This is a genomic window from Mycoplasma sp. 6243 (genome assembly GCF_051200785.1).
Classification (GTDB): domain Bacteria; phylum Bacillota_I; class Bacilli_A; order Mycoplasmatales; family Metamycoplasmataceae; genus Mycoplasmopsis.
The window spans coordinates 519,044-576,714 of the sequence record NZ_CP195154.1; the positions used below are offsets into that span (position 1 = coordinate 519,044).

Here is a 57,671-nt window from a genome sequence, read left to right on the forward strand (position 1 = left end):
ATTCAAAGGATAATACTGGTAAATTTAGGTTAAATGACTTTGATTTGGATGATAATACTACAAATTTATCTACACTTATTCCAGATGATGTAAAACATTTTGCTAAACTTACTTTATCTCATAAAGATTTTGTTAACTTATATGCTTCATATTTTAATGTAAGAGAAATGATTCTTAATCCAGAAGATGAGCAAGCATTACAACCATATAAACTAGCTTTAATCAATTTATTTACAGTAAATTCAGCAAATTATGATAAAGCAGACAATGTATTAAAACTAGGTTTATTAAATGAATTTGATAACGGTAATTATAATTATAATGCCGACAGTTTTGAAGGCAGCATCCCAGGATTATTCTCAAATTTTGCATTATTTTTCAATAAAGATAGTTTTATAGAAAATTCTAATGTTGATTTATTCTTCCAAATTTCAGATGATTTATATAATTATCTAGATGCTTTAAATAAAAAGCAGAATGCAAATAAGCAACCAAATGAATCGGAATTAAAAGAAAATATATTCAAAATTGAAATTCAATATCAATAAAAGTCCCTAATTTAGGGACTTTTATGATTGATTTAGTTTATTAAATTTCTTAGCTAGTTCAACTGCTTTATCTTTGGCTGGATTATCCATTGATAAAGCTTGTAAAATAGGGATTCCAGTAACTATACCGTTTATTAATCCAATTGCTAAACCTGATTTACCTTCAAGTAATAATTCCACTGCTTTAATTCCCATCACAGATGATAAAACACGTTCAGCAGCAGTTGGTCTACCCCCACGTTGGATGTGATTCAGTGGATTAATACGAGTTTCCCATTTGGTTGCTTGTTGAATTAATGAACGCAGTAAATTTAAATCATATTTTTTTTCAGAAATTACAATCATAATGCTGCGACGTCATGATTGTTTTGATAACTCTAGTGCTTTTTCAACAATTTCTTCGTTAGAAAGATTTAATTCAGCGGTTGCAATGATTTCAGCACCAGTAGCTAAACCAGAATATAAAGTTAAATCACCACAACCATTTCCCATTACTTCAACTAACATAATGCGTTTATGACTTTGTGCTGTATCACGAATGCGATCAATAGCTTCTACCACGGTGTTTAATGCGGTATCATAACCGATGGTTACATCGCTTGAAGCGATATCATTATCAATTGTACCTGGCAAACCAATAGTTTTTACACCTAATTCGTGTAATAACTGAGCACCTTTATAACTTCCATCTCCACCGATAACAACTAATGCTTCGATACCAAGTTCTTTTAGGTTTTTTACAGCAACTAAACGAGTTTTTTCATCTTTAAACTCTGGATAACGGGCTGAATAAATACATGTCCCACCTTGGTTGATATAGTTGTCTAAATTAACTTTTTCAGATGGGATTATTTCATTATTGCATAAACCTTTATATCCTTCAAATACTAAATAACTTTGGATTCCGTTTGCTTTTGCAGTTTTTACAATCGCTCTTAATGCATTATTCATTCCAGGTGCGTCACCACCAGAAGTTAATATAGCAATTTTCTTCATTATTCTCCTATCTTACAATATCAAGTAAGTTTTTTAATAAACAAACTACAGTAACAGGTCCTACTCCACCCGGAACAGGGGTAATGGCTGAAACTTTATCCTTTACAGATTCAAAGTCTACATCACCTGCTAATGTATCGCTAAGTTGACTATCTAAATTAGTTCCTACATCGATTACGATCGCACCTTCTTTAACATTCATTGCTTTAACATACTTAGCAACACCGATAGCAACAATTATAATATCACCACTTTCCACACCCTTTAAACCAGTGCGTTCGTTATAGGTGGCTACATCTGCACCCATACGCTTGATAATATGAGCAATAGGTTTACCAACCACTTTACTACGTCCTACAACACACACTTTTTTACCTTTAACATCAATATTATGATACTCCATTAATTCTAAGACAGCCCTTGCGGTAGCTGGAACAAAATGCTTAGTAGGAATATCGTTATAAAGTGTAAATTCATTTTTTGCACTAAGTCCATCAACATCTTTTTCGTGTGGGACCGCATCTAATATCACTTGCTGGGGTATATGTGCAGGCAAAGGTAGTTGGATGATAACTCCGGTAGATTTTTCATTTATAATATCAAGTTTCTTAAGTAGTAGCTTTTGTGTAATGGTTTCAGGGAATTTATATAATGTTCCTTTTAAACCGATTTCTTCACATTTTTTTAATTTAGCTGCTACATATTTATTTGATGCTGGATTATCTCCGACCTGCACAATTGATAAATTTGGTTTATCTTCATCATCAAGTTGTGCAACTTCTGCTTTTAATTTTAAAAGTTCTGCATGTGCTAATTCTTTTCCACTTAGTATTTTCATTTAAGCTCCTTTTGGTATTTTTCTAGGTCTTGTGAATATTTTTGTAACTTAATTCGTTCTGCTTCAACTTTTTCAGCAGGTGCAGAAGAAACAAATTTTTGGTTTGAAAGCATATTTTTAGCTCGCTGTATTTCAAATTCAGTATCCTTAATTTTTTTCAACAGGTCTGCTTTATTTTTTTCTTTTAAAGCTGCATCTACTTTAATATAAAGGTTTTTACCTTGAATAGAAATAAGAAAATCATTATTTTCTGAAACTAGCGCATTAGCTAATTTATTAATCATTTCAATAGCATTTTTAGGTAAATTGCCTTGATAATCGTAATATATAACATCTTTTTTTGAGATTTTATTATCATCGCGGAAGCGACGAATAGCGGTAGTTATTTCGATTACTTCATCAATATATTCAATACCTTTTTTGATTTTCAAAATAGGCCATTTTGCTTCTAAAAGCTCTGTATTATAGATATTTTTGTATAAATAATCGGTTAAAAAAGGTAAGAATGGGTGTAGAATAATTAATGTTTTTTGTAACACTTGCAATGCAATCTTTTTATTAGAATTAGTTTTTAAAAATTCAACATATCAACCACTTAAATCATTAAAAATATATTTGTATATTTCACTGCCGAGTACAGCAAAATCATATTTATTAACAAACTTGCTTATTTTTCTTGACAAGAATGCGAGTTTGTTAAAAATTCATTTATCAGCTGGACTTAATGATTTATCCTTTAAATCAGGAAGTTCTTTAATGTAGTTTGCTATATTTCATAATTTATTATTTACTCTTCATGCGGCTTCAACTTTTTCGCTTGAAAAACGAATGTCCATTCCAGGTGCTGTATTAGTTAGCAAAAATCAACGAAGAGCATCGGAACCATATTGATCAATTAATTGCATTGGATCTACTCCGTTATTAAATGATTTTGACATTTTTCGTCCATCTTCAGCACGAATTAATCCGTGAAATAGCAATTGTTTAAACGGTATTTGTTTCATGAATTCTAAACTCATAAAATACATTCTAGCAACCCAAAAGAAGATAATATCATAACCTGTAACTAATAAAGATGTAGGGTAAAATCTTTTTAATAATAGATCATTCAAATCAGGTCAATTTAAGAAAGTAAATGGTGCTATCCCTGATGAAAATCAAGTATCAAGAACATCAGGATCTTGAATCCAATTTGGACCAGGACTGTCTATTTGGACTTTAATTTGATCTTGATAATATCAAACCGGTAATCGATGTCCTCACCAAAGCTGACGTGAAATGGTTCAATCATGCACATTTTCCATCCATTGCTTCATTGTGTCTTTAAGCCTATTCGGATAGAATTTAACTCCATTTTTGGATTTTAAATCATTTAATATATGATTTTTTAACTTATCCATTTTCACAAATCATTGTGGAAGCACCAATGTCTCAACAACTGATTTAGAACGATCAGAAACAGCAACATTTGAAATTACATCTTCTGCTTTTTCAAGCATATTTTGCTCTTTTAAGTAGTTAGCAATTGCTAAACGTGCTTGAAAACGTTCCATTTTATCAAAAGCACAACCAGGAGCATTAATAAAACCGTTTTTATCAATAGTTTCATTAATTTGTAAGTTTAACCTTGTTATTATTTCAATGTCTGCTTCAGAATGTGCAGATAATTTCATTAAACCACTTCCAAATTTTGGGTCAACATATGAATCAGCTATAATTGGAAGTATTTTCTTAGTAATCGGGTGCACAACAAACATCCCCTGATATTTTTGATAACGAATATCAGTCGGATTATAAACAACAGCAACATCACTTAGCAGTGTTTCAGTACGCACAGTAGCAATAATCAATGATTCATTTGAATTATAAATTGGGTATTTAATATAATACATTTTTTGTTGGGTAGGTACATTATTAACTTCAATATTTGAAAGGGCAGTTTGTAATTTTATATCCCAACTGATTGCTCGCATTCCTTTGTATAATAAACCTTTGTTATACATATCAACAAATACTTTTTGCACTGCAGCACTAGCTTTTTCATCTAAGGTAAAGCGTGCATTTTGATAATCGAGAGCTAATCCCATCTTGTATCATTGTTGTTTAAATATTTCAGCATACTTATGCTTTCATTCTCAAACTCGCTTGATAAATTCGTTGCGACCTAAATCGTGTCGAGTTTTACCTTCACTTTTAAAAATAACATCTTCAACCTTAGATTGAGTGGCAATTCCGGCATGATCCATACCGGGAATTCACATCACATCATAACCTTTAAGTTTTTTATAACGAATAATTGTGTCAGGAATATATGAATCAAGAGCATGCCCTAAATGTAGCATCCCGGTTACATTCGGAGGCGGAAGCAAGATTGAAAAAGGTTTTTTCTTAACATCGTGGGTAATAAAATATTTTTTATCACGTCATTTTGCTTCTATACCTTTTTCAACTAATTTATGATCATAATTTTTGTTCATAAATCCTCCTTTTAAAGAAGTTATAATAAATCTTTATATATTATAAACTATTTCATAAATTTTCTAGGGAAATGCTAAAAATATCTGAAATATTATTCAAAACTTTACATAGTTACAATGTATAAAAATTATATAGCATAAAGCAGGATTAATCACTTTTTTACCAGTTTTTTTAATACCATAAAAAATTTAATTTAAGATTTTTCTGTTTTACTTTTTATAATAAAACACCTTTATATAAAAATATAAAAAACAAAATCTGAAAAAGTGAGCTTGTAGCAAATAAAATATTTGCGTATCTGCCACAGATATAAAGTTTTTTGTTTCTTTTTTTCAAAAAGAAAATTCCCATACTATTTTTGCATTAGTAGGCGGGGTTAGAGGTGGTAAAAAGTGAGAAACCCTTAAAAAACATTTGTATGTGTATGTTTTAAACGATTTTCCTGTAAAGGAAAATCCTAAGACTGCTTGTGGTAAAATATTCATAAATTTTGTTTGTTTGATTTTATAAATTTGTGATGTTATCGAGTTTTTTACGAGCATCTTTCGAGTTCATCTAGTATTTGTTGCAATATTTTTATTTCATCAATTTGTATATTTATCAGATGAAGCAATTTTTCTAATTTTTAAATCAAGTAATTTTATTAAAGGAGAAACCACTCGAAAGAAGTCTTGATATGATTTATACTTCTTTTTACCCCTAATAGCGAGCGTTTTTCGAGATGCTATTTTCTCATAATGAGTCATATCTTTTGTAGATATCGGTTTTGCTTCATATCTTTTATTTTTGGTTCTAAAATATAATTTTTCGTCTGTTCCTATGACAAATTTTATATCTGTGCTGCTATTAATTTTAATTCTTTTGTCATTTTCATAGGGTGCATAATTTACATTATTATAAGTTACTGCAGCAGCATTAATTTTTCTTTTTATCTCTAAATCAAAGTAATTTTCTAGGTATTCTTTATGTGGTTGTCTAAAGAAATTACTTTGTGGATTTTGTATAACACTTTTTCTTGTAATATTTAAATAATTCATTAATTCACCTATATTTTGGTTCAATTCTTCAATTGTTTTATAATTGTGGTCTTTTATTCAACTTGGAATTCTCTTTTGTGCAAAAATCTCAAAAACGTTCAATATGTGGTTTTCCGTTTGATTCAGAAGTGGTTATAAATTCTATTCCTAAATCTCTTACTAGCATTATATGTAGAAGCATTTGATTCAGCAGAATTATAAAAATTCTTTCTGTTATCTGTAATAATCATTTGTGGAATTCCATAATTATTTATCATTTTTTCAATATTTGATTGATGTCCATTTAATGATTCTGCTTTTTTCTCAAAATGTAATGACAAAATTAAACCTGTTGCTACATCAATGGAACCAATTAATGTTATTTCTTTATTATTTAAGAATTTGTGTGAGCATCCATCTATTTCTACCCTTTGACCAAATGAGAAATTTCGTCTTTGTTCGGTTCTAATTACTTCTTTTTCTTAGGTTTTTAAAAACCATATTATCAAAAAGATATTCCTTATTCGTTAATTTTGCATACTTTACATATTTTTTGCAGAATTTTTGCTCACTTTTATAAGCAAAAGCAGATGTAACACCTAATTTTATTAGTCTTTTATGAAATTGAGAGTAAGATATATTCGAGTTTATTTTTTCATTATATAAAAACAAACTCAAATATGAATCTGTTGAACTCTTCCCGTCGCTGAGTGAGGAGTTTTTATTATTATAATCTTCTGCTAATTTCTTTATCTCTTCATTTTGAGTATTTTCAGGCATGAATGTTATCTCTATTCTTATGAAGAACAAATTTTTTAATAAACTTCTTCTCCCTTTTATATAATTTTTCTTATATTTAATAACAGTTACGAGAGATTTTTCCGATTTTTTTGCTAAACTCTGTATTGTTAAATCACTAAATTGCATTACTGTTTGTAAATTTATCAGTCTTGTTTTTTCGAAATTAGATAATTCAAAGTTATTGTTCATTATTAAATCCTTACAAAATTATATACTATAGTAATTAGTAAAATTTTGTTTAATAATTCACGAATTTTCTAGGGAAATGCTAAAAATAATATAAACTTATGCAACTTTGTGGAACAATAAACTAAAAGTATGTTTATTTAGTGTAAAAATATTAAAAAAAACTACATAAGATGCAGTTCTTAATTTGTATTAGGATGTTCAATTTCACAATTATGTGTGTGATCGCTATTTTGTTTTAGTAGTTGTGTATATTCTTTTGAAGAAAGATTTTGTGATTGATTTTGTGGGTTTACAATTGCTTTTTTAAAGTCAATAAATCATTTGAATAATAAATATACTCCTCAAACAATAAATCCAATTACCATAAATACAATATAACTTAATATTGTTATTAATTGTGAACTATCATATGCTTCACCTACAATAGGTGGAATAAATGTAATTAATAATACTATAATAATTAAGATACTTGTAATAATGTATACTAACTTTTCTCATAATGGAGACTTAACTTCATTGCGCAATTTTTTCGAAAGAACTAATACTGCTATAATAGCAAGTAAATATTGCACAAAGAAGACTAAATTACCTGCATTTAAGATAGTTTCAAATTGATCTGGTACACCCAATAAACCTGGTAGAATTGTAAAGATAATCATTGAAGCTATAGTAATGGATGCTGCAAAAACGATTGCTTTACGGTGTTGTCCGTTTTTAGCTACTTGTGATAATTGACTTGGTAAAAATCCATCTTGAGCTAATGGAACAACTGCTTTTGCATAATATATCATTGAAAAGACGGTTGAAGTAACTTGTCTAAATAAAAGTCCGATAGTAAATATAATCAATCCTGCAATTCCCATAACCTTATTCATTATTGCAGCGGTATAATTCGAGATAGTTTTTGTTGAAACACTTGATGAATCAATAAAAATAAACATTAAATAAAATACTAAATAAATGAATAAGATGATACCAAAAACAGAAAGCAAGATTTTTCTAAAGTTTTTCGCTTCAACTTCTGTTGATAAACCTGATAATCCTTCTACTCCACCATACGCATATATGAAACTTAAGATTGAACTTATTATCATAAATGGTGTAACTTTTTCTGTGTTTTTAATAAATGAATTACCTGGATTTTGAATTAATAAAGCTATAACAGAAGCAAAAATAATAGCAATAACAATCCATTTTACATAGGCTGTTCAAACAATAACTTTTTTAGAAATACCAAAATTTAATGCTGAAATAATTGTTAAAACAATAAAAAATATTAATGCTAAAAGTTGTATTAACAATGAATATTTCTCATAGACTGATGAATTGTTGATAAATAATCTAATAATAGATATAAAGAACAAAGGTGTAGTTGCAGAAAACAAGGGAGCCTGCAAGAACTGGTTTCATCCATTAAAATATCATAGTCATCTTTTTTTCGGGAATGCTTTTTTAACAAAAACATATGATCCACCAACTTCTTTTGAATACATTTGGGTTCCACGTGCAAAAGCAAGCATAACACCACCTGCAATAAAGGAAGTAATAGCAAATACTAAAATACTGTAACTACCTGTTTTTAAAACACTAGCAATCGAGGCAAGAAGACCAAATCCGACGATATAATTAATACCGTAGAAAAGAAAATTCTTTCCTTTAATTTTTTTCATTTAATTACTCCTAATATATTGATTTTTAATTATATATCAATAAATAATAGCAAAAAATTAATTTTTTCCTAAAAAAATGATAAAAATTTAACTTTTTAGTTATATAAATCCTGTTATAAAAGTATATATAGTATTTGATATTATAAAATATCAAAATATTTTACTTTTTTTGTTTCTAATTTGTTCTTTTGTTGTTCTCTTAATATATATAAAGTGGAGGTAAAATGACAAAAAACATAAAACTGATTATGATTTTAGGTTCAACTGCAGTTGTTGCAGGAGCAGCAGCATATCCAATTAAGCTTGCAATAACGAAACTGCAGAAAAATTCATCTAATTCACCTGTTCTTACAAATCAAAAAAGTTTTGAATATCAGAAGGTAATTGAAAACATAGACAATTTTAATAAGCAAAGACCTAGTTTTGATAATTTAAATGCAGAAAAAGATGCATTTGTAAAATTACAAAATCAAATTAATGAGAGAATAAATAAAATAAAAGGTTTTCAAAATAAAATCCAAGACGAACTAAAACGAACGCAAAATATAAATCTTTCTTTTAATCAAAATATCTTACCGATTAAAGAAGATTTAAGGATTTTCTTAAACGATATTATAGACAAAAATAACGAAATACAAGCAGTTAAGTTGAATCAAGAAATTAATTCAGATCAAATAAAATCATTAAAAAGTTTTTTAGACGAAAATAACAATAGATTGAACTCTAAATGAGATATTTATCTAAAATTGATAAAAAAACATAATGAAAATTTGAAAAAACTATCAGCTGATACAGATGAAATTCCATGAGTAAAGCAAAGTTATGAACAAACCGCTTTATTAGAATCTAATATACAAACTTTATTAAATGAAATAAATAATAATGTTTGATTAGAAACCGATGATTTTTTAGGTTACTATAATCATATAAATAAGATTATTAATGATGTTATTGGATTAATTGATTCAAGCGATATATACATAAATTTTTGAATGAAGCATGATTTGAATATTAATATCAATTATGCTAATTCGATTAAGAATAATGAAAGTTCATTAAAAAGTTTGCAACAAAATATGAATTTATTAAATCAGAATTTGCAAACTTATAAAGAAACAGTTAACAAATTTATTGAATCAACAAATTTGTTAAAAAAGACATTATCTGAATCTAAAAACTCACTGCAACAAAAGCAAGAAAGTTATTTAAACTATCTAAATAACTATAAGAAAGTGATTAATGATGCATATACAAAGCAACTTACTTTATATCAAAGCGCATTAAAAACAAGCCAAAACAATGATATAAAAAAAATAGCAAGCAATATGAATGATGCTATAAGCAAGCAAGAAAAAGAATTTGAAGACAAATATAACAAAGAAGAAAAAGCAGAAAATAAATTTAATAATATAAGTAATTTTATAAGTAAGGATTTTTGATTTTTACAAAAGAATTGGTATAAACTAAGTCAAAATGTCTTAGATAACGAGAATAATGTTTCAAAAAAAGCATTTGATAACGATATAAAATTAAACGATAAGAATATTGTAGTTTTAAATTTATATAATCAACTTAATAAAGTAAATCATAGAAATATGGATTTAAAAAATGAACTGATTAGACAAAATAATGGGTTAGATAAAATAGACAAACTTTATAAAGAAAAGAACAGTGATGAACTATATATAAAGAAGCAAATTTTTCTAAGAGATATAGATAAAACTAAAAGATTAATTGAAGATACTGATAACAAAATAAAACAAACTCAAAATCAAATTAATCAAGAAATAAATAAATATGATGAAATATTAAAGAATACCGATAAATATTTTACTGGTTCGTTGCAATTATCTAATGCAAATTCATTATTTTTTTCTATTAATGAAGAAAATATGAGTACTATAAAAGCACAAGGTAGGCAAATAGCATTACTAGAAACAGATATTAATGATAAAAAGAAATTAATCGATTTATTAAAAGGTAATATTAATGATTTAACAGATTCAAAAAGAAAACTTGAATCTAAATTAACACAGTTAGATAATGATAAAAAAGAACTAGAGCAAAAATTAAATGAAACCAAAAAAATAACAAATAAAATGAATCAGCAAAATGATGATAACTTAAAAATTATTAACACAAAAAACAAAGAAATAGAGATATTAAGACAAAAAGATTCTGAAAATGAAAAATTAATTCAAACAAAACGTAATGAAATAGACAGAATAAAAACAGAAAATTTAAAAATTCAAGAACAAATTCAATTTAATAGACAAAAGATACAGCAATTAAATGGTCAACTTGATGGCAAAGTTGAAATAATAGATAATTTAAATACACAAATCCAACAACTAAATGGTCAGCTTACACAGAATCAAAATGCAATAAATGCAAAGGCAAAAGAAATACAACAACTTACAAATCAAAATAGTGAACTAAGAGAGCAAATACAACAAAAAGATGAAGAAATTTTAGAACACCAAAGAACAATAGCAGAAAATACAAAAATTATTGAAGGAAAAGACAAAGAAATAAAGCACTTATTGCAAACATTAAGAAGTGCATATCAAGCAAGAGATGAAATAGCAAATAATACCAAAAATTATGGTGAAAACATTGTAGCAATGTATTTAGAAATAAACAAACTCAAAGAGCAGTTAAATGATGTAAACCAAAAATATTCAGATACAGATCAAGAAAAGAATCGACTTCAGGCATCACTTAATACACTGACTACTAATTTCAACAATTTACAAAACCAAAATAATAACAATTTAAATGAAATAAAGTTACTAAATAAGAGAAACAACGATTTAAAGGACAATAAAACTAAATTATTAACAGATTATCAAAGTATGATTAATAAATATGAATTCGCAAAAAAACAATATGAAGATTTAAAATTAGAAAATTATGAATACAGAAGAAAATGAGGTGTAGCAGGTGAGCTAAACAGAGAAAAAGATGTAACTATTGCAGTTCTGAACAAAAAACTAATTAATTATAGTGAATTAATCAAGCTGGTAAAAGAACTAAGAAATATCTATGATGGTATTTCAAAAAAATCAAAGTATAGATACAGAGAAGGGCCTTCATCTTCTGGATATCCTTATACAGGAAGCGAAATGTATGAAAAAATAGATTATGGTGCCACATATGAATACCATGCTAGAAAATTTCTAGAAAATGCTAAACCATATTATGAAAATGAAGAATAAAGGAGATAAATGAATACACCGAATAAACAAGAATTATCAAATAACCAAATAAACGAATTATTTTTTGAGTATATTGAAAAAAGCAAAAACATTGAATGTTCTGATATTTTCGATTTTACAATATATGAAAAATATTTAATGACATAACATTAGCAGCCTAATAAGGCTGTATTTTCAAATTTTGACATTTTAAAACATAAATTGTTATATAATAATTAAACAAAAATTAAAGGTGATAAAGTAAAATATGAATAAAATTAATTATGGACAAGTATTTACGCCAAAAGATATCGTTTTAAAAATGATATCTTTAATTTCTTTTGATAACAATGCTTTTATATTGGAAACTTCATCTGGAACAGGTAATTTTTATTTTGAATTAATCAAAAAATATAATAATCTTATAGCATTAGAAATAGATGAAAATATAGCACATAAAGGAGCAAAAGTCACATCATATTTTAATACTAATTATCATCCAGATGTTATTATAGGAAATCCACCTTATGTAGATTATAAGAATATTATAGATGCACCCAAAAGTAAATTTTTAATCCACAAACCTAACCTATATTTATATTTTTTAGAAAAAGCATTATCAGATTTAAAGCAAAATGGCGAACTTATTTGAATAATTCCTGCTGCAATTTTTACAACAACTTCTGCAAAGTATTTGTTAAAAATTATTTATGATAATTTTTCAATTACATACTTTGAATTAATCCCTGAAAATATTTGAGAAAACGCTTCTGTTCCTACTGCTATTATAAAGATAGTTAAAGTTAAAAATCATAAAGATAAAATTAAATATTTTTGATCTAATTGAAAAATTTTATTTGGTAAAAAACCAAAATTACCTACAGATATTATTGTAAAAGTAGGTGGAGCAAGTGGCTTCAATTCAAAATTGCAAAAAGGGAATATATCTTTTGTTGTTTCACATACAGAGAGAACAAAACAACTGAATAATATTTTGTATCAACCAAATAAATGAATTCGACCTGTCCCGATCCCACCAAGAAAATTTACATATCAAATTTTTGTTAACTGTAAAACAAGAAATAAAAGACCTTTTTATGTTTTAGATTTTCAAGAAAAAGGCGAATTTATCCATTATGATGCATCAGTTTTGTCAATATATGTAAATTTAGATTATCAAAATACTAAGAAAATTGTTGATATTTTAAACAACATTGACTGAGAATTAATGGGAATAAAAAGAGACGGAAGGTATCATTTTACACAAAGTATCTTACAAGCAATATTTAATTCTTAAAATTGTCATTAAAATCATCTAAAATTTTTGCTCTCTTTTTAACGGATTGAAAAAGTATATTTAATAAAAACTCTTTAGATTGTGCATATGTTCGATTAACTAATTTGCGATTCAAATTAGGATTAAATTGAAAAGGTAAGTTATTACCGTTTGGAATTAAAGATTGCATCCTTTTTAAAGAAGTAAAGAAAATATCCTTAGGACTATTTTTGTTGAATACTAGCAAATAATAATCTGTTTGTGTTGCTTTCAAATTCTTAGCTAACTTATAAAAATAATTTCCTCATGTATTTGAAAAATTTGGATTTATATCACCTGTCAATGCGAAATATAAACCTGTTTTCGAACTTATATTACTTGCTGATTTAAGATTTGGATTAGTTATTTTAATATTCAACGGTAGAAAAAACGAATTATCAGTATTTTTGATTACTATATCATATCAAAATCTTGGTTTTGGTTGTTCATAAATTTTGACATCATATTCTTTTAAAATATTTATTTCATTTTGGATATTTAAAAGAATTTTTACTATTTTTTCTTCATTAAAAATTGAATTAATTCGTCCATCATTGTAACTTTTAGAGAAATTTATATCAAGTTCTTTTAACTTTACAATAACTTCGCCTAAAACTTTATCATAATCGCTTACATAATACATATATTCCTTAAATGTTTAAATTTTACATTAACAATAATAAAATAAAAATAAAGTTGTAAAATAATAAATACAAGGAGATTTTATGCTGAGCATTAATAGACAAATCACTAATAAAATTTATTGATTTATTGCAGTTTTTGTATTATTTTTTGGTAGTCAAGGTTTTCAAATCGGAGCATCAGTATATATTTTTCAAAGTTTAAATAACTTGTGATATATCACTCTTTATTATATTTTAATTCAAGTTCCGATGATATTTGTTTTTATTTTCGGACCAAAAATTATAAAGTTATTCAAATCCAAAAATATTTTAATTTTTTCTGATTCAGCAAGTATATTTATATTATTAATAGTTTTAATCATTGCATTTAAAACACATGATAAAGCACTTTCATATTCTTTAATAGTTGCTAGTGGTTTATTTAGTATAGTCAACTCATTCAGAATTTTAGCATTTAAAAATATTGTCTATTATTTAGCAAACCAAAGCAAAGAACTTCCGATGTTTAATATCACAAACGCATTAGCTATTGCGATTTCGACATTCATCTCTCCTTTATTCACTTTATTTTTATTTACATGACCTTTTTTTGCAGTTGTTATTTTTAACATTATCACATTTGCAATATCTTTATTTTTCTTTATTTTATTAAAGCCTAATCAGCATTCATTAAAGTTAGTTGAAGAACATACACAAGATAAAGTTGCAAAAATTAAATATGAAAAATGAATTTTTGCTCTTAGTTTAGGTTTATTTTTCTCGATATTCTTATTTCCTAAACAAACAGGGATTTTGCAGTTTTTTAATTATATAAAATATGATTATAAAAAATGGTCATTTTTATTTTCGATGATTATAGGTGGTTCAGCTTTATTAGGAACCGGTGTGATTTTAGGTTATATAACAGCAAAAAAGAAAGTATCACGAAATCGGTTGTTTATGGGACTTACAATTGTTGCTTCTCTTTTGAATCTTATTTGAATCCCGATTTTATTTGCTGTAAAGGAAGACAAATTAGCACTGCTTATCACATATATAATTTTAAACTCATTTATGCAACTATCACAATCATTGCTATTTCCTATCGGAAATAATTATTTGTACTTAATTTTTGATAAAAATGAGTTCAATAAACAAAATGCTGTGACATTAATTATACGAATCATTTTTTATTGTTTAATCTTAGTTATATTTACTTGATTAGATGATTCATATGGATTTGAATATATGTTCATCCTTTATGCAATTTTATTCTTTATCATCCTTATTGCAATGGTTATTTCTCGTTATCGGATACATAAAAAAATACATCATTAATTAAAATTACTTTTAATGCTTATTTGTAGTATTAAAAGTAATTTTTGATATATTTATAACTTATATAAAAGCATCAAATGATCAAAAAGATAAAATAATGTATAATTTAATTTATATAGGAGTAAAATGTTTGAAATTAGTGCAACAAATAACGATTCAGGGCGAACATTATTTAAGCTTTTAATTAAATATTTGAATAATGTCCCAGTTTCACGGATAGAGAAGCTTTTTCGAAAAAAAGATATAAAAGTTAATAATAGTAGAAAAGTAAGCAAAGATTTAATAATCAATGAAAATGATGAAATTGTTGTATATGGGATAAATGATATATTTAAAAATACCTTTAAAAAAGTATCATTTGATTTAAATATTTTATATGAAGATGATAATATTCTTTTAATTAATAAACAAGCAGGAGTAGTGGTTCATGGTGATGAACATAGTTTAGATCAACAAGTTCTTTCTTACCTTAATTATAAGCAAATTGATAGTTTTAAACCTAGTCATGTAGGTCGTTTAGACAAAGAAACCAGTGGAATTATTTTATATGCTAAAAATTATGCTTCATTGGTTACTTTAAATGCTTCTAGTAGCAATTTTATTAAAAAATATTTATTTAAAAGTGACTTTAATGAAGTATATAAAGAAGTTGAATTATATTTTGATAAGCAAAATAATAAAATTAAAACATCAGTTAAAGCTAAAGATGGTTATAAATATGCTAAGACTATCTTTTCAATAGAAAACAACAAGCAAATAGCACAATTGCTGACTGGACGCAAACATCAAATCCGTTTATCATTAAAATTCCTAGGTAAACCAATTTATGGTGATATGAAATATGGTGGTAAAAAAGCATCTAGATTGATGCTACATTCATATTATTTAAAATTTGTAGGTTTATCTGGTAATTTATCTTATTTAAATAACTTTGAATTTTATGCACCAGCAAAGTGATAGGAGAAATATGATTAAAATTACTAAAGAAAAACTGAATGAAATTGTTAAAACTTTGATGTTTGAACCTACCAAGCAAGTAGTTAATGACATCCTTGAAAATTGAAATAAACTGCAAAAACAAATTAAATATTTTGATAAATTAGATTTAACAAATGTTAAACCAATGAGTCATATTAATGAAAGTTATCAAATTGATTTTCTTAGAGAAGATGAATATAATGAAGAAGATCGCGTTACAAAAGCAAGAATATTATCTAATGCACCTGAATCAGATGGTGATTATATTAAGTTGACAAAGGTGGTAAAATAGTGCGTAGAATCAAACATCTTGGAAATTATGATGCTGCATACAATGATTTAAAAAATGATAAAAACAATGCTGTTGCGTTCTTATTTCCTTATAATACAGATTTTTATACCAAAGATATGAGTTTATCAAAAGCAGTTTTAACAATTAAAGATAACTATGCAACTAAATGTGCTCCAACATCAGGGTCATCAAAAATTTTAGAAAACTTTGAACCAGGTTATTCAGCAACTGCGGTAAAAAAACTCTATGCTAATGGAGCACACTTTGTTGCCAAAGTACATCTTGATGAATTAGCGCTCGGTGGAACTGGAACTTACAGTGGATATGGGTTAATAACAAATCCGTTAGATAAAAATCGTTATGCAGGTGGTTCTTCATCAGGTTCTGTTGCTACATTTAATGAAAACATTTCGATTGCATTAGGTTCTGATACTGGTGATAGTGTAAGATTACCAGGTAGTTATAATGGAATCCCAGGATTTAAACCATCATATGGAGCAATCAGCCGCTACGGTTTATATGCTTATGCATCTTCGCTTGACACAGTTGCTTATTTTGCTCATAATGTTAATGATATTATCGCAATGTCACAGGTCTTATATGGTAAAGATAACAAAGATATGACATCTTTGGATGTTGAAATTAATGATGTTGTTAAAAGAAAACCCAACAGTGTTATTGCACTTGATTTTTCTGAATTTTGTGAAGATTATGTCAATGATGCATATCAACAATTGTTGCAAAAGTTATCTGCTACAGGGATAAAAGTAGAAAAAATTAAACCAAATATAGATATTTTAAGATGTGTAAAACCTGCTTATGAAATAATTTCCTATTCAGAAGCTAGTTCAAATTTAGCTAATTTAACAGGTATCGGTTTTGCAAATCGTATTGATGCAAGTTCATGAGAAGAAATTATTCGTAGTACTCGTTCAAAACACTTTGGAAAAATGGTTCAAGAACGCTTGTCGCTAGGTAGTTACTTTTTATATGCTGAAAATGTTGAAGAAATGTTATTTAAAGCACAAAAAGCCCGTAGGGTAATAGTTGAGTATTGAAAATCCTTGCAAGATCAAGGTGATTTAGTTATTTTCCCAGCCTTTGCTGCAGTTGCTCCTACTTTTGATGCTCCTAAAGACTACGATGTGATGAGTTATATCTTAACTACTGCCAATTTAGCAGGGAATCCATCGATTACATTACCATTAGCAAAGCATCAGAATTTACCATTTTCGATAGCATTAGAAACCAAGATTTATGATGATAAAAAGTTATTAGCATATGCAGAATGATTTGAAGAACTAATCGGAGAAAAACATGAATAATTTTGAAACAATTATTGGAATTGAAATCCATGTTGAATTAAAAACTAAAACTAAAATGTTTTCTGCAATGTTAAATGATTATAATGCACCGGTAAATACCACAGCAAATCAAATTGATTTAGGATATCCAGGGACCTTACCACAAGTTAATAAGCAGGCTGTAAAGTATGCTATTGCACTTGCTAAAGCATTAAATATGCAAATTGATACACAATTACATTTTGACCGTAAAAATTATTTTTATCCTGATTTACCAAAAGGATATCAAATCACTCAATTTTACCGTCCAATAGGTAAAAACGGTAAAATTGATATCATAGTAAATAATAAAATACGAAGTATCGCAATTGAAAGAATCCATTTAGAAGAGGATACAGCACGTCAACATCACAGTGAGCAAGGGACTTTATTAGATTACAATCGTGCCGGAGTTCCACTGATTGAAATTGTAACATATCCTGTGATAAAAAATTCCGATGAAGCAGTAGCATATGTAGATATGATTAAAAAGACTGTGCAGTCACTTGATATATCAGAGGGAAAACTAGAGCAAGGAACTTTACGTGCTGATATTAATATCTCTTTACGTCCTTATGGTGTAGAAAAATTCGGTACAAAAGTTGAAATCAAAAATATGAATTCGCTTTCTAATATTAAAAAAGCAATTGAATATGAAATTAAATTACAAAGAAGTAAGTTACTTTTAGGACAAGAAATTTTACAACAAACTAAAAGATTTGATGATCAAAGTAATGTCAATGTTATAATGCGAACCAAAACAGCAGCAGTTGATTATCGCTACTTCCCCGAACCGAATATCCCTTATATCAAACTTTCTGATGCATTTATTAATTCAGTGGTATTAAAAGAACTACCACTTGAGCGAAGAGTTAGATATCAAAGTCTAAAAATTCAAAATATTTATATCAATAGCTTATTAGATGATATTAAATTAGCACAGTATTTTGATTTGATTCCTTATGAAAATAAAGAAGCTTTATCAAAAGTATTTTTTGCTGAAATAGTTTCACTTGCTAACTTAAAAGGTGTTTTATCCTATGATTTAGGGATAAAAGTAGAGGATATTGCTAAGGCGATGCAACTTTTAGACCAAGGAGTTATTTCAGGTAAGTCTCTAAAGAAATTGATTCCTTTACTTGTAAACTTTGATTCTGATATCAACGATCTTTTAGACCAACATCAACTTAAACAAATTTCAGATCCAAAACTTATTACAAATTATTTACAAGCAATAATAGAAAATAATTCAGCATTAGTTTCTGAATACTTAAATCGGCCTGAAAAAGTATTGAAGTTTGTGCTAGGTAATTTAATGAAACAGACAAATGGACAAGTAAATCCGATAATTTCAAACGAAATTGCAGTTAAGGTTCTCGATGCTCGCTTCAAAAAATAAACCACTTAGTTACAAAAAACTAATTAAAATGCGAATACCAAAAAAGATATATAAAAGATTTTATCTTAATATTGTTTATTTTGCTACCTTTGATTTCTTTTATTGGATTTATGAGTTTTTTATCAAAGGAATTATTAGTATTTTTGCTTTTATTTTGATTCGCAGTTATAACCAAAATCAAAAAGTTAAGCGTCGTAAGGTTGTAAACTATGTTTATGATAAATTCTCTTCATCTGAATATAATTTTATTTGACTCTCTACTGCTTTTTATATGTTAATTTCCTTTGTTTCTGTTATTTATATTGTTTATTTTTTAAACATTACCATAAATGATAACATTGGTTCATTTACAAACTATGTAGATAGTTTTTATAAAGAAACAGTTGAAAACAAAGATGGTAACACTAGTACTTTTCAAGCACTTTTTAATGTTACTATCTTTAATAAATTTATTCCAGGTGGGGATTTATACTTTAACCCATCACCTGGTAAAATGCATGTTAATAATTTGCTACAAAAGTTATACACCTTGATTCCTGGTTCTTTTGTAGCTTTACCTGCTTTATACATAGCAGCAGGTGGTTATGGAAAACTTATCACTTCTTATAATGTAATTTATTCGCACGAAAAAGTAGGAACGTATTGAGGTAATAAGGCAAAAGGTTTGTTTATTGTGCTTGGTGTAGCTATAATTTTATGAACAATGTCTACTCTTAATATCTTTATTCAGGCTCGTTTATTCAATGCACACAGACTTGATGGAAGTGGTGTTAACGACTTGTTATATATTATTTTTACTATAATATTTTTTATCATAATATTTTTATATTTATTTAAATTTGTTCCTTCCTTTAAAATAAATTTTAAAGGCATTTACAAAGGTGTTATTATTTCTGCTCTTCCATCTGTTATTTTAGTTATCGCATATACATATTTAAGTAGATTATTTACTAATAATAACTATGGAGCAGCAGTAGGATTCTTTTTTAGTATCGGATTCTTTGTGAACTGGTTTGTGTATTTTATGTTTTTAGGAATTACATTTAATAATGCATATTATAAAAGTTATATTAATACAAGGACGATACCAAAAAAAACCTTGGCATGATGGTTTTAAAAAAAACTTATCGATATGGATAAGTTTTTTATTAATCACAAATATTGGTATCTATAATATTATTTAGATGCCTTCTTTTCAAGACGTTTGTTAAATCTATCAATTCTTCCAGTTGCTTTTGCTTGTGTTCTGTTTCCAGTATATACAGCATGACATCCTGAACAAACATCAACTGTAAAATGTTTTTTAGTTGAATTGAATTGAAATTCACTTTGACATGTTGAGCAAGTTACTTTAACTTGATGGTAATCTGGGTGTAAATCTTTTTTCATATTTATTCCTTATTATTTTGAGTAGAACTCAACTACTAATGAATCTTTAATTTCTGGGTGAATTTCTGTTCTTTCAGGTAAGCGATCCAATTTCACACTAAAGTCTTTTCTGGTTAATCAAGCAGATGCTACTTTATTTGCTAAACTTTCAGTAATTTGTACATTTGCTCTTGATTTTTCTTTTAATTCAATAACATCTCCTACTGATACAGTTATTGAAGGAATATTAGCTTTTTTACCATTTAAGGTGAAATGATTATGGTTAACTAATTGACGAGCTTGTCTACGTGTTGAAGCGAATCCGGCACGATAAACAAGGTTATCTAAACGTAATTCTAATAATTGTAGGAAGTTGGTACCTGTAACACCTTTTAATTTGGTTGCTCTTTCAAAAGTTTTACGAAGTTGTTTTTCGTTAAGTCCAAATAGGTGTTTTACTTTTTGCTTTTCATATAAGTGCAATCCGTAATCTGATAGTTTAACTTTTTTATTTCCGTGTTGTCCTGGTGCATATGTTCTTTTTCTACCTTTAGAAAACTCTTTTCCAGTTTCTAATATTGAAAAACCAAGACGACGTGATTTTTTAAATACTGGTCCAGTATATCTTGACATTTATCCTCTTTTCTGCATATAGAAGAGGGTTTATTTCTTGTTTAATAACTTTAACTTAATGCTTTCAAAATTCAGCTTTATCTACTAACAAGTTATACGCGTTAAATTTATACAAAACAATAACAAACTGCTGCTAATTTATGCTTCTTAATTCTATCACAATTTTGTTTTTATAAAAATTAAATGATTAGAATTTTGCAAGAACATGATCAATTTCATGTTTGTGGTTATCTACATAAACTGTAGCTTTTTCTTCTGAAATAGGTTTTACCTTAGTTCCGTTAATTCGGTAGATTTGTACATTTTTAGCACCTAGGAATTTTCATGTTCCTTCAAGTCATGAAACATGTGAACCTCATTGATACCAATCTTGTGGCGCTCCTTGTGAAGCAATAATTAAAACATTAAGGTGATCTAATAATCCAATTGCTTCACCTTTTTTAGAATATTTATATGAAAAAGTTTTATCAGCTAACGAAACACTGTCAATAAAGTTTTTAACTACAACTGAAGCAGCAAAGTTAATCATTGATGTAGAAATAACTACTAAATCAGTTTCTTTTAATAAATTAATTCACTTATCCGAATCAATTTGTTTTCAATAATCAGGATATGTTTTTTTGGTTAAAAAGATGTCTCCATGAGTTTCATTTAGATCAAATCTTTTAACATCTTTACCTTCACTTTTAAATTTTGTTTCAAGATAATCCATAGTATCACCGGTATATGATGAATGATCCTTGTTAATTAAATTACCGTCTAAAAGTAATATTTTTTGCATTAATTCTCCTTTATTTATTTAGGATATTATTATACTATTTTTCTAAAAAGTATAAAAAAACTTACATTTTTATAGGTTATTTTTTGTTTTTTGTTTTGTAGTTGATTAAGAGTGGAGTTTTAATTACTAGATATATTTATATTTTGTATCGAATTTTATAAATAACAAACAAGTTATATAAAATAATTTATAATATATATTCAAAGGTGGTAGAGATGAACAAAAAAATACCTGAAATAAGATTTAAAGAATTTACTAGTGATTGAGAAGAGGATCTCTTGGGAAACATTTACGATTATGCTTCTGAGGGCGGAACCCCAAATACAAACATAGAGAATTATTATAAAAATGGAAAAATTCCTTTTTTAAAAATAGAAGATACATCAAGCAAATATGTTTATCAAACAAATAATTTTATTACTGAAGAAGGTTTAAAAAATTCTTCTGCATGAATGATTAAAAAAGATAGCATAATTTTTACAAATGGAGCTACTATTGGAAATGTTTCTATCAATAAAATACCCCTTTGCACAAAACAAGGTATTTTAGGGATAGAAATAAGAAATAAATTTAACCTGGAATTTGTATATTATTTACTAAAAACATGAAATGTTCATTCTCAAACGCTTAAAAATGTTACTGTTGGTACAATACCAACAATTACACTAGGAAATTTTAGTAATATTACTTTTAAAAAACCTAAAAATACAACTGAACAACAAAAAATCTCCCAACTTTTAACTTCCTTAGATTCTTACCTTACACTTCATCAGCAAAAATATGACTTTTTAATGAATATTAAGTCTACATTGCTATCTAAAATGTTCCCTGATCAAAATTCAAAATTTCCTAATATTCGTTTTTCGGAATTTACTCACGCTTGAGAACAGGATCAAATTAAAGAACTCTTTAATATAACACGTGGTTATGTTTTAGCAACTAAGGATATTTTTCAAAGTCAAAATGGAGAAAATATATACCCAGTTTATTCATCGCAAACACTTAATAACGGACTACTCGGTTATTATAAAAAATTTCTTTTTGAAGATGCTATTACATGAACCACCGATGGAGCAAACGCAGGAACTGTAAATTATAGAGAGGGAAAATTTTATAGTATAAATATTTGTAGGTGTTTTATTAGAGAAAAAAATATAAACCTAACTTATTTCTTGCTCACTCATTACAAAAACGAGTCATTTAAATTTGTAATGAGAGCAGGAAATCCAAAATTAATGAATAACACTGTTGCTGATATTACTATAAAGGTAACTTCAAGTGTCCTCGAGACAACAAAAAATCTCCCATCTTTTCACTTCCCTAGACTCTATCCTTTCACTTCATCAGCGTAAGTTAACTGCTTTAGAGAATATCAAAAAGACAATGTTAGATAAAATGTTTGTTTAAACAAAACACTACATCACAAACCCTCTGATGTAGTGTTTAATTTTATAACAACTAAGTTGTTACTTGCTTATTATCTTTTAATTATTTCACCTGTATCTAAATTATAAATAGTGCTAGGGATATTACTTCCTTTCCGAAAGCAATATAATGATAACAAACAGGATGTTGGTACAATATCACACCAACATCCTGTTTTTGTGGTTTTATGTTTTAGACATAGGAAATACAAAACTTATTTCCTTAGGTAAATATTCATAAAGGTCTTTTACCTGCTGATTACTAGGGTTTATATTAGCTGTTATGGTTTTAGATTTATCAATGTATTTTACATTCATAGTTATACGACTTTTTCGCGAACTTTCTTCAGCCATATATTTAACACCTATTTGTTCTAAATTAATAAGTCAAAAATGTAAATTTTCTGTGTCGTCATTTATGTAATCTGGGACTAAATTATATTGTGAAATCTGAGAATTCTGGTTTCTTGTTTCATACATTAACAAATTCTTACTCTTGAAGAATTCATTAATATCTTCGTTGTTTAAATAAATATTTTGAAACTCTTCTTTGTTAATTTGTTTTAGTTTTTCTTCTGTTAAAGTATTTATGTCAAAATTAACTTTGTCTTTAAATGTTTGATAATATTTCTTAACATAATTTAAATTAAATTTATCTAAAAATAATTTATTGAGTTCATCTACTGATTTAATAAATACATATTTGTCTTTGAATAAGGGTTGAAACATCCCGTTATTTTCTTTGTTATTTTCTCACAAATAATAAAAGTAATTTTCTTTAATTTTCTTAATATCATTTAGTCTTTGATATTCATCTACATATACATAAAATCTTTTTAAATCGTATTCATCATATTCTTTATTATTGTTTGTGTTATTTGTACAACTAGCAACAACCAATGATGTTAATGCAGAAAAAGGAAAAATTCATTTTTTTATAAAATTCTTCATATTATTTTTCCTGTATGGTATATGTTAATGCTAAACTATCATTGATTGAATTATCAAATAAAACATCAGAATATTTTTTAACTTTTAATCGATATATACCTGATTCAGGAGTTACATACTCAAGTATTTCATCGTTAGAGTCACTTGATATGATGCTTTTTACAACAGTTCATTTTCCAGAACTATCTTTTTTTTCTAAATATAAATCATAATCAGAAAATAGTTTATCATTTTGTTTTTGATTTATTGTTTTTAGATTCAATCTTTCTTCATTAATATGACTATTTTTTCATTCTGCTTTTTCTTTTGCTAACCTTGCTCCTTCAACTGAATTAGCTATAACACCACCTAAAACTCCTAAAAACCATCATCAATTTACATTTGCATTGTATGTAGGTAAATTTTCATGTTCTTTTAATAAACCTGAATTGAACAATCAAGAACTTGCTCCCTTGATTTTTTTATCTTTTTGAACATAGAATTCTCTAGTAAACAAAACAAAATCATTATCAGATTTTGAAACTTCTTTAGTTACTAAATTATCGGCTGCTTCTAACATATTTTCAAAATCTACAATACCAGAACCATATTTTTCTGTATATCCATTCGCTTTATAATTGAGATTATTTACTTTTGGGGTTCTTGATGAAGCACCTATAATCGATTTTATAGATTGTAATCTAATTTTGTCTTTGTCTAAGAAATCTCTTTCTCTTAATAATGTTGAAACTAAACCTGTAACAACAGGAAATGCAAAGCTTGTACCTTGTGTATCTAAGTAATTTCACTCACCTTTACTATTTTTATGCCATCTTTTATATAAATATCCTGGAGCAACCACATTAGGTTTAGAAGTGGATGTAAAACTTTTAGGTAATAAATAATTAGAATATTTTGCTATCGTTTCGGTAGGTTTTTGTGCTCAATTACTAAAATCAAGAGCTCCTACAACTAAATTATTAAGGGAAAGTTTATATCCATTTAATCATTCGTTTTCTTTTTCTTTTTTATTGTTACCGTTACCTGATGAAAATATATTTACAACTCCATATTTTCTAGATATATAATCTAAAAATAGGTTTTTTTCATTATATATTGGATGCGCATCATCAATTGTATAACCGTAGCTATGGTTTATAACCCTAACCTTTTTATCTTTAACCATTCATTCAATACCTTTTTGTCATTCAGAATCTTCTATAAAGGCAGAAAAGATAAGTTTAGAATATCTATCATATCCTTTTTCGCCTGCTGTTATATTTGAAACTTCATTTGCATGATGGGTAATTGCAAAATCTGGAGTTTCGTTTATCTCAATACCAAATCTATTAAAATTTTGTAGTTTAGTTTCATCTAATCTCCCTATTACTTCTAAAACTCCAACATTCCCTAAGTTATTGTAATATCTTCTATTCTCTCTTTCTATTTGCTTCTTAAAATTTACTATTTCTAAATCTTTTGTGTTATCGATTGTAATATCCCTATCATAGTAAATATCTCAATCAATAACTTTTTGCTTGCGTGAATTCGTTGTATTAGATAATTGAATATTTTGTATTTCGTTTGGAAATACAATACCTTTATAAATTTCTTTTTTTTCTATAATACTTTTGACAAATTCTTTTCTTTGATTTTCATTATCAAAATAGAATCAAACGATCGGCATCATCGAGCTTGTTTGATAGCTTTTGAAATATAAATTTGATTTTTTAATGTTTTCTATGAATTCATTATTTTTTTGGACAGTTCATTTTTCATCCATAACTGAATTTTCTGCTTCATAATTTAATAAAAGTTTTAATTCATAATTATTGTTTACAGGAACATTCCTCACAGAATTAAATAGTTGTCCGTTTTTGTTTATACGAACTTCTAATTTATTATTTTGATATCCTAAATATCAAGGTTTTTCTTGATTTTTTAACACATTTGTAGCTGTTAATGCTGGTATACTAGCAACTGATGTAGTTAAAATACTACTAAATAAAAATATTTTTTTAATTTGCTTTTTCATATTTACTCCTTTTATGTTTAAGTAATAAATAAATTTTTCTTCAATTTCTTAACATTCTTATTCTACATAAAAAAAAGGTGAAATTAGAAAAAATAATTTAAAATATATTAAAAAATTTAGAAAATGTGCAAAATCTATGAAAAGGAAGTTTAACAAGAATTAAGATAAAAAATTAAAAAATTTTAGACATTTGTGAAATCAATTACTGATTTTCAAACTTAAAATCTAAATGTTTAAGTCATGTAGGTTATATAAAAATAACTTATGAACAAATATTTGGTATTAATGAGTATAATATGAGATGATTAATACTTAATAAAAATATAAACAAATTTAAATCAAAATCGCCACAGCTATTTGCTGCAACGATACAAAGTTAAATCTGTTAGTTTTATACTTTCTTGTTTATGTGTTTTTCCTGTATTTCCCGTTTTGATGGTGAAAATTCTGTTTACCTATTGTTTATAGAGGTAAACAGAATTTTAAGGTATTTTTTTTCTTACTACTTTTTTAATCTTCAAGCGTAAGTTAACTATTCTTAAAAATATTAAGAAAAAATTATTAGAAAAAATGTTTATTTAGGTTAGAATACACAAGAATTTAAACATAAAATATGATAACTTACAATATTAGTAATTTATCAGTTATTTTATTCTGCTAAATCTGCTAAAAAAGGAGTAAAATATAATTAATATTAAAATATAAATACAGGAGCAATTATGGCAAAATTTAGACGTATTTTTATGATTGTAACAGACGGTTTAGGAATTGGTCCGGATAAAGATCAAATTAAATTCGGTGATGCTGGCGCAAACACTATTCGATCTGCTTCAATGGTTGAAGAATTTCAAATTGATACTTGAAAAAAATTAGGTATCGGTAATATTGCTAATCTTAACGGAAATTATTATGTTCGTAAGCCACTTGCATATATGGCTAAAGTTCAAGAAGTTTCAAATGCAAAAGATACACTAGCTGGACATTGAGAAATGATGGGGGTTAAAACTAATACTCCGTTTCCTACATTTACTGAAAATGGATTCCCACAAGAATTAATTGATGAGTTATCAAAGGCTTTTGATGGAAGACCAATTGTAGGAAACAAAGCTGCTTCTGGAACCGAAATCATTAATGAATTAGCCCACGAAGAAAAAGAACGTGGTGCTATTATAGTATATACATCAATGGATTCGGTATTACAAATTTGTGCTCATGAAGCTTGAACTGGTTTAGATAACTTATATCGTTATGCTAAAGCAGCGCGTGAAATTTGTTCATCAAAATCTGAATGAAATGTTGGTAGAATTATATGTCGTCCTTATATAGGTGATTTTGGTAGTTTTGAAAGAACTTTTAACCGACATGATTATGCTAACGCACCAGGTTATACTATTTTAAATAGTTTATATAACAAAGGTATTGAAGTTATTTCAGTTGGTAAAATTAATGATATATTTGTAGGCAGTGGAATTTCTAAGCACTTTCCATCCGAAGGTGATGCAAATGGGATGGATATTACAATTGATTTAGCGACAAAAGATGGTGAAAATCAATTTATTTTCACTAATCTTGTACAATTTGATTCGCATTTTGGACACCGTCGTAATGTGCATGGATATGCACAAAATATAGCTAATTTAGATACAAAACTTGCTAAGTTAATCAATGTAATGCGTGAAGATGATTTATTGATTATAACTTCTGATCATGGAAATGATCCAACCTATCCAGGATTCAACCATACCCGGGAATTACTGCCAGCAACTATTTTCTCTAAGTCATTTAAATCTCCAAAGGTTTTAACTAACTTTAACGGTTTAGGAACATTAGGAAACATTGTAGCACGTAATTTCGATGTTGATATAGTCACTGAAACCGGAGATGATATCTTTGACGAGTTAGTTTAAAAATACAGCAGTATTGCTGTATTTTTAAAAATGATTATAATTTAAATATGAATAAGCAAATTAAAGTAGGAATTGTAGTTGAATATAATCCGATGCATAATGGACATATTTATCAAATTAATTGAATTAAAGAAAAATTTCCTAATGCAAAAATAATCATAGCGATGTCGTATAAATATTCACAACGTGGTGAAATAATTTGCTTACCTTTTTATCAAAGAAAGAAAATGGCTAAAAAATATGGAATTTATAAAGTTATTAAAATAAATAACAAAATCTCAGCACAAGCTGCACATATTTTTGCTTCAGAAGCCATTAAGTTGCTTAATAAAGCAAATATTGATTATCTTGTTTTTGGTTCTGAAACAGATGATATAAACACTTTTATCAATGTTGCTCAAATAATTAAGAATAATCAAGAAAAATATAACCAACTTGTTAAAAAATACCTAAAACAAAAAGGTAATAGTTTTCCGAGAGCAACAAATTTAGCATTAAGCAAATTAAGTGGATTTGAAATTAATCAACCTAATGATATTCTAGGTTTAGAGTATGTTAAAACTATAATAAATAATAATTTTAAAATTATCCCTATTTGCTTAAAACGTACCATCGGATTTCATAGCGAACAAATAAGTAATAATTTTGCTAGTGCGACAAAATTAAGAGCAATGCTTAAAGAAAATCAAAGTATAAAGCCTTTTTCTCCTTTTGATATAAATAAAATCAAGCCGAAATTTCTTATAGAAAATACTTATCCAAAATTTCAAAAGATTGTAAGAAAACTATCAGCATCCAAAATATCTCAATTTCATATGGTAACTGAAGGAATTGAAAATCTTTTTAAAAAGCATATTGAACAACCAGATTATCAAAGTTTTATCCAAGCATGTGTGAGCAAAAGATATACTGCAAGTAGAATAAAAAGAACATATTTATATGTTCTTCTTAAAATTAAGAAATTCGTTATTTAATTTTAATAGAATATGCATTGATATTTTTATAAGGAATATCATTTGTGTTAAAAATCATAGTTTTCTTAATTGAATCAACAGTTATTTTAAAATTACATATATATGGAATAAACAGGTTATTAAAAACTGTGATTTTTACAATTTTCGCTATTGGATAATGAAAATAAAAAGTTTTTTGTTCACATTGATTAATAAAATATGAAGTTAAAATTTGATAATAATTAACTTGTGACAATGGTTTTATAGAATTTTCATTTAATGTTAGATGTCTTAAAATAAATCCAATATTATTAGGAATCAAGCAAGATAATTTAATTAAAAGTTTTATTTTATCTATTAAATAAAAATATCCTGATTTTTCAAAAACCATAAACTTTTTTAAATCAAAGATAGTAGTGTATTTTGATTTAAAAGTTTTTATAATTGCTTTAAATGTATGATTATAGTTCGATGAAATCTTAAAATCATATAGGTAATCATCAAAAACTTGAAATGTTTCAAAAATAGACAAATTACTTTCGTTTTCTTCATGGATATATATTAATCGATTATATAAACTTTTAAATGCATATAATGTTTTTTTTAAGTAATTAGTTATTTCTTCTTTGTCTTTTTTATTAATTTTATTTATCTTAGATGAGATGTTTTTTAGCATTAAAGTATCATTGTTGAATACTTCGGAATATTTCTTAGTAATTAAAATTAAGTTATCTCTTAATTCATTTTTACTAGGATCAAATTTACTTAAATCTAGGTTTTTTGTTACTAACATATCTTCATATATAACATTCTGTGTCGATGTTAGCGTTTTTTGTATTGTTTGACTATCTTCTGAATCATCAAGAATGTTTTCGTTTCGGTTAATTGCATTTGCAATAACTAAAATATTACTAAAGTTCAACTCACAAGCAATAGAAATATTTTTAAATTGCAAAATCAAAGAAAGAAAATTTTGTAATAATTTCAATTTTCTTTCTTTCTCTTTTTTATTTTCAAGTGTATATTTTGAACTTTTTTCAATATACATAAATTCTTCATTAAAAAAATATAAATATATATCAGGGATAACAACAACAAATTTCGTTAATGATTTAGATGTGTTTTTAAGGTGAAAGAATACCGAATCATAATATTCTTGGTTTTTTTGATAGTTACTTTTTGTTATTACTTCACCATCTAAAAATACAAAGTGCTTATTATCAAAATTATGTGAAGTTTGTGATCAAGAATATCTCGAATAATACATTACTTGGAACCTCCGAACTTTTTAGTTGGATATCTAACTCGGCAAGGTTTATTAAAATATTATGAATCTTTTTAATTCCGTATAATTTTATAACTTGCAAAATCTTCTTATACCTTCAATCTTGCAATTTTGTTTGTTGCATTATATCATAATCAGTATATTCAAGTTCTTTGAGATTATAAACCCTATCTGCAAGTGAAAAAATACTAAAAATCTGTGACATTAAAGTTATTTCATTATCACCTTCACTACTGCGTTCAAGGTATTTTTGATAAATTTTACCTACATCTTTACTTTCTATCGAATTTATAAAAGCAAATTGGTTGTTTAACTTATAGTCTGATATAAAATCGTCAATAATATCCTTAGTTAAATTATCGGTATATGAAGTCATTTTCTCAACTTCATTTTGGATGATAAATAAGTTTTCTGGTAATTTTTCAAGCAAGTAAATTAAGTTACTTTGTGATATTTTTGTTCCCTTAGAACGAATAAAATTACCTATCTGTGTTCTTATTTCATACTTATTTATTTTATGTAGTTCTATAACTTTAAAAGCGCTCAAAATAAAATCTGTTAAATTATTTCTTGCATATTTAATTTGATTTAATACTAAAATCAAAGCATTTTTGTTCTGTCGCATAAATACTTTTTTAAAATATTCGATTATTTCTTTGTCTTTTTCGGAAGTTTTTGTTGCAGTTAATAGATTAAGATTATAAACGATAAATAATTTCGGTTGCTCAAACAAATTTTCACTTGAAATTTCATCTAAAATTTCAAGTAAATTATAATTTTCACGATAAGTAAAGATATTTTCATCTAAAAATTTTTCCTTAATTTTATTAATTTCGCGATTTATAAAAAACTCTTCATCACCTATTATAAAATGCATAATAATATTATAACTGATAATGCCACTTTTTATAAAGATACATCATTAAAATAGAGCAAACATAAATTAAAACTACCATAATTTCTTTAACATATAAAAATTCAATTTTGATATTTACTACAAAATATAGCATCATTGAAATAATTGAGTTTACACTGTATATAACTAAAAAAGATGCAAAAGGAAATCAAAATAAAACTAACGATACTATTAAAATTATCTCATATAATATAGCAAAAATAGGTATGATTAAAAAAGAAAGCAAATTTATATTTTTATTCATATAAATTATGAACAAAATTGATATAAATCATAATGCTAATGAAGTAATAATTTTTGTTTTAATTCTAGTTAACTTTTTTGTAAAAAGTAGTAGATAAGTTAAAATAAAGGTGATAAATAATCCAACAGATAAATTAATTTGATTGTTTAAACCAATACATATAAATGCAGCAAAAAGATATTTATCAGACTTATCCTTGAAATATTTTTTATTTCTAGGGAGTATTTTAAAAACAAAAGCACGGTTAGTTGAAAAACTTCAGTTACACAAAAATCAATAAATTCCTATAACAAAAATTCCAATTCATTTTCTTTTTGTTATTTTCTTTAATATTTTATCAATTATCCCAAAATGTAGTCCACTAATAATAAGCAGATGCATAATACCAATTTTTGATGCATTATCAATTAACGATGATGTTTTATATGTATATCCAAATGTCATTGGGATCAAGGTTTGCTGGTAACCATCAAATTTTGAGTAAAAATTAAAAATATAGTAGCGAAAATCTCAGTTTGTAGCAGGTGAGATATTTGTTGATAGGATTTTTTGATAACTTGTTTCAGCAATGTTTCCTTGCACATTGATAAATTGATAAATTGAATAATTATCATTATAATTTGAAATATAATACTTTAAATTTCAAAAATTTCGTACTGCTATATAGCTTTTATAAACACCAATTACTTGGAATGTGTTATTTACACCTGATGCATAAAAATATCTATATATAAGCATTTTAGATAATAAAATTACAGATAAAATTACTATGAAGATAAGTAGTCGAATCAAGTATTTTCTAAAAACATAAATCTGAATTAGTGAAATAATTATCCAAAAAATCAAAATTAATAGACTAAATGATGATAAAACAAGATAAAAGAATGTTAAAACCAAAAATGCATTAAATGATGCTATTCTAGAATCAAGAAAGTTCTTAATTTTTCAATTGTTTTCTGACCAATACCAGAAATTTTTGAAAGTTCGTCTCAAGTTGTTGTGTATCCTTTACTCTCTTTATAATCTATTATCTTTTGTGCATATGATTTACTTATTCCATAACTTGTTAATTGATTGATTGAATGCAAATCTTCTCAATTAAGTTGATGGTTTTTAAATGGAACATATATTTCTTTATTTTCAATTGCTAAATCATCTAATTTAAATGCAGATACATCTCCATCTGGTAATAGTTTTGTAATAAAGAATAACTGCCGATATGTTAGTGGACTAGAACTTTCGTGAATACCTGTTTGTTTTACTGCACCTTTTAAAATATATCTTTTGATCATTTCTTTTTTTGCTGTATTTTGCTGTGGTGTAGCAAAAAAAGTAAAATAACTAAGTGTTCCAAGTGTAGCTGCTATCAAAATTATGCTTATTATATATTTAAAAATTTTTGCTTTCATATTTTATATATAGATTATTTTAAAAAAAGAAAGCAAAAAGAACAAAAAAAGAACTTTTTATGAACTTGAAATTTAGTAAAATATAAAGAACAAGGAGATTTATGTCATTAAAAGCAGGTATTGTCGGACTTCCAAATGTTGGAAAAAGCACATTGTTTAGTGCGATAACTAAAAAACATGTTGAAGCAAGCAATTATGCATTTACAACTATTGAGCCTAATATTTCATCGGTTCCTTTAATCGATGTAAGATTAAAAAATATAGCTAATTTAGTTAATCCAAAAAGAATAGTATGAGCAACTTTTGATTTTGTTGATATTGCCGGATTAGTCCAAGGTGCTTCAAAAGGTGAAGGATTGGGAAATAAGTTTTTAACTAACATTCGTGAAGTAGATGCAATTATTCATGTGGTTCGTTGTTTTTTAGATAAAAATATTATGCATGTTTCTAATTCAGTTGATCCGGTTCGTGATAAAGAAATAATTAATACTGAATTAATTTTAGCTGATTTAGAAACAATTAATAATGTGTTAAATCGTGTTGCAAAGAAAGCTAAATCAGGTGACAAAGATGCTATTATTGAGCAAAATGCCGCAATGAAAATAAAAAAAGCACTCGAATCTGAAATACCTGCTAGGGAAGTTGACTTAGATGAATCTGAAAGCAAATTTATTAAAGGGTATCATCTATTAACTTATAAACCAATTATTTATGTTGCTAATTTATCATCTGAACAATTTTTGGATTATAATAACAATGCAGTTTATGTGCAACTAAAAAAATCTTTAAAAGATTATGAAAAACTTTTACCGATTTCGGTAAAAGTTGAATCAGAATTAACCGAAATCGAAGATGAAAAGGAAAAACAAGAATTTTTATCTCTTTATGGAATAAAAACTAGTGGATTAGATTTACTTACCAAGCAAGCATTCGATTTATTAAATTTACAAACTTATTTTACAGCCGGAGAATTAGAAGCAAGGGCTTGAGTGTTTTATAAAGGATGAAATGCTCCTAAATGTGCCGGAGTAATTCATAGTGATTTTGAAAAAAAATTTATTAAAGCAGAAGTAATTTCTTATAATGATTATATAAATTATCAAGGTGAATTAGGTGCTAAGAATGCTGGAAAAATGAGATCGGAAGGAAAATCATATATAATGCAAGATGGTGATGTTTGTCACTTTAAATTTGGTAAGTAACTTCTTTATGGGGGTTTTGTATAATGGTATTATAGCAGTCTCCAAAACTGATGATAAGGGTTCGATTCCTTTAACCCCTGCCATATCAAAATGATCAAAAAAACCTAGTTGTTGCTAGGTTTTTTATATGCAAATTCCACAATTCTTGGTTTATTAGCAATATCATTAATAATTTTGATGTCATATTTTCATTTTTGATGATTTCATCAGTTTAAATGTAACGGGTTGATTTCAAAAAATATTTTTGCTTCATTTTTTAAATATTTATCAGCTTTTTTAATAATTTGCTGATAAAAATATAAACCATTATTATCAGTAAATAAAGCATTATGTGGTTCAAAATTAAGAACTGATTTATCAAGTTTTTCGTTTGTTGATAAATAAGGTGGATTACTTACGATAACATCGAATTTACCTATGATGCTATCAAATAAGTCGCAATTGATAATCTTAACTTCTAAATTATTTATCTTCTTATTTAAGTTACTTTGCATAATTGCTTCATCAGAAATATCAGATAAAATTACTTCTGAATTAACAAAATATTTTTTTAATGCTAGTCCGATAAAACCTGAACCACAGCATAAATCTAAAATTCTTAATTTAGCATTTTTAGGATACATCTTTTTCACATATAAAATTAATTCTTCGGTTTCATATCTAGGTATTAAAACTTTATATCTCAGATCAATTTTTACATCAGCCATTTCAATATATCCGATTATTTTTTGAACTGGCATGCCGGTTTCAAGTTGTTGTTCTTCAAAAGAAGATATGTTTTGATCCAAACCATATCTTCTTTTTTCAAGCAATAAATCTGCTTTTGTTGACATTAAATCCCTGCTTCTTTTATTTTTTCATTTTGTTCTTCTGCTAATAATGCATCAATAATCGCATTCAACCTACCTTCCATAATAGGCGCTAAGGATGTTGAATAACTGATGCGATGGTCAGTAACACGATCTTGTGGGTAGTTATAAGTTCGTATTTTTTCAGCACGCGCTCCTGAACCAGCAAGTTTTCTAAATGCTGATTCTTCGGCATGCTTTTTTTGAATTTCCAAATCATAAAGTTTAGATTTTAAAATTCGCATTGCAATCTCTTTATTTTGGATTTGTGATTTTCCTTCTTGACAAGATACTACAATTCCACTTGGAAAGTGTGTAATTCTAACTGCTGAATCAGTTGTATTAACTGATTGACCACCATTACCACTTGAACGGAACACATCAACACGGATATCTTCGGTTTTCACTTCTATTTCTACATCATCATCAATTTCTGGCATTACTGTAACAGTAGCTGTAGATGTATGAACACGTCCTTTTGCTTCGGTTACAGGAATTCTTTGCACACGGTGTACTCCTGATTCAAATTTTAATTTAGAATAAGGTTTTTCACCTTTCACAGCAAAGGTAACTAATGTAAAACCACCTGCTTCAGCTCCAATTGAATCTAATAATGTAGTTTTCATATTATTTTGTGTACATCATTTTGAATACATACGGTATAAATCACCTGCAAAAATATTTGCTTCATCGCCCCCGGCTGCTCCACGAATTTCAACTATTACATCTCTGTTATCATTTTCATCATGTGGAAGAATTAAAATTTTTAATTCTTCTGTTAATTTGTCCATTAATTCCTCGGTTGTTTGAATTTCAAGTTTAGCAAATGCCAAAATTTCTTCATCTTTTTCTATTGATAACATTTCTTTTGCTTGTGTATGATTTTCTTGAGCATCAAGGTATTTGTTAAAAACTATAACGATATCTTTTATTGAATTAATTTCTTTGCTAATTTTGTTATATTTTTTTATATCCGAAATAATTTCAGGTTTTTCAAGCGACTTTTCAAGTTCTTGATATTTTTCCTTGATTTGATAAAGTGATTTATACATTGTTTGTTCCATAGTATTTTTATTTTATCATAATTTTAAATATAAAAGAACCAAAGCGTTCGCTTTGGTAAATTTATTTACGATATTTCGCTGGAACACCATCTAAGTTGATATGACAATATCCAAATGGATTTTTGTTTAAGTATTTTTGATGGTATTCTTCTGCCTTTGTATCATCGCTAACAGGTAAAATCTCAATATAATTATCTTTACCTTCAGTTTCTTTAAATGCTTGATTTAGCTTTTCAAATTCAGCTCTTAGTGCAGTTTCATTAGTATATATCCCAACACGGTATTGTACGCCACGGTCATTTCCTTGTTTGTTTAATGAATACGGATTAATAATTAATAAAAATAGTTTAAAAATATCACTAGGTGTTAAAACATCTGCATCATAAATAATTTTTACAGCTTCAGCATGCGATGAACCATTACATACTTGTCGATATGAAACACCTTCGCTACCACCATTAATATAATGAACACTTGTGCTTAAAACACCTTTGACTTTTTGGAAGAATGCTTCTACTCCTCAAAAGCAACCACCAGCTAAATATACTTCTTTGTTCATAATTTCCTTTCTGTATAAAATTATATATAAATTCTTTAATAAATAAATTTCATTTATTTCTTATCTTTCTTATGAAAATAAAAAAAATTTTCAAATTTTTGGTTTATCTTGTACAATAAAACAAAACAATGTAAAATTTTTTCATCTATTATGATGTTGATTCCTTGTTTGTTATAATTGCTCCGTATATATATATATATATATAGGTTGTGCTTTCACTAAAACCACTTGTATATAGGAAGAAATATATTTATATACCTTTTAAAACATAATAGAGGTTTATATGAATTTAAAAAAACTCAAAACCTTGCTAGTATCTGCATCAGCAGTTGGATTACTAGCAAGTATTTCAGCAACTGATTCACAACCAGCAACTAATAAAGATAGTTCTAAATCAGTTGATAACACAAATAACGATTCTCTTTATCAAATTTTTCCAGGTGTACAACAATCACAATATCAAAAAGATAAAGACTTTTTAATCACAAATGATGTAAATATCATTTTTGAAGAAGGAATTGATGATGCAACAATTGCACGTTTTGATGAAGTATTAAAACTAAAAAACTTGCATTATAAAGCAACACGCAGGTTTATAGCAGGTAAAACTAATATTTTAGTCGGAATCAAAGGTGATAGCACAGATGATTTAGTTGATAAAAAAGTTAAAGAAATAGGAATCAATTTAGATGATAGTTTAAATACTAAAATCGATTCATATCAATTGGATTCTAAAAAAGTTGATATCGACGGACAAGAAACTGATTATATAACAGTTATGGCTAAAAATTCCGATGCTGCTTTTTATGGAGCAACCACCTTGTGACATATCTTTAAACAACTTGATGGGAACAAAATTGCAAGTTTTGAAATCAAAGATTGAGCAGATGTTAAAACTCGTGGAGTTGTTGAAGGATATTACGGAAATCCTTGGAGTTTACAAGATCGCCAAGATTATATGAAGTGAGGAAGTTACTATAAACTTAATGCATATATGTATTCTCCAAAAGATGATCCAAAACATCGCAGCAAATGAAGAGAGTTATATACACAAGATGAACTTGATCGTTTGATCAAACCACTTGCAAAACTTGGTAATCAAACCAAAGTAAGGTTTATTTATACCTTGCATCCATTTTCAGATAGCAGAATGACTATTGCAAACTATGATAGCGATTTGAAAGCATTGAAAGCGAAATTTAAGCAAGTTATCGATGCAGGTGTTCGGCAAATCGGGGTGTTAGGTGATGATTTTGGTAAACCATTTAAATCAGGTAATGATCAAAATGCTGAAACCCAATCTGAAAATCAACAAAAGAAATTTCTGGAAGATTTAGTTTCTTGATTAAAAGAACTTAAAAAAAATTATCCTGATTTAGTTCTAACCATACCTTATGTAGTTGATGAGTATATGGGTGATGGTCAAAAATATTTTGCAAGTTTTCCTCCAGAAGTATCAGTTGTAATGACTTCAGGGGCAATTTTCGGAACCGTAAATAATGATTGATTAAAAAAATATGATCAAACATTATCAAATCAAATACAAACTCAAAATACAGAGTCAAAAACAACTGCAAATATGGTGAATCCACCATTATTATGGATAAATTGACCAGTTAGTGATCAAGCCAAAACCAAACTGATTTTAGGTGGATACAAAGACTTTTTAAAACCAGTTGTGGATGCTTCTAAGTTTTCAGGATTACTGCTAAATCCGATGCAACAAGAACAACCATCAAAAGTTGCTATTTTTGGTGGAGCAAACTATGCTTGAAAAGTTTGAAAATCCGATGCAGAAGCAGATAAAATTTGAGAAAACTCCTTTAAACATGTACTAAATAATTCCGAATTTGATAACGCAGTTTCAATTGCATTTAGAGAAATTGCAAAACATATGATTCATCAAGATCAGAGTAATTTATCTCCCCCACAACTACAAGAATCACAAAATATCAAGGATATAATTACAACACTGCAAAACAAATTAACCAATGATTCATTTACTGATTCAGATATTGATTCATTAATCGATGCATTTAACACAATTTCAAATGCTTTAAAAATCTTTTCAACTTCTACATTAAATCCACAGTTAATTACTCAAATGAAACCATGACTTGATTCTTTTAAAGAATTATCAGCTGGAATTACTATGTTATTAAATGGGTTAAAAAGTTATAAAAATGGTGAGCCAGATAACTTTATTGAATTTGCTAATGTAGGTAAAAATTTGATCGATGCATCTAAAAAACATAGTTTTGATTATTTAGGTAATCAGTTAAATGCTATTCCTGGTTCACAATATATCCAACCACTTGCACAAAAATTAATTGATTGAACTTTAAATAAAATTAATAATCAAACCTTACAACCTAGCAGTTTTACCAGTACTTTTATCACTGAAATGAAAGGTAAACAAGGAAACATCGATCCATCAGTTGTTTTCAATAAAGATAATACAACACAACTTATTTATACCCAATCTAACGACGCTAGTGGCGGGATCAAAGCAGGTGATTGATTTGGAGCAAGATTTAATCATCCTATTTCGCTACATTCTGTTTTTGTTAAATTTGTAGGAGCAGATGGAAATCACTTTTTAACATCTAAATTACAATATCAAATAAATAACAGTGACCAATGAGTAGATGTTCCAAATCAAACATCAATAAATTATTCTGATAATGAATCAACAGGTAAAGATATAAGTTTTAATACTATATATAATGTAATTGCAATAAGACTATATGATACAGAAGAACAACCAAGAAATAATAAAAATTTACGTTTATTAGAATTTCATGCCAATCCAGATGTGACAGCATCTGATGTTGCATATACAGGGCTACAATTTAATCAAGCAAATACTACTATGCAATCAAAGGATGCTTATCAACCTGATTCACATAGTGGACCTGCTTATTTAACTGATAATAAATTATCCACAGAAGGATGATACTCTAATGCTAAAAATGGTCAAAATGATACTGTTTTCGTCGGTGACACACTAGGATTCAGTTTACCAAACATGCAACTTGTTACATCAATCCGAGTAGAACAAGCTTGATCAAAACCTGCTGATGCATTAAATGATTTCATTGTAGAATATAAGGACGAAAACGAAACAGACTCAAGTAAGCAATGAAAACAATTTGGAGCATTTCATCTTAATAATCAACAAATTCAATATATTTCAGGTTATGCTAATGCTAAGGATTTTAGATTTAAGGTAGCAGCACAACAACATGTATGATGAAGATTAGCGGATATTTCGGTGTATGGACCAAATTATACCAGTAAGCAAAAATATCGTATTTCTTCAAACATGAAAGTTTATCAAGATTATAACTTAGACCATGTTTTGGATGCAAATGATCAAAGTTTCGCATGACTGTCACATTCTGATAATGGAAATGTGCAAAATAGTGATTATGTTGATATTGATTTCAAGCGTCCGATGCAAGTTGCATCCTTAAGGATTTTGCAAGAGAATGCTGATAAAGTACATAATATCGTTATTCAAGCAAAAAGAAATAACTTACCTATTGATTCAGATGTTGAAAATATCACTGATGCAAAAAATGATCAAAATATCAATATCCCCGATTCGTGGGGTATTATAACCGGGATTAGAATTAAATCAAAAGATAATTTGCAAACTTGATGAAAATTACACGATGTATCATTTGTTGAAAAACCGCGGCCATCAAATAAATACTTATTCACCGATATCCAAAGTCCAAATCTTGTTACAGATAAAATTGATAATACATTTAAATTATTTAACCAAAATAACCCCGATGCAACCTCGAATATCACTGTTGCAAAGGACAAATTCATCGGTATTGATTTAGGTGATGTATATAATGTAGATTCAATAACAAAAGATATAACAAATCCAGATACAAATCTAAAACTACAATATTCATCAGACGGATATCAATGAACAGATGTTGAAAATACACTTAGCGCTCCAGTAAGAATGCAATTTGTGAGATTAATAAACAAAAAGACAGACAATTCGGATACTAATTTATCAGTTACTTTTAAAAACTTACAAGTTCATATTATAGATGTTAAAACATTTGGATATTTAGTTTCTTCAACCATAGCAAACAATCATAACAACACTGATACAAGAAATTCAAATTATGCTTTCGATGGTGACATTAACACTTCTGTTAGTTTTACATCAACACCTAAAAAAGATAATGAAATTATTTATGACTTAGGTCAGCAAATTGATTTAAAATCTTTACGGATTTATGCAAGTAAATCAACTTCAAATTATCCAAGAAATATAGAAGTTTTAGCATCGGCAACTAATGAAACATCTGCTCATTGAACATCGCTTTTTAGTATCAATGATACCACCGATTCAACTAATAGCTTAGCAAATGTGCAAGCAGGAACAGAAGATCCAAAATATCCAAATGCTAAATATTGAGGAAAAGATGATATCTCTACAAAAGCTAGATATATAAAACTAAAGATAACCAAAGATTATCCAGCAAATACATCATTAACAATTAATGAAATTTTAGTTAACAAAGGTGTCTATATCCCTGCCGATAACGATCCAAGGTTTGGAGGAGAAAATTACACAGAAATTTCAAAAGATACCAAACCTGCTAACACACTGGATTCAAATTTAAATACATATTATGAACCTAAAAATACTAATGGTAAGTTAATTTGATACATTGAAAAAGGTTATTTTGATAACCGTAATTTACGGGTTGTTTCAGATGGAGATTCATATGCATCAGTTTATGTAAATGTTCTTGATACATCTACAAATACAGTAGAAAAGAAGTTGGTAGGTAAATTATTCACAAATATTGTTTCATTTAAACTACCACATCAAGCAAATAAAGCAATTATATCTGTAGAAATTGATTGAGATGCAAGTAAACCTAAGCCAAAAATTACTGAGTTAATTGGTTATGATATTATCCAAACTGCTGAGACTGATAAAAATGCTTTAAAAACCTTAGTTCAAGAAAACATTGAATCAACTTATAACAATTGAACAAACGAATCAAAGACAAATTATGATGCAATTAAGGCTATTGCACAAGAAGCAATTAAGGATGATGAACTCTTAACACAAAAAACTATTGATGATATTAAAACCAGACTAGAAAATGCTAAATCTTCTGCTTTAACTAAAACAACTAAACAACAACAATTACAAGATATTTTAAATTCTGTATTAGAAAACACTGATAATGTTGTTTATACTCTTGATTCATACAGTAAATATCAAAATGCTATTGATGATATTAAAGCAGCACTGAAAAATACAAATGATTTGACCGATTCTACTGTAACATCACTAAAACAAGCATATCAAAAAACAAAAGAATCACTGGTTGTTTCTGATGTTCAACAACAAATAGCACAACTTAACATCAAAAATTTCGATACTATTAATAAGTTAGAATATACTGAATCTTCTTATAATTTGTTAAAAGAGAAATCAGATGCATTAAAAGTAGAGTTAAGAAAAACTAATCCATCTGCAGTTGAGTTAAAAAAACTTAATGATGCATATATCCATGCATACAAATCCTTAGTAGCTTCAGTAAAAGGATCTAAATTACTAGCATATAATGAGTATTTAGAAAATGATGCATATGGATTTACAGATAAATATCAACTTCGTTTTCCTAGTTTATCTAAAAATATTGCTGATTTAATTAATCAACAGAGTGTGGTAATAAGTAACCCTGATGCTACTTCTGCCCAAATTGATGAAGCTTTAGCATCGTTAAAAACTACTACTAATAAAGCAATAGAGCAAAGAAATCATTTGATTTCAAAATATCAACTTCTTACTAAAACACAAATTCCAAATACCAACAATATCTATACAACAGATTCATATGCTGATTACAGTCGAGTTTTTAATCAAATTAAAAATAATCTAATCGATGTTCAAAGAATTACTGAAAAACAAATCAATGATGCACAAAGTCAGATAACAATTGCACAAGATATGCTGAAAATTAATCCATCTAATTTAAATGATGCAAAAAAATATGCTCTAGCTCAATTAGAAAAATTAGATGATAAACAAGATTTTGCAAACAAAATTAACGCTTCCGATTTAACAGATGATAAATTAAGTGAAATTTTAAAACAAATTAATGATCTATATAATGCGCAAGAGACTAAAAAATTACAAGATCAAAGAAATAAAACAAAAGCCTTAATTGATAAAATAAAAGACTTAAAGATAAAATCTGATTTAACTAACCAAATGTCAGATGCTGATAATATTATTGATTTACAAAAAATCTATCTTACAGCAGATGCACAAATAAAAGCAGAAGCAAAAGCACAAGCAGACTTTGATATATATAAAGAAATTATCAAAGGAATTGCAAATCAAATCTTAGATTCAACCAAGAAAGCTCAATTCATCGGTCAAATTGATGCTGCTACTACTAAGCAACAACTAGATTCACTAAAAACTTTAATAGATAAAGAAATTAATGATGAAAAGCAAGCACAACAAGCAAAAGATGAAAAAGCTAAGGAGCAATTAGATCAAGCAAATTCAGATGTTGATGCATTAATCAAAAAACTTCCTGATAATCTGCAAGTAGCATATCATAATAAATATGAGCAAGTTAAAAATAACATTAATGATGTTAATGCATTAAAAGATGAAGTTCAAAAGAAAATTGATGAAATTAACAAAAATCAAGAATCTAAACCTAAAACACCTGAAAATCCTATACCAACTGAAAAACCAGCAGAGAAACCTAAACAACAAATCAAATCATCTAATGCTTGAAAAATAGCTGTAGGAGTTATAGTAGGAATTTTAAGTTTAGGTATCATTAGTGGGTTAACATACTATTTTATAAAGAAAAAACGTAAATAAAATAAGCATCTATGGATGCTTATTTTTGTGTTAAAATAACAATATGGATAATGCATTCAATGAATTTTTAGAATCAATAAACTTAGATTTATATCGCACTAGATATAAAAATATCAAAATTATGGAAGCAGATATGCAAAAGAAATCCAAGCACTTGATGCTATATATCAAGTTTATTGACATAATAATAACTTACTTGATTTTGATGATTGATATTTAAATTATTATTTAACCGACGATATGAAAGCAAAAATTCTAAATTTCAATAAAAATCATATTGGATTATGCAAATGTTGTTTATTTAAAGGTATAGAAGCAAGGATATATCGAACCTGAGCATCAATTATTACACAAATTCAAGCAGGTTATTGTTGTCAAAGAGTTTTTGGTAAAGAAAATGTATTTCAATCAAGTGACTTAGATCGAGATGGTATCGATATTCTAATAGATTATAAAGATTTGAAAATCGGGATACAAATTAAAAAGGAAACCGGTAGAAAAGAAATCAGAAACAGGATTTCATTAGCAAAAAACAAAGTATTGCAAATAAAGTTATTGATATTTATTATACTGTGATAACTGATGAACAAGTTGAGAAATGTAAGTATGTAAAGAAAACCAAAGAACATAATCAAGGTGATTATAAAGATTATGCATATTTGTATGGATTAAATGGAGATAGTCCGTATTTACAAAAACTAAACAATGGATTTGTAATTTTTACACTTAAATATTTTCAAGAAATTAAAGATTTGATTGATAATAAAGTTCAAATATTGTATATTTAGTTTATTTAATTAAATTTACAATATTTTCAGCAAGTTTTATATAATCAGGATTTATTTCAAATGATAAATAATTTCCACCCATTTCTTTGGTAACATAACATTCGCTACCTGAACCACAAAACGGAATTAAAACATTAAATTTACGACCTTTTGGTCTTGATGCCATAATTAATTTACGAGTTAAATCCATAGGTTTTTGAGTAGGATGGATAATAATATCACATTCATCATGGTCTCTTCGTTGCTTCGGATTGCAAAAAATATTATGTGTTTTACAGTAAAAATAGCGCTCTTGAAGCGCTTTTCCGCCTGCCAGAGCGGATATTTCAAAAACATCCTTAGGTAATGCTCCTTTTTCATGTGGGGTGTAATAGGATTGATAATTTGGATCACTATTAAAACGACACTTAGTTGAAGTTCGCTTTTTACCAGCAGAGTTTTTTATAAAATTTTCTGTATATGGAACACGAACATCATCGATATTAAAGTGAGGTTTATCTTTTCAAAAACAAATTATACTTTCATGTGAACGTTGTCAAAATTTTAAACCTGGAGTAACTTTGTTAGTATAATGTCAAATTAGTCATCGTTGCTTTTTTAGATCTATTTTAGTTGAAATATGTGCTAATATTTCACTAAAACCATAAATATAACCTAAACCATTTGGCTTTAATATTCGATAACACTCTCTAAATCACTGCATTGTTCAAGTGATATATTCATTAATATCCATTGAATCTTTATTGTTACCAAAGTCTTTACCTATATTATATGGTGGATCAATAATAATTACGTCGGCTGAATCATCTGGTATATTTTTTAAACCTTCTAAACAATCTTCGTTTATAATTTGATTATTAAATTCATAAATTTTGTGCATATTTACTTTCTTTATATAAATATACAAATTTTAAATTTGTATATTTATTATAATAATTCCGAAATTTTCATTCCTTTTATAAAACTTTGAATATATTCTCAATCTATTTTACCATCGGTTGTTTGTGGTAGCAGCAATAATGTTTGATCAAATCGCTTTGATTGTCAAGTTCTACCATAAGAAAACTTATAACGATGCTGATCTAAAATTGTGACTAAAAACATTGCAGTATAGATATTTAAGTGTTTAGATCTTCCAATTGTAATAAATGAATTAGCAATAAAATCATCAGGATGATATAAACTATATCCACCTGAACCATCGCCTCCAGTGATAAATCCAATACAATTTCCTTTGGTAACTAATTCTTCATCATATTCAACTTTTTCTAAAACTCCGTTATTTGTCTTTTTAGCAGCAACATAATAAATATCATTACCTTTTATTAATTGATGAGTTGTTTTTAATCTACCTTTTTCAAGTTTACATAGGTTATCAAAAACTTCTTTGATATTAAACTCTTTTCAACTACTTATATCAATTTTTTCATCTTTTGGATTATTTTTCAAATAATTTAACAGCTTATCAAATTTTTGTGATTTAGATATATATCAAATTAAATCAAAATCTGATATTTCTTTTTCAACTATATCCATTTCTTTTTTGATTTGAAATATCAAAAATTCTTTGATAGTTTTTTCAAAAGAGAATTTAGTTAAATTTGAATAATTTGTTTTTAGATGCGAATGCACATTTCATTCTGAATCAGGTTTAATAGGTACACTGATAGCTTTGGATGTATCAAAATAATTATTGAATAAAAAATCTAATAATTTTGCCTCATTTTCTGCATATTTTTCATATAAATCAATTCTTCCTTTTGCAGTGACAACTAAGCCATCATCAAAGTTATAAAACTTTACATCTTTTTTATAATCATGTGGTAGGTGTGTTTGAAAAACTGCAATAGCAGTATATGTTGACGCATTTGGTTTAAATAAATCAGATGGCATATTAATAACATATTTTAAAGTATGTTTATTTAAAATCATTTGTCTACGATGAGGATCTTTAAAATACATTGATAATGGAGCAATAATTATTCCATATCTGCTGCAGTTATCTAACATCTTAGTTAAAAATGTAATCTCTTTTGGTGTAGGATTACTTGAGCTTTCTTCACCTGAATAAGGTGGATTTATAAAACCAATAGTTGGTTTAACTTGTGCAATAATTTGATCACTTTTTTTATCATTTATAGAATCAATGTTATAAATTCTAGATTTACCATCACCACGGAACAACATATTAGAAATAGAACAAATAAACATTGTCGGATTAATTTCAAAACCCAAAAGTTGATTTTCTTTTATGTTATTTATTTTTGTTTCTTTGTCTGGTATATTACTATTTTCAATTAAATCAATTAATTTATTCATTGCTGCGATTAAAAATGAACCTGTACCACAACATAAATCCATAATCACATCGTTTGCTTTTATGTCAACAAGTTTTGTAAATAATGTAGTGATATGTTTTGGGGTTAAAACGATTCCTTTTTTAACATTAGATACACCTGCATATTTTAAAAATTCTTCATAAAACCTACCAATAATATCATAGTTTGATTTAGAAGCAAATTGATTGTTAAATAAAGGGATAATATTATGTTCAATTTCTTCAAGTATTTTTATTAAGATATTAGTTTGTGAAAGTTCTTTAATTTGTTTATATGTTTGTATATAAGTTTTAAAAATTTCTATTTTTTCTTTAGAAATGCCTTGTGATTCTAAAATAGCATGTATAGTATAAAATAAACTATTTAAAATATCTATCCCTTGTTGTGCATATTTATATGTGATAGGAAAATTATTAAGGTAGTTTTTAGGTTTATATAAAGATATCATTAACATTGATAAAATTACAGGGCGTTGTTGACTATCGAGATTTCTTAATAATTTATTTATTTTCTTACTTGATTTTGTAATATTGGAGATAGCAACTTCTTCATCAAAATCATAAAATAATGATAAGAATTTTTCTTCACTAACAAAATTATTAATTTGCTTTTGATGTAAAATTTCATTATTTGCTATTTTAAAACAATCAAAATAATAAGAATTTTGAGTTGACAAATCACCACTTACTGCAATACCTAAAATTTTGTAATTGTCAAATAATGAGTTATTCAAGAACTTAGATAAATATCATTTTATCCCTGAAATAGCACCTTTTTTAATATCTGCTTCATAATGATCTTTGATATTTGTTTTTTCTTCAACTAAAATTAATAAATTTGTTTTCTTATTAAAATAAATTCGATCTGGATAACCTGGTTGATTATTTTTGTTTTTTGAAGCAGTATTAAGAACAAAAAGAATGTTTTGATCTAATTTTTTGTTAGTCTGACTATCATCTCAATCAGAAAGATTGTATCCAAGTTGCTGTAATTTATCAGTTACTGATGGTGTTATATTTTTATCTTTTCGCATTATTACCTCATATAAGTCTCATATACAATTTAGATATTAATTATACATTATCTAACAAGGATATTTTCATATTCATATAATTTATTGTTATTTAGAAGATGAAGATATTCAAATTTACATCATATATTTAATAAAGATAATGAAAAAATAAACTAAAAAAGGAATAAAATTTTATCAAAATTTGATAAAATAAAATGTACTATATTTAGTTTGCTAATGTTATATTATGAATGAAAAATAACCATAAATAACTACATAAATTTTTTATGAATTTATGTTTATTTCTCACCTAAAAATATTTTAATCGGAGATATCAATGAAAAAGAAATTATTTTCTATTTTAGTTCCCACTTCTTCGCCTGTTATCTTTGTTGCGGCATGTGCAAATACAAATAATAATGGTGATTTCCCAGAGCAAAAATTTTATTTTTTAGATTCAGATGATTTTAAGAATCTAAAGAATAAACTACAAAATGATTATCAAGCAAATAAAGAATTAATAACAAATAGAAATTTTATTGATAGTTTGTCAAAAAATGTTATTTATTTTAATGAACTAAAATCGCAAAAAGATGATGAGAAGTTAAGAGATAGTAATGATGTTAAAGATAAGTATCAAGAAATTATCAAATTCCTTAATTCTTCTTCTTTTGATTATAAAAACATGAATAATTAAAGTAGGACAAAAAGATTAACAATTAATTCTGTTAATTTTTTTGTTTTATTAATAGGATTAACCAACACCCCTAGGGGTGTCCGCGCCCAAAAATATTAAAGAAAGGAAAGCAATGTCAAGGCATTTTAAGAAGGAAGAATTTGATAAAATTTTTGAAATTTATTCAAGTGAAGGAACCGAAAAAGCTTTATATTTTATGAAAGAAATCGAGCCAAAATTAATCTTTATTAAATCAACAAGTTTAAGAAATAGATTGAAAAAAATTGTTTCATATTATAATTTAAATATGGAAAATCAATTATTAACCAAAAGTGGTTCACAAAGAAAACCAGGTTCTGGAAGACCGAAGAAAGACAAGAAATCTAAGGTTCCAAATTTTGAAAAATTTACCAGACAAGATCTAATAATTATCGCGACTCGATACTATGAAATCGCAGAAAAAATGGATAAGAATCAAAAGAAAAATGAGTCTCATGAATTAGAAGACTTATCACAAACTAAGACAGCAGAAATATTAGATGCAACTAGACAAACTATCTCAAAATGAAAAACAAATTCAATAAGCAAAAAGGAAGAAAAATACGAGCAGTACAGAGAAATAATCCTGAAAGTTTTTTACGAAAACAAGCAAGTTTATGGTCGTGTAAAAATGTCTATTGTATTAAGAGAAAAATACGGAATATACATAAATTACAGGACTTTAGGAAGAATAATGAAATATTTAAATATAAAATCTTTTGTTCGTAATAAGAAAAAAGTTCGTGAAAAGAAGAATACAAAATTTCAAAAAGAAGATCTAGTTAAAAGAGATTTTAATGATAAAGATTCTAGAGGAATCATCGCTACTGATGTAACATATATCCCTGCTCCTGCTGACCTAAAACCTTTCCAAAACCATATATTCTTATCTGCAATTATTGAACATAAAACTAAAAGAATTTTAGGATATTCAATATCCACCAAAAATGATTTAAAACTTGTTATCGATAACTTTAAAAACATTAAAGATTTTAATCGTGATTCTTTTATAATCCATTCGGATCATGGATATCAATATACTTCAAAATACTATATTGATATGATAGAAAGAAAGAATGGAAAAGTATCATTTTCAAGAGTTGGTAATTCTTTGGATAATAGAGAAATCGAGTATTGATTTTCTTGCTTAAAATCAGAATGACTAAAAAGGTTGATTATTCAAAAATTACTTTCGATGAATTAAAAAAACTAATACACCAATACATAATTTGATATAATACAAAACGAATTCAATCTGTTTTAGATTGAAAATCACCTCAGCAATATGCCGAGATGATACAATGTTAATTTTCTGTTAATTTTTATGTCCTTGTTTAAATTATTTTAGTAATTTGCTTCATGATTTAGACAATTTAATTAAGAAAATTAATAAAGATAATGCTCAATCAGAATTAAGAAAGCAAATTACTAAAATTTTTAATCAAAATAATAATGATTCTTTTAATAATATCAAACAACAAATTTTTGAATCAATACCTAAAAATATTAACCTTTTTTCAAATAATGAATTTCAAAATAAACTCAATGAAAATTTAAAAACTTTTAATTCCAATTATAAGAATTTACAAAATTTAAGTAAATATAGTTTTAATAATGAAGTACAAATAAGTCAATCTGATTTTAATATTAATAATTTTATAAATTCTAAAAGTATGGATTTTAATTCTCTTAATCAAAAATTCAGTCAACTAAATCAAATTCTAAGCGATGAATTAACACGAAAACAGAAGATATTAGACGATAAATTAAAAAATTATCACAACGAAATTAAATCAATGAATATTGATTATAAATTTGATGCAAATTTAATCAATTATTTAAAAACTAAATCTAATTCTTTATTTGTCAATGCTCAAGATGAACAATTTTTATCAACTGTTAATTATATTAATCAGCAGATCAAAGAAATAGAAGAATTTCGAAAACAAAATTCCATTATTTTTAGTGATGTAATAAAAGTAGTTATTAATAAATATCTTCTTTTAAAGAATACTGATTTTGATTCATTAGCTACATTAAATGAACTAAAAGATGAAGTCGAAAAAGTTAACAAATTAATTACATCCTTTATTATCTTAAATAACTATCGTTCAAAAGATATTATTAGATATGCTGAAGCATTAAGTCAAAAAATAAATTCAAGTAAATTTCTAACAACAAAACAAAAAGATGTTTTATTAGATCAATCGAAAAACCTTGCTAATACCTTACAATTTCAATATTTAACAAATGAAATAAAAGCACAAGAAAGTAATTTTGCTCAACTAAAGAAAGATTTTATTCAGCAAATAAATGCAAATAATCAATTTAGTACATCAATAAAAACCTATTTTAAAACTCGAGCATATAGCAAAGACAGTTTGCAAGAATTTAATGAATTCAAAGATTATCCATTGCAATTTATCACACTTTTATCAAATCTTAAAAGTGAACTACAAAAAACCGATGATGCTATTTCTGCTAAACATGTAGATGCTAAAAAATTATTAGATCTCTTTTTATCTGATTCTGCGATATTATTTAGCAAAATTTATAACAGTGAATTAAATACCTTAGAAGACTTTGATATTGAAAACATAGATACAAATGTTTTGAGATTAAATGATTTTTATTACACTTTAAAAAGGTTTAATGAAAAAAATATAGATATAAATAAAACATATGATAATTTATCTTCATTATTATTAGAACAAATAGCAAAACATAACACTGTTTCGCTTGCTAAAGATCCAAATGGATATGATGTTAATCAATATTTACATTCAGGTTCAATAAACTTAAATAACTATCGTGTCTTCTTAAACGAAGGCGATGATGATGTTTTTGATTTTGATGTAAGTAATTTAGAATTAAAAGAAAACAATCCGAATATCCTTGTAGTTACATTAAATGTATTTTTAAAAAGCAATCGTTTTATTAAAGCAGAAATTAAAAAAGAAATACCTTTTTCTAATGATATTAAACCTTTTATAAACAAAATTATATTAAACAATCTCGATCAATTTTACAGTGTCAATTATGAATCATTATCAAAATTATCCTTGGATGAATTTATCAAACTTACTGATAAAAAGGTGTTTTTTAAACCCAGAATCAAAGGGATTGAAAACTTCTTTAACTTTGATATAGAAAGTTATCAAAAATATCAGGACAAGCATCTATACTTTAAATTTAATGTACTTTTTAATAAACAAATCATTAAGACTGCTATTATCCCAACATTGAATTCTGTTGATTTTCTTAAAGATAATGCACCCACATCTCAACAAGATGCTAAGGATTTAGCAGAAATTCAAAAGATATTAAAAGGAAGCAAAGAATACTTTTATAGCATCTTAAAATTTAAACCTAATGCATATTATACACATGCACAATATTTAGCTTCAGATGCAATAAAAGCTTTTGATGATGTTTATGATTTACCAAGATTTGGTAAATATCAGATTTTTATCAAGGATGTAATCAATGTAGATAATTATAATGCAACTGCTGATTTAATTTTATGATATAAAATCAATGGTAAAGAAGCACCAATTAAGTTTTTAGGTGATTTATATGCAAATCCGATTCATATGATTAACTTTAAACTACAAGACTTTTTTGATATAAAACCCAAAAATGGTGACAATTTTACAGAAAGAGATTTCGACGGATATAAAGCAATTGATGCAAATGATGCCAGAATCTTCGATAACTTAAATGAAACCAACATTCAGCAAGTAAGAGTCAATGGACAAGTATGAGGTAATGGTAATGTAAGTAATTATTTTAGCATTATCAATGCAAGAGATTTTATACAACAAAGACACTTTTTAGCAGCTAGTTATTTCTTTAAAATTGAATCAGGAAGTGCTGCAAACAAAACTGATAATAAGGATTTATCTACATATATTCCATTTGGAACAGGTAATTATGACAAAGATGTTGTTATATATCCGATTAGTAATAATGATATCAACCGTATTAGAAATAGATATTTTACTTATTATTATGACTTTAAATTAGTTGGAAAAAGAGGTTTAAGTTTTAGAATCGGTTTTATTGATAAGCAACATCAAGATCGCAGATATTCGCCAAATCAAACTTTTACCTTAATAAACTTTGTCAATGATTATCAACAACTGCATTATCCACAAATAATGCTAAATAATCTTACTTATGATGATATATCAGTTGATAATGATGAACTTGCAAAACACAATATTTCATACTATCAATCACACCTAGATGATTTAAATCAAATTATCAAGATTAAAAGCAATAACGAAATTTTAACCTATCGCAACTTTGATTTACCAGCCACAGAAATAAGAATCGATGAAATTCAAGCAATTGATGCAACATCTGCTTATATCCGATTCGGTGTTAATACTTTCGATGGAAGCAATGCTTCTGGTCATGTAAAATCATTAAGTTGATTTAAAATAAACGGTTTTCAAACAGAAAATCCAACAAACCCACATCAAAATCCAGTTTATTCAAATAATGATGCAAATTCATTAAGAACAATTTATAATGCACCTAATAGTGTTCATCGCGAAAGGGTTCTTGAACTTTATTGAAAAGATGCATTATGAAGTATAAACAAAGAGACAAATACAATTTTTTGAACACTACAACACAAAATTCTTGATCCGATGTTTACACAAAACACATCAAATCGGAAATTAATTCTTAGTTTCATTGGTGGAGCAATAATACAAAATGGATATAATATTAGCATTACAGAAAATCCTGCTTTTGATGTTGAATTTGATTATGATGAAATTAAAGAAAAGCAAATTGTAAATGTTGCTGTAGATGTAACTAAAAATAAAAAGAAATTTACATTTATGGTGCAAGCAAGTTGAAATAATAATAATAATATCGATTTTGCCTTATGAACCAAGAATCCAGCAAATAAAATTATAATTGATCCCAGAAATGCAACATCTTCGGTAACAAAAGAGCTATCTGGATATAAGTTTTTATTTGCTAATGGTGCTGCTACTTTAAAAGTCAAATATGATTCAACACAACAAACTGAAGATTTTCATTGAAATACTAATGCATTTGATTATTCAAAAATAATGGCTAATACTTTTAATCAACCTTATTTATTCTATAACAAACCTGAATATCTTTTTGATCATAATATCTATAATCCAAACCAAAATGTTAGCTTTAAATTTCATGATGGGTATAAAATGCAACTTGAATCAATTCGATTAAAAGAATATGGAAAATACAGTGAATTAGTTCGTGCAATTATTGGTAGATCAATTGCTTATAGTCCTGGAGGAGCAATTGCAACTGCATCGATGCTCGGTAAAGTTAATAACGATCCAAATGATGGAAGATTTTATGTAATCACTAACCATCATGCCCAATCAAGCGGGATTTGAGATTTTTCGCTAATATCAGGTAAAAACTTATTCTTTAGAACTAGTGATATAACAATATCTGCTCCATTTTTACAGGAAGTTACATATGCAACTCGAGGTCGCTATGGATGAACCGATTATACAAGTGCAGGTGGTAATGAAGCAACCACCATATGAATCGGGATTCAACAATATAACAATAATGGTGATCCACTATTAAACACTAATCGTACCCCTGAACGACTCGATGCTACTATTATTATTGTAGATATTAATAAACAAATTGCAAAAGCAAGAAACGAAGGTAAATTTGATTTAGCCTTATATTTAGAAAACTGATTTAAATTAAATAATGCAAAAATTGATTACACCTGAAAATATAACAATATGAATTCACCTGTAACAAAAGATGTTGCATCAATTAGTTATCCAAGAGCAAATCAAACAACTATATTAGATCACCGTCCGGCTCGATACTATGTTGATTCAACACTAGGGATGGATGTTGGATACCAACAAAATTATGCTCCATTTTACTCAGGTGCTGGAGCATCCGGAACTGGTAGATATATCGGTGATGATTCATTTGCTACCTTATGAAATTCTGGTGTTGGTTTTCTCTACTCGGTAAGTTGAAACTATGATGCATTAAATTACAACTATTTTGGAGTTAACTGAAACGGTGAACACCCATTTGAACTTAAAAACAAACACTCATTTGCTTCTCAAATTATTCGTGCAAATGCAGTGAATCCAAACAAATATGCTTTGCCTTGGTTTATGAAGCAAATAAAGGAGAAATAATGAAAATTCGTAAATTTAAAAAACTATTTCCATTTCTAGGACTTTCTTCTTTATTTTTTGTTTCTGCTTCGTATACACAAAATCATACATCGCATGTTAGTTATAACATTGATCCAGAAGTTAAAGAAATTAATTATTTATACAAAAATTATGTTTTAAACAACCAAATCAACTTGGTTGTTGAAGATGACATTTCTAATGGTGCTATTGATTTATTGCAAAATTCTTTTAAAGCCAAGAATTATCAAGTTTCCTTAAGCAAACAAATTGAAGTTGGCAAAACTAATATTCTTATCGGAAATTCAGGTAATTCTGATAAATTAGTAGATAACTTGATTGCAAATGATATTGATTTTAACAATGATATTCAGTTTAAAAATGATGCATATTTATTAACAAGTAGAGATAATATCATAGCTGCTTATGGTTTTAAGCGTGGATCAGAATTTTATGCAGCTGCAACATTTATTCAAATCTTTACACAACTACAAAATCGCACCATTGAAAGTTTTATCATTAAAGATTATTCAGATTACAAGGATCGTGGAATTATTGAAGCTACAGAAAATAACAACTGAAGCAATAATGAACGCTTTAAATACCTTGATTATGCTCAAAGGCACAAACTTAATAAGTATTTTTATGGTAATTATTACGATCAATACATTAATTCTGATTGAAAACAATTATATGATGATAAACAACTTAATGAATTTTTAATTCCTTTTGTTAATAAGAGTTTACAATCAAACATACAACCTGTTTTTGTTTTCAATATATTTAAAAACAATAAGATGACTAGTGAATCATTAAGTAGTGATTTTGAGAACTTCAAAGCAAAAATACAGCAACTAATTGCTAATAAAATCACTAAATTCGGTTTTATTATCAATAACAACAGTGAAATAAATTTAAACATATACCAAGAGTTCTTTAGTAGATTTAACGATTGATATCAAGGGTTGCAGATAGATAATAAAGATGTTTATATCTTACTTGATAACCTTAATATCATCGATAACTTTGCTAATAATGTTGCAAATTCTGCAGGTGATGTAACAAACTTTTTTGCAACTATTCCAAATAATTTTAAGATTATAACCACCACAAAAGATTCATATGATAAAGATTTTATTGATAATCTTAGTAATTTAACAAATAACAAAAATATTATTTTATTAAATAATTCTCTTAATTCTACATCAGCTCAAAATAACTTCGATCTCAGTGGATTTACAACTAATATTGATAAATATAAAAATATTAAAGGGATTTTGTTAAATCCATCATTATTTTTTGAAAATGCACAAATTCCTTTATATATGTTAAGTAACTACTTGTGAAATGCTGATAATGCTGATTTTAAACAACTTTATAACACTGCTTTTAATGATATCATCGGTAATAAATTAGAAAACAAAGAACTTATCAAATTATTTAAAGATTTTGTTTCTAATATCTTTATAAAGGATTGAAGCGATAATACCGATATAGAAAACAAACTAACAAATTTACAAAGTTTATTATCTTCTCAAAAATACAATATTGAAGATGTTTTAGGTATACAAAATTATTTTAATACTTTAAATGACAATTTAAATAAACTTGTGAATTACTATTTTCAAAATTCTTTTATCACAACTTTTTCCCCTTGAATTAATGCATTTATCGACTTAAATAATGCTATTATAAATGCTTTAAATGCATTAATTAATCTTAAAACTAATTCAGATAACCAGTTTGCTAATAACTTGTTTTTAGCACATAAAAACCTTATTAAAGCAAATACTAAACATCAAATTAATGTAAATCAAACAACTATTAATCCTCAGATTAGTCCGAAAATTTTACAACCTTTTATAAATTATCTTTTATCTGCCTTAGATGATATCCAAAATCAAAAACTTCATTTTCACCAAACAACTATAAATGATGTACAACAAACATTTATAACTAGTCGAACTGATACTCCAAATACTGGTGCTGGAAATATTTTTGATCCACAAAACAAAGATCAAATGTTATTTACTAACCCTAATAGAATTAATAAAAATGACTATTTTGGGGTTGAGTTCTCTAAACCATTAACCTTAAATTCTATTTATATACAAATGAAAGATGGTCGCGATCATTTCTTTTATTCTAAATTACAATATCGATCAATTAATGGTATCTGAACAGATGTTAATAATCAAATTTATCAAAGATTTAATGATAGCAGTGAACCTATTCAGTTAAATAACTTAAATATCAAAAATGTTAGTGCTGTAAGACTTGTGGCAACCCGAAATAACCCTGAAGAGGCTTGATTAGGTATAACAAACTTATTAATTAACCAAGAGCAACTTGATACAAATAAAAACAATTACAATGATTATACCGAAGATACAGCCGATGAATCAAGCGATTTATGAAAACGTGAAGGAAGCATCGATTCGATCAAGGATGATGATTTTAATACCAACTGAGCATTTTCGGCACATAGTAATACATCGGCATTCTTACAATATCAATCTGTTGTATTTATGCTTCCAGAAAAAAGATTAATAACCAGAATCGATTTAATCCAAGGACAACCTAACGGAAGAGATCGCCTAAGTAACTTTAAAATAGAATATTACGATGATGCATCTCATTCATGAAAACTTTTTGGTTCAAAAAGTAATTATGGTAATTCATTTAACATCCACGCTCACGGATATGCAATAACTAACAAATTTAGATTTGTAAATAACACCACTGTTAATAATTCTTGATGAAGAATTTCTAGATTAAGCGTAGGTTATGATGACCTAAATCAAAAACAAGTTTTAACACCAGGATTCGAAGGAACTAGAATTTTAGGTCGCGAAAATATTAGAAGTTCAAATCAAAACAATTCTATTGGTTTTATTACTGATAAAACTGAATTTACTTCAGCTGTTTTAGCAAATGCTACAAATAACGGTTATATAAATGCAAATCAAGGTTTTAAAGTAGATTTTAAATATCCAAATAAAGTTGCTTCAATAAGTATCTTACAAAATCCTAATAACAAACTTTCGAATGTTAAAGTTCAAGGGATTTTAAATGGTGAAACTGTTAATATTTTAGATAATGTTTTTTTAAATGATGATTTAACAAAAATAAATTTACCTATAAATACAGGTATTTTG

The 57,671-nt window shown here is 26.8% G+C and carries 44 protein-coding genes and 1 tRNA gene (2 of these 45 running past the window's edge); 23 read left to right on the forward strand and 22 right to left on the reverse strand.

The annotated features are described in order from the left end of the window. Window positions 1-548 carry the 3' portion of a hypothetical protein gene (locus ACR82Z_RS02240; RefSeq protein WP_435130557.1) on the forward strand. 1,147 nt of this gene lie to the left of the window's left edge, so only the last 548 of its 1,695 coding nucleotides appear in the window; its start codon lies beyond the left edge, outside the window; it ends in the stop codon at window positions 546-548. 21 nt (window positions 549-569) lie between these two features. Here the strand turns inward: ACR82Z_RS02240 and pfkA are convergent, their stop codons facing one another. The 7 genes from pfkA to ACR82Z_RS02275 all read right to left on the reverse strand — a co-directional run bounded on the left by pfkA (window position 570) and on the right by ACR82Z_RS02275 (window position 8,536). Continuing rightward, window positions 570-1,544, reverse strand: coding sequence for a 6-phosphofructokinase (gene pfkA, locus ACR82Z_RS02245; protein WP_435130559.1), 975 nt, complete (start codon window positions 1,542-1,544; stop codon window positions 570-572). 7 nt (window positions 1,545-1,551) lie between these two features. Beyond that, entirely contained in the window at window positions 1,552-2,382 is an 831-nt protein-coding gene (locus tag ACR82Z_RS02250) for a bifunctional 5,10-methylenetetrahydrofolate dehydrogenase/5,10-methenyltetrahydrofolate cyclohydrolase (protein ID WP_435130561.1), read from the reverse strand. Next, the gene (locus ACR82Z_RS02255) at window positions 2,370-4,859 is read right to left on the reverse strand and encodes a valine--tRNA ligase (protein WP_435130563.1); all 2,490 of its coding nucleotides are present in this window, start codon (window positions 4,857-4,859) and stop codon (window positions 2,370-2,372) included. Before ACR82Z_RS02255 ends, ACR82Z_RS02250 begins: the two co-directional genes overlap by 13 nt. A 210-nt stretch (window positions 4,860-5,069) precedes the next feature. Continuing rightward, the gene (locus ACR82Z_RS02260; RefSeq protein ID WP_435130565.1) at window positions 5,070-5,999 is read right to left on the reverse strand and encodes a hypothetical protein; all 930 of its coding nucleotides are present in this window, start codon (window positions 5,997-5,999) and stop codon (window positions 5,070-5,072) included. Then, complete coding sequence (locus ACR82Z_RS02265; RefSeq protein WP_435130567.1) at window positions 5,951-6,217, reverse strand: hypothetical protein; 267 nt, start codon at window positions 6,215-6,217, stop codon at window positions 5,951-5,953. The genes ACR82Z_RS02260 and ACR82Z_RS02265 overlap by 49 nt, the downstream gene beginning before the upstream one ends. 124 nt (window positions 6,218-6,341) lie before the next feature. Continuing rightward, the gene (locus tag ACR82Z_RS02270; RefSeq protein WP_435130569.1) at window positions 6,342-6,866 is read right to left on the reverse strand and encodes a hypothetical protein; all 525 of its coding nucleotides are present in this window, start codon (window positions 6,864-6,866) and stop codon (window positions 6,342-6,344) included. A gap of 179 nt (window positions 6,867-7,045) precedes the next feature. Beyond that, window positions 7,046-8,536, reverse strand: a complete 1,491-nt coding sequence (locus ACR82Z_RS02275; protein WP_435130571.1) for an APC family permease — start codon at window positions 8,534-8,536, stop codon at window positions 7,046-7,048. A gap of 224 nt (window positions 8,537-8,760) precedes the next feature. On the opposite strand from ACR82Z_RS02275, the gene ACR82Z_RS02280 reads away from it, so the two are divergent. The 3 genes from ACR82Z_RS02280 (at window position 8,761) to ACR82Z_RS02290 (ending at window position 13,030) form a co-directional block, all read left to right on the forward strand. Beyond that, window positions 8,761-11,754: a hypothetical protein gene (locus ACR82Z_RS02280; protein WP_435130573.1), complete on the forward strand. Its 2,994-nt coding sequence runs from the start codon at window positions 8,761-8,763 to the stop codon at window positions 11,752-11,754. A 9-nt stretch (window positions 11,755-11,763) separates the two neighbouring features. Further along, window positions 11,764-11,901 carry a hypothetical protein gene (locus ACR82Z_RS02285; protein ID WP_435130575.1) on the forward strand — a complete coding sequence of 46 codons (138 nt, stop codon included), beginning with the start codon at window positions 11,764-11,766 and terminating at the stop codon, window positions 11,899-11,901. 100 nt (window positions 11,902-12,001) lie between these two features. Continuing rightward, on the forward strand, window positions 12,002-13,030 hold the full coding sequence (locus tag ACR82Z_RS02290) for an Eco57I restriction-modification methylase domain-containing protein (protein ID WP_435130577.1): 1,029 nt from the start codon (window positions 12,002-12,004) through the stop codon (window positions 13,028-13,030). Here ACR82Z_RS02290 and ACR82Z_RS02295 read toward each other — a convergent pair. Then, on the reverse strand, window positions 13,020-13,691 hold the full coding sequence (locus ACR82Z_RS02295; RefSeq protein ID WP_435130579.1) for a hypothetical protein: 672 nt from the start codon (window positions 13,689-13,691) through the stop codon (window positions 13,020-13,022). The two genes, ACR82Z_RS02290 and ACR82Z_RS02295, sit on opposite strands and share 11 nt — an antisense overlap. Before the next feature lie 82 nt (window positions 13,692-13,773). Between ACR82Z_RS02295 and ACR82Z_RS02300 the strand changes: the two genes are divergently transcribed. From ACR82Z_RS02300 to ACR82Z_RS02325, 6 genes are all read left to right on the forward strand, one after another. Further along, entirely contained in the window at window positions 13,774-15,009 is a 1,236-nt protein-coding gene (locus tag ACR82Z_RS02300; RefSeq protein WP_435130581.1) for a hypothetical protein, read from the forward strand. A gap of 126 nt (window positions 15,010-15,135) precedes the next feature. Then, a complete protein-coding gene (locus tag ACR82Z_RS02305; RefSeq protein ID WP_435130583.1) occupies window positions 15,136-15,969 on the forward strand; it encodes a pseudouridine synthase in 834 nt (277 codons plus the stop codon). A 7-nt stretch (window positions 15,970-15,976) separates the two neighbouring features. Continuing rightward, window positions 15,977-16,279, forward strand: coding sequence for an Asp-tRNA(Asn)/Glu-tRNA(Gln) amidotransferase subunit GatC (locus ACR82Z_RS02310; RefSeq protein ID WP_435130585.1), 303 nt, complete (start codon window positions 15,977-15,979; stop codon window positions 16,277-16,279). After that, window positions 16,279-17,604, forward strand: coding sequence for an amidase family protein (locus tag ACR82Z_RS02315; protein WP_435130587.1), 1,326 nt, complete (start codon window positions 16,279-16,281; stop codon window positions 17,602-17,604). The genes ACR82Z_RS02310 and ACR82Z_RS02315 overlap by 1 nt, the downstream gene beginning before the upstream one ends. Continuing rightward, window positions 17,597-19,021, forward strand: coding sequence for an Asp-tRNA(Asn)/Glu-tRNA(Gln) amidotransferase subunit GatB (gatB, locus tag ACR82Z_RS02320; protein WP_435130589.1), 1,425 nt, complete (start codon window positions 17,597-17,599; stop codon window positions 19,019-19,021). Before ACR82Z_RS02315 ends, gatB begins: the two co-directional genes overlap by 8 nt. Beyond that, on the forward strand, window positions 19,002-20,138 hold the full coding sequence (locus ACR82Z_RS02325; protein ID WP_435130591.1) for a YhjD/YihY/BrkB family envelope integrity protein: 1,137 nt from the start codon (window positions 19,002-19,004) through the stop codon (window positions 20,136-20,138). The genes gatB and ACR82Z_RS02325 overlap by 20 nt, the downstream gene beginning before the upstream one ends. Before the next feature lie 59 nt (window positions 20,139-20,197). Here ACR82Z_RS02325 and rpmE read toward each other — a convergent pair whose 3' ends face one another. The 3 genes from rpmE to ACR82Z_RS02340 all read right to left on the reverse strand — a co-directional run bounded on the left by rpmE (window position 20,198) and on the right by ACR82Z_RS02340 (window position 21,803). Continuing rightward, the gene (gene rpmE, locus ACR82Z_RS02330; protein WP_435130593.1) at window positions 20,198-20,410 is read right to left on the reverse strand and encodes a 50S ribosomal protein L31; all 213 of its coding nucleotides are present in this window, start codon (window positions 20,408-20,410) and stop codon (window positions 20,198-20,200) included. Window positions 20,411-20,422: 12 nt separating this feature from the next. Beyond that, window positions 20,423-21,022: a 30S ribosomal protein S4 gene (rpsD, locus tag ACR82Z_RS02335; RefSeq protein ID WP_435130595.1), complete on the reverse strand. Its 600-nt coding sequence runs from the start codon at window positions 21,020-21,022 to the stop codon at window positions 20,423-20,425. Window positions 21,023-21,209: 187 nt separating this feature from the next. After that, window positions 21,210-21,803 carry an FMN-dependent NADH-azoreductase gene (locus tag ACR82Z_RS02340; RefSeq protein ID WP_435130597.1) on the reverse strand — a complete coding sequence of 198 codons (594 nt, stop codon included), beginning with the start codon at window positions 21,801-21,803 and terminating at the stop codon, window positions 21,210-21,212. A 215-nt stretch (window positions 21,804-22,018) separates the two neighbouring features. On the opposite strand from ACR82Z_RS02340, the gene ACR82Z_RS02345 reads away from it, so the two are divergent. Beyond that, on the forward strand, window positions 22,019-23,155 hold the full coding sequence (locus ACR82Z_RS02345; protein ID WP_435130599.1) for a restriction endonuclease subunit S: 1,137 nt from the start codon (window positions 22,019-22,021) through the stop codon (window positions 23,153-23,155). Window positions 23,156-23,413: 258 nt separating this feature from the next. On the opposite strand, the gene ACR82Z_RS02350 is transcribed toward ACR82Z_RS02345, so the two are convergent. After that, window positions 23,414-24,178: a hypothetical protein gene (locus tag ACR82Z_RS02350; RefSeq protein ID WP_435130601.1), complete on the reverse strand. Its 765-nt coding sequence runs from the start codon at window positions 24,176-24,178 to the stop codon at window positions 23,414-23,416. 1 nt (window position 24,179) lies between these two features. After that, entirely contained in the window at window positions 24,180-26,192 is a 2,013-nt protein-coding gene (locus ACR82Z_RS02355; protein WP_435130602.1) for a S8 family serine peptidase, read from the reverse strand. A gap of 719 nt (window positions 26,193-26,911) precedes the next feature. Between ACR82Z_RS02355 and ACR82Z_RS02360 the strand changes: the two genes are divergently transcribed. Beyond that, entirely contained in the window at window positions 26,912-28,099 is a 1,188-nt protein-coding gene (locus ACR82Z_RS02360) for a phosphopentomutase (protein WP_435130604.1), read from the forward strand. A 47-nt stretch (window positions 28,100-28,146) separates the two neighbouring features. Continuing rightward, entirely contained in the window at window positions 28,147-29,073 is a 927-nt protein-coding gene (locus tag ACR82Z_RS02365) for a nucleotidyltransferase (protein WP_435130606.1), read from the forward strand. On the opposite strand, the gene ACR82Z_RS02370 is transcribed toward ACR82Z_RS02365, so the two are convergent. From ACR82Z_RS02370 to ACR82Z_RS02385, 4 genes are all read right to left on the reverse strand, one after another. Continuing rightward, entirely contained in the window at window positions 29,066-30,319 is a 1,254-nt protein-coding gene (locus ACR82Z_RS02370) for a hypothetical protein (protein ID WP_435130608.1), read from the reverse strand. The two genes, ACR82Z_RS02365 and ACR82Z_RS02370, sit on opposite strands and share 8 nt — an antisense overlap. Further along, window positions 30,279-31,214, reverse strand: coding sequence for a DNA polymerase III subunit delta (gene holA / locus ACR82Z_RS02375; RefSeq protein ID WP_435130610.1), 936 nt, complete (start codon window positions 31,212-31,214; stop codon window positions 30,279-30,281). Before holA ends, ACR82Z_RS02370 begins: the two co-directional genes overlap by 41 nt. A 7-nt stretch (window positions 31,215-31,221) precedes the next feature. After that, the gene (locus ACR82Z_RS02380) at window positions 31,222-32,235 is read right to left on the reverse strand and encodes a ComEC/Rec2 family competence protein (RefSeq protein WP_435130612.1); all 1,014 of its coding nucleotides are present in this window, start codon (window positions 32,233-32,235) and stop codon (window positions 31,222-31,224) included. A 176-nt stretch (window positions 32,236-32,411) separates the two neighbouring features. Then, a complete protein-coding gene (locus ACR82Z_RS02385; RefSeq protein ID WP_435130614.1) occupies window positions 32,412-32,906 on the reverse strand; it encodes an MAG0490 family ComEA-like DNA-binding protein in 495 nt (164 codons plus the stop codon). Between the two features lie 101 nt (window positions 32,907-33,007). Between ACR82Z_RS02385 and ychF the strand changes: the two genes are divergently transcribed. Next, complete coding sequence (gene ychF, locus ACR82Z_RS02390; protein WP_435130616.1) at window positions 33,008-34,108, forward strand: redox-regulated ATPase YchF; 1,101 nt, start codon at window positions 33,008-33,010, stop codon at window positions 34,106-34,108. A gap of 9 nt (window positions 34,109-34,117) precedes the next feature. Further along, window positions 34,118-34,191: transfer RNA gene (locus tag ACR82Z_RS02395), tRNA-Trp, on the forward strand. 21 nt (window positions 34,192-34,212) lie between these two features. Here the strand turns inward: ACR82Z_RS02395 and prmC are convergent. The 3 genes from prmC to msrA all read right to left on the reverse strand — a co-directional run bounded on the left by prmC (window position 34,213) and on the right by msrA (window position 36,579). Beyond that, the gene (gene prmC, locus ACR82Z_RS02400) at window positions 34,213-34,941 is read right to left on the reverse strand and encodes a peptide chain release factor N(5)-glutamine methyltransferase (protein WP_435130618.1); all 729 of its coding nucleotides are present in this window, start codon (window positions 34,939-34,941) and stop codon (window positions 34,213-34,215) included. Beyond that, window positions 34,941-36,020: a peptide chain release factor 1 gene (prfA, locus tag ACR82Z_RS02405; protein ID WP_435130620.1), complete on the reverse strand. Its 1,080-nt coding sequence runs from the start codon at window positions 36,018-36,020 to the stop codon at window positions 34,941-34,943. The genes prmC and prfA overlap by 1 nt, the downstream gene beginning before the upstream one ends. Before the next feature lie 61 nt (window positions 36,021-36,081). After that, window positions 36,082-36,579, reverse strand: a complete 498-nt coding sequence (msrA, locus tag ACR82Z_RS02410) for a peptide-methionine (S)-S-oxide reductase MsrA (protein WP_435130622.1) — start codon at window positions 36,577-36,579, stop codon at window positions 36,082-36,084. Window positions 36,580-36,862: 283 nt separating this feature from the next. On the opposite strand from msrA, the gene ACR82Z_RS02415 reads away from it, so the two are divergent. From ACR82Z_RS02415 to ACR82Z_RS02430, 4 genes are read left to right on the forward strand one after another with little or no spacing between them, the layout of a single operon-like run. Next, window positions 36,863-43,474 (forward strand): beta-N-acetylglucosaminidase domain-containing protein, encoded by a 6,612-nt coding sequence (locus ACR82Z_RS02415; RefSeq protein WP_435130624.1) that lies wholly within the window; start codon window positions 36,863-36,865, stop codon window positions 43,472-43,474. 43 nt (window positions 43,475-43,517) lie between these two features. Beyond that, on the forward strand, window positions 43,518-43,694 hold the full coding sequence (locus ACR82Z_RS02420) for a hypothetical protein (RefSeq protein ID WP_435128272.1): 177 nt from the start codon (window positions 43,518-43,520) through the stop codon (window positions 43,692-43,694). Then, entirely contained in the window at window positions 43,667-44,053 is a 387-nt protein-coding gene (locus ACR82Z_RS02425) for a TaqI family restriction endonuclease (protein WP_435130636.1), read from the forward strand. Before ACR82Z_RS02420 ends, ACR82Z_RS02425 begins: the two co-directional genes overlap by 28 nt. Beyond that, complete coding sequence (locus tag ACR82Z_RS02430; RefSeq protein WP_435128275.1) at window positions 44,047-44,262, forward strand: hypothetical protein; 216 nt, start codon at window positions 44,047-44,049, stop codon at window positions 44,260-44,262. Before ACR82Z_RS02425 ends, ACR82Z_RS02430 begins: the two co-directional genes overlap by 7 nt. 1 nt (window position 44,263) lies before the next feature. Here ACR82Z_RS02430 and ACR82Z_RS02435 read toward each other — a convergent pair whose 3' ends face one another. After that, window positions 44,264-45,142, reverse strand: a complete 879-nt coding sequence (locus ACR82Z_RS02435; protein WP_435128278.1) for a DNA-methyltransferase — start codon at window positions 45,140-45,142, stop codon at window positions 44,264-44,266. Between the two features lie 47 nt (window positions 45,143-45,189). Next, window positions 45,190-47,634, reverse strand: coding sequence for an N-6 DNA methylase (locus ACR82Z_RS02440; RefSeq protein WP_435128281.1), 2,445 nt, complete (start codon window positions 47,632-47,634; stop codon window positions 45,190-45,192). A 316-nt stretch (window positions 47,635-47,950) separates the two neighbouring features. Between ACR82Z_RS02440 and ACR82Z_RS02445 the strand changes: the two genes are divergently transcribed. The 4 genes from ACR82Z_RS02445 to ACR82Z_RS02460 all read left to right on the forward strand — a co-directional run. Then, window positions 47,951-48,310 (forward strand): hypothetical protein, encoded by a 360-nt coding sequence (locus tag ACR82Z_RS02445; RefSeq protein WP_435128283.1) that lies wholly within the window; start codon window positions 47,951-47,953, stop codon window positions 48,308-48,310. Between the two features lie 112 nt (window positions 48,311-48,422). After that, window positions 48,423-49,532 carry a DDE-type integrase/transposase/recombinase gene (locus ACR82Z_RS02450; RefSeq protein ID WP_435128286.1) on the forward strand — a complete coding sequence of 370 codons (1,110 nt, stop codon included), beginning with the start codon at window positions 48,423-48,425 and terminating at the stop codon, window positions 49,530-49,532. A gap of 148 nt (window positions 49,533-49,680) precedes the next feature. Beyond that, window positions 49,681-54,516, forward strand: a complete 4,836-nt coding sequence (locus tag ACR82Z_RS02455; protein ID WP_435128289.1) for an MGA_1079 family surface serine endopeptidase — start codon at window positions 49,681-49,683, stop codon at window positions 54,514-54,516. Continuing rightward, window positions 54,516-57,671 carry the 5' portion of a beta-N-acetylglucosaminidase domain-containing protein gene (locus tag ACR82Z_RS02460; protein ID WP_435128292.1) on the forward strand. It continues 1,668 nt past the right edge of the window, so only the first 3,156 of its 4,824 coding nucleotides appear in the window; the start codon lies at window positions 54,516-54,518; its stop codon lies beyond the right edge, outside the window. The genes ACR82Z_RS02455 and ACR82Z_RS02460 overlap by 1 nt, the downstream gene beginning before the upstream one ends.